At 53.2% G+C, this 57,671-nt stretch carries 50 protein-coding genes, 1 tRNA gene and 1 pseudogene (1 of these 52 running past the window's edge); 17 read left to right on the plus strand and 35 right to left on the minus strand.

The window, feature by feature from the left end; all coding sequences use genetic code 11:
* Positions 1-149: 149 nt before the first annotated feature.
* Positions 150-944 carry a RecB family exonuclease gene (locus tag ACXM2N_RS06110; protein ID WP_458486921.1) on the plus strand — a complete coding sequence of 265 codons (795 nt, stop codon included), beginning with the start codon at positions 150-152 and terminating at the stop codon, positions 942-944.
* 97 nt (positions 945-1,041) lie between these two features.
* Here ACXM2N_RS06110 and ACXM2N_RS06115 read toward each other — a convergent pair whose 3' ends face one another.
* From ACXM2N_RS06115 to ACXM2N_RS06140, 6 genes are all read right to left on the minus strand, one after another.
* On the minus strand, positions 1,042-2,691 hold the full coding sequence (locus tag ACXM2N_RS06115; protein WP_458486923.1) for a formate--tetrahydrofolate ligase: 1,650 nt from the start codon (positions 2,689-2,691) through the stop codon (positions 1,042-1,044).
* Positions 2,692-2,846: 155 nt separating this feature from the next.
* Entirely contained in the window at positions 2,847-4,391 is a 1,545-nt protein-coding gene (aspA, locus tag ACXM2N_RS06120) for an aspartate ammonia-lyase (RefSeq protein ID WP_458486925.1), read from the minus strand.
* 342 nt (positions 4,392-4,733) lie between these two features.
* The gene (locus tag ACXM2N_RS06125; RefSeq protein ID WP_458486927.1) at positions 4,734-6,041 is read right to left on the minus strand and encodes an anaerobic C4-dicarboxylate transporter; all 1,308 of its coding nucleotides are present in this window, start codon (positions 6,039-6,041) and stop codon (positions 4,734-4,736) included.
* Positions 6,042-6,283: 242 nt separating this feature from the next.
* Positions 6,284-7,129 (minus strand): ATP phosphoribosyltransferase, encoded by an 846-nt coding sequence (gene hisG / locus ACXM2N_RS06130; protein WP_458486929.1) that lies wholly within the window; start codon positions 7,127-7,129, stop codon positions 6,284-6,286.
* Between the two features lie 56 nt (positions 7,130-7,185).
* Positions 7,186-7,449, minus strand: coding sequence for a phosphoribosyl-ATP diphosphatase (locus ACXM2N_RS06135; RefSeq protein WP_458486931.1), 264 nt, complete (start codon positions 7,447-7,449; stop codon positions 7,186-7,188).
* Positions 7,450-7,516: 67 nt separating this feature from the next.
* Positions 7,517-8,233: an HAD family hydrolase gene (locus ACXM2N_RS06140; protein ID WP_458486933.1), complete on the minus strand. Its 717-nt coding sequence runs from the start codon at positions 8,231-8,233 to the stop codon at positions 7,517-7,519.
* Positions 8,234-8,372: 139 nt separating this feature from the next.
* Between ACXM2N_RS06140 and ACXM2N_RS06145 the strand changes: the two genes are divergently transcribed.
* Positions 8,373-8,930 (plus strand): hypothetical protein, encoded by a 558-nt coding sequence (locus tag ACXM2N_RS06145; RefSeq protein WP_458486935.1) that lies wholly within the window; start codon positions 8,373-8,375, stop codon positions 8,928-8,930.
* Positions 8,931-8,991: 61 nt separating this feature from the next.
* Here ACXM2N_RS06145 and metH read toward each other — a convergent pair whose 3' ends face one another.
* The 4 genes from metH to ACXM2N_RS06165 all read right to left on the minus strand — a co-directional run bounded on the left by metH (position 8,992) and on the right by ACXM2N_RS06165 (position 15,602).
* Positions 8,992-12,582: a methionine synthase gene (gene metH / locus ACXM2N_RS06150; protein ID WP_458486937.1), complete on the minus strand. Its 3,591-nt coding sequence runs from the start codon at positions 12,580-12,582 to the stop codon at positions 8,992-8,994.
* Positions 12,583-12,958: 376 nt separating this feature from the next.
* On the minus strand, positions 12,959-13,378 hold the full coding sequence (locus tag ACXM2N_RS06155) for a hypothetical protein (RefSeq protein WP_458486939.1): 420 nt from the start codon (positions 13,376-13,378) through the stop codon (positions 12,959-12,961).
* On the minus strand, positions 13,375-14,640 hold the full coding sequence (gene mshC / locus ACXM2N_RS06160; protein WP_458486941.1) for a cysteine--1-D-myo-inosityl 2-amino-2-deoxy-alpha-D-glucopyranoside ligase: 1,266 nt from the start codon (positions 14,638-14,640) through the stop codon (positions 13,375-13,377). The genes ACXM2N_RS06155 and mshC overlap by 4 nt, the downstream gene beginning before the upstream one ends.
* Before the next feature lie 134 nt (positions 14,641-14,774).
* Positions 14,775-15,602, minus strand: a complete 828-nt coding sequence (locus ACXM2N_RS06165; protein WP_458491040.1) for an undecaprenyl-diphosphate phosphatase — start codon at positions 15,600-15,602, stop codon at positions 14,775-14,777.
* A gap of 240 nt (positions 15,603-15,842) precedes the next feature.
* Here ACXM2N_RS06165 and ACXM2N_RS06170 point away from each other — a divergent pair, with 240 nt between their 5' ends.
* A complete protein-coding gene (locus ACXM2N_RS06170; RefSeq protein WP_458486943.1) occupies positions 15,843-16,862 on the plus strand; it encodes a YncE family protein in 1,020 nt (339 codons plus the stop codon).
* A 212-nt stretch (positions 16,863-17,074) separates the two neighbouring features.
* Positions 17,075-18,190 carry a quinone-dependent dihydroorotate dehydrogenase gene (locus ACXM2N_RS06175; protein ID WP_458486945.1) on the plus strand — a complete coding sequence of 372 codons (1,116 nt, stop codon included), beginning with the start codon at positions 17,075-17,077 and terminating at the stop codon, positions 18,188-18,190.
* A gap of 66 nt (positions 18,191-18,256) precedes the next feature.
* On the opposite strand, the gene ACXM2N_RS06180 is transcribed toward ACXM2N_RS06175, so the two are convergent.
* The 5 genes and pseudogenes from ACXM2N_RS06180 to ACXM2N_RS06200 all read right to left on the minus strand — a co-directional run bounded on the left by ACXM2N_RS06180 (position 18,257) and on the right by ACXM2N_RS06200 (position 20,141).
* Positions 18,257-18,646, minus strand: coding sequence for a hypothetical protein (locus tag ACXM2N_RS06180; protein ID WP_458486947.1), 390 nt, complete (start codon positions 18,644-18,646; stop codon positions 18,257-18,259).
* Positions 18,639-19,175, minus strand: a complete 537-nt coding sequence (locus ACXM2N_RS06185) for a YbhB/YbcL family Raf kinase inhibitor-like protein (RefSeq protein WP_458486949.1) — start codon at positions 19,173-19,175, stop codon at positions 18,639-18,641. The genes ACXM2N_RS06180 and ACXM2N_RS06185 overlap by 8 nt, the downstream gene beginning before the upstream one ends.
* A 53-nt stretch (positions 19,176-19,228) precedes the next feature.
* Positions 19,229-19,504, minus strand: a pseudogene (locus ACXM2N_RS06190) (hypothetical protein); the annotation flags it as partial.
* 76 nt (positions 19,505-19,580) lie between these two features.
* The gene (locus tag ACXM2N_RS06195; protein WP_458486951.1) at positions 19,581-19,871 is read right to left on the minus strand and encodes a hypothetical protein; all 291 of its coding nucleotides are present in this window, start codon (positions 19,869-19,871) and stop codon (positions 19,581-19,583) included.
* 12 nt (positions 19,872-19,883) lie between these two features.
* Positions 19,884-20,141, minus strand: coding sequence for a hypothetical protein (locus ACXM2N_RS06200; protein ID WP_458486953.1), 258 nt, complete (start codon positions 20,139-20,141; stop codon positions 19,884-19,886).
* A gap of 344 nt (positions 20,142-20,485) precedes the next feature.
* On the opposite strand from ACXM2N_RS06200, the gene ACXM2N_RS06205 reads away from it, so the two are divergent.
* Both ACXM2N_RS06205 and ACXM2N_RS06210 read left to right on the plus strand, forming a co-directional pair.
* Positions 20,486-20,571, plus strand: a tRNA-Leu gene (locus tag ACXM2N_RS06205).
* Positions 20,572-20,648: 77 nt separating this feature from the next.
* Entirely contained in the window at positions 20,649-22,148 is a 1,500-nt protein-coding gene (locus ACXM2N_RS06210; protein ID WP_458486955.1) for an SDR family NAD(P)-dependent oxidoreductase, read from the plus strand.
* A gap of 123 nt (positions 22,149-22,271) precedes the next feature.
* On the opposite strand, the gene meaB is transcribed toward ACXM2N_RS06210, so the two are convergent.
* The 3 genes from meaB to ACXM2N_RS06225 form a co-directional block, all read right to left on the minus strand.
* Positions 22,272-23,381, minus strand: coding sequence for a methylmalonyl Co-A mutase-associated GTPase MeaB (meaB, locus tag ACXM2N_RS06215; RefSeq protein WP_458486957.1), 1,110 nt, complete (start codon positions 23,379-23,381; stop codon positions 22,272-22,274).
* Between the two features lie 103 nt (positions 23,382-23,484).
* Positions 23,485-25,689 carry a methylmalonyl-CoA mutase gene (gene scpA, locus ACXM2N_RS06220; protein WP_458486959.1) on the minus strand — a complete coding sequence of 735 codons (2,205 nt, stop codon included), beginning with the start codon at positions 25,687-25,689 and terminating at the stop codon, positions 23,485-23,487.
* A gap of 5 nt (positions 25,690-25,694) precedes the next feature.
* The gene (locus ACXM2N_RS06225) at positions 25,695-27,503 is read right to left on the minus strand and encodes a methylmalonyl-CoA mutase family protein (RefSeq protein ID WP_458486961.1); all 1,809 of its coding nucleotides are present in this window, start codon (positions 27,501-27,503) and stop codon (positions 25,695-25,697) included.
* A gap of 246 nt (positions 27,504-27,749) precedes the next feature.
* Between ACXM2N_RS06225 and ACXM2N_RS06230 the strand changes: the two genes are divergently transcribed.
* Positions 27,750-28,451, plus strand: a complete 702-nt coding sequence (locus tag ACXM2N_RS06230; protein WP_458486963.1) for a TVP38/TMEM64 family protein — start codon at positions 27,750-27,752, stop codon at positions 28,449-28,451.
* 77 nt (positions 28,452-28,528) lie between these two features.
* The gene (locus tag ACXM2N_RS06235; RefSeq protein ID WP_458486965.1) at positions 28,529-29,143 is read left to right on the plus strand and encodes a MarR family transcriptional regulator; all 615 of its coding nucleotides are present in this window, start codon (positions 28,529-28,531) and stop codon (positions 29,141-29,143) included.
* A 67-nt stretch (positions 29,144-29,210) separates the two neighbouring features.
* Here ACXM2N_RS06235 and ACXM2N_RS06240 read toward each other — a convergent pair whose 3' ends face one another.
* The 3 genes from ACXM2N_RS06240 to ACXM2N_RS06250 form a co-directional block, all read right to left on the minus strand.
* Positions 29,211-30,479 carry an SPFH domain-containing protein gene (locus ACXM2N_RS06240; RefSeq protein ID WP_458486967.1) on the minus strand — a complete coding sequence of 423 codons (1,269 nt, stop codon included), beginning with the start codon at positions 30,477-30,479 and terminating at the stop codon, positions 29,211-29,213.
* A 3-nt stretch (positions 30,480-30,482) separates the two neighbouring features.
* Positions 30,483-30,911, minus strand: a complete 429-nt coding sequence (locus ACXM2N_RS06245) for an NfeD family protein (protein WP_458486969.1) — start codon at positions 30,909-30,911, stop codon at positions 30,483-30,485.
* Positions 30,912-30,986: 75 nt separating this feature from the next.
* Complete coding sequence (locus ACXM2N_RS06250) at positions 30,987-31,829, minus strand: DUF3097 domain-containing protein (RefSeq protein ID WP_458486971.1); 843 nt, start codon at positions 31,827-31,829, stop codon at positions 30,987-30,989.
* Positions 31,830-31,883: 54 nt separating this feature from the next.
* Between ACXM2N_RS06250 and ACXM2N_RS06255 the strand changes: the two genes are divergently transcribed.
* Positions 31,884-32,654, plus strand: coding sequence for a hypothetical protein (locus ACXM2N_RS06255; RefSeq protein WP_458486972.1), 771 nt, complete (start codon positions 31,884-31,886; stop codon positions 32,652-32,654).
* A 46-nt stretch (positions 32,655-32,700) separates the two neighbouring features.
* On the opposite strand, the gene ACXM2N_RS06260 is transcribed toward ACXM2N_RS06255, so the two are convergent.
* The 3 genes from ACXM2N_RS06260 to ACXM2N_RS06270 all read right to left on the minus strand — a co-directional run bounded on the left by ACXM2N_RS06260 (position 32,701) and on the right by ACXM2N_RS06270 (position 37,036).
* Entirely contained in the window at positions 32,701-33,771 is a 1,071-nt protein-coding gene (locus tag ACXM2N_RS06260; protein WP_458491042.1) for a ferrochelatase, read from the minus strand.
* A gap of 232 nt (positions 33,772-34,003) precedes the next feature.
* Positions 34,004-35,863, minus strand: a complete 1,860-nt coding sequence (locus tag ACXM2N_RS06265) for a DIP1281 family NlpC/P60 protein (RefSeq protein WP_458491044.1) — start codon at positions 35,861-35,863, stop codon at positions 34,004-34,006.
* A gap of 696 nt (positions 35,864-36,559) precedes the next feature.
* Positions 36,560-37,036 (minus strand): Rv1476 family membrane protein, encoded by a 477-nt coding sequence (locus tag ACXM2N_RS06270; RefSeq protein ID WP_458486974.1) that lies wholly within the window; start codon positions 37,034-37,036, stop codon positions 36,560-36,562.
* A gap of 503 nt (positions 37,037-37,539) precedes the next feature.
* On the opposite strand from ACXM2N_RS06270, the gene acnA reads away from it, so the two are divergent.
* Positions 37,540-40,314, plus strand: a complete 2,775-nt coding sequence (acnA, locus tag ACXM2N_RS06275; protein ID WP_458486976.1) for an aconitate hydratase AcnA — start codon at positions 37,540-37,542, stop codon at positions 40,312-40,314.
* Between the two features lie 123 nt (positions 40,315-40,437).
* Entirely contained in the window at positions 40,438-41,175 is a 738-nt protein-coding gene (locus ACXM2N_RS06280) for a glutamine amidotransferase-related protein (protein WP_458486978.1), read from the plus strand.
* On the opposite strand, the gene ACXM2N_RS06285 is transcribed toward ACXM2N_RS06280, so the two are convergent.
* On the minus strand, positions 41,172-41,750 hold the full coding sequence (locus ACXM2N_RS06285) for a DUF1990 domain-containing protein (RefSeq protein ID WP_458491046.1): 579 nt from the start codon (positions 41,748-41,750) through the stop codon (positions 41,172-41,174). The two genes, ACXM2N_RS06280 and ACXM2N_RS06285, sit on opposite strands and share 4 nt — an antisense overlap.
* A 108-nt stretch (positions 41,751-41,858) precedes the next feature.
* Here ACXM2N_RS06285 and ACXM2N_RS06290 point away from each other — a divergent pair, with 108 nt between their 5' ends.
* Complete coding sequence (locus ACXM2N_RS06290) at positions 41,859-42,128, plus strand: ACT domain-containing protein (RefSeq protein WP_458486980.1); 270 nt, start codon at positions 41,859-41,861, stop codon at positions 42,126-42,128.
* A gap of 109 nt (positions 42,129-42,237) precedes the next feature.
* Positions 42,238-43,602: a DUF711 family protein gene (locus ACXM2N_RS06295; protein ID WP_458486982.1), complete on the plus strand. Its 1,365-nt coding sequence runs from the start codon at positions 42,238-42,240 to the stop codon at positions 43,600-43,602.
* 49 nt (positions 43,603-43,651) lie between these two features.
* On the opposite strand, the gene ACXM2N_RS06300 is transcribed toward ACXM2N_RS06295, so the two are convergent.
* The 10 genes from ACXM2N_RS06300 to ACXM2N_RS06345 form a co-directional block, all read right to left on the minus strand.
* Entirely contained in the window at positions 43,652-44,254 is a 603-nt protein-coding gene (locus tag ACXM2N_RS06300; protein WP_458486984.1) for a DUF4126 domain-containing protein, read from the minus strand.
* 54 nt (positions 44,255-44,308) lie between these two features.
* Positions 44,309-44,530, minus strand: a complete 222-nt coding sequence (locus ACXM2N_RS06305) for a PLDc N-terminal domain-containing protein (RefSeq protein ID WP_458486986.1) — start codon at positions 44,528-44,530, stop codon at positions 44,309-44,311.
* A 40-nt stretch (positions 44,531-44,570) separates the two neighbouring features.
* The gene (locus tag ACXM2N_RS06310) at positions 44,571-46,202 is read right to left on the minus strand and encodes an ABC-F family ATP-binding cassette domain-containing protein (protein WP_458486988.1); all 1,632 of its coding nucleotides are present in this window, start codon (positions 46,200-46,202) and stop codon (positions 44,571-44,573) included.
* Between the two features lie 109 nt (positions 46,203-46,311).
* Positions 46,312-46,752: a metal-sulfur cluster assembly factor gene (locus tag ACXM2N_RS06315; protein ID WP_458486990.1), complete on the minus strand. Its 441-nt coding sequence runs from the start codon at positions 46,750-46,752 to the stop codon at positions 46,312-46,314.
* Positions 46,749-47,195 carry a Fe-S cluster assembly sulfur transfer protein SufU gene (gene sufU, locus ACXM2N_RS06320; RefSeq protein WP_458486992.1) on the minus strand — a complete coding sequence of 149 codons (447 nt, stop codon included), beginning with the start codon at positions 47,193-47,195 and terminating at the stop codon, positions 46,749-46,751. Before sufU ends, ACXM2N_RS06315 begins: the two co-directional genes overlap by 4 nt.
* Before the next feature lie 75 nt (positions 47,196-47,270).
* Positions 47,271-48,548, minus strand: a complete 1,278-nt coding sequence (locus tag ACXM2N_RS06325) for a cysteine desulfurase (RefSeq protein ID WP_458486994.1) — start codon at positions 48,546-48,548, stop codon at positions 47,271-47,273.
* Positions 48,549-48,696: 148 nt separating this feature from the next.
* Complete coding sequence (sufC, locus tag ACXM2N_RS06330; RefSeq protein WP_458486996.1) at positions 48,697-49,455, minus strand: Fe-S cluster assembly ATPase SufC; 759 nt, start codon at positions 49,453-49,455, stop codon at positions 48,697-48,699.
* Between the two features lie 47 nt (positions 49,456-49,502).
* Positions 49,503-50,684, minus strand: coding sequence for a Fe-S cluster assembly protein SufD (gene sufD, locus ACXM2N_RS06335; protein WP_458486998.1), 1,182 nt, complete (start codon positions 50,682-50,684; stop codon positions 49,503-49,505).
* A 3-nt stretch (positions 50,685-50,687) separates the two neighbouring features.
* On the minus strand, positions 50,688-52,133 hold the full coding sequence (gene sufB, locus ACXM2N_RS06340) for a Fe-S cluster assembly protein SufB (RefSeq protein ID WP_458487000.1): 1,446 nt from the start codon (positions 52,131-52,133) through the stop codon (positions 50,688-50,690).
* Positions 52,130-52,882 (minus strand): helix-turn-helix transcriptional regulator, encoded by a 753-nt coding sequence (locus ACXM2N_RS06345; RefSeq protein WP_458487002.1) that lies wholly within the window; start codon positions 52,880-52,882, stop codon positions 52,130-52,132. Before ACXM2N_RS06345 ends, sufB begins: the two co-directional genes overlap by 4 nt.
* 453 nt (positions 52,883-53,335) lie before the next feature.
* Here ACXM2N_RS06345 and mptB point away from each other — a divergent pair, with 453 nt between their 5' ends.
* From mptB to ACXM2N_RS06365, 4 genes are all read left to right on the plus strand, one after another.
* Positions 53,336-55,060 (plus strand): polyprenol phosphomannose-dependent alpha 1,6 mannosyltransferase MptB, encoded by a 1,725-nt coding sequence (gene mptB / locus ACXM2N_RS06350; RefSeq protein ID WP_458487004.1) that lies wholly within the window; start codon positions 53,336-53,338, stop codon positions 55,058-55,060.
* 43 nt (positions 55,061-55,103) lie between these two features.
* The gene (locus tag ACXM2N_RS06355) at positions 55,104-56,036 is read left to right on the plus strand and encodes an ABC transporter ATP-binding protein (protein ID WP_458487006.1); all 933 of its coding nucleotides are present in this window, start codon (positions 55,104-55,106) and stop codon (positions 56,034-56,036) included.
* 13 nt (positions 56,037-56,049) lie between these two features.
* Complete coding sequence (locus ACXM2N_RS06360; RefSeq protein WP_458487008.1) at positions 56,050-56,841, plus strand: ABC transporter permease; 792 nt, start codon at positions 56,050-56,052, stop codon at positions 56,839-56,841.
* Between the two features lie 224 nt (positions 56,842-57,065).
* Positions 57,066-57,671, plus strand: partial view of a COX15/CtaA family protein gene (locus tag ACXM2N_RS06365; protein WP_458491048.1) — the 5' portion only. It continues 348 nt past the right edge of the window; only the first 606 of its 954 coding nucleotides appear in the window; it begins with the start codon at positions 57,066-57,068; its stop codon lies beyond the right edge, outside the window.

Below are 57,671 nucleotides of genomic sequence, written 5' to 3' on the forward strand. Positions count from 1 at the left end.
ATGATCCGGCTGAATCTCATCCGCTTCAGTCATCTTGGCTTTCTTAGTTGATTTTTTCGCTGCGTTTTCGCTCATAACCAATAAGCATAGCTATTGCCCATGAGCCTACGCAGAATCTTTCAGGCTTGGTGCTAGGGTTCTTACCCGATATGAAAAAATTAGCGCTCTCCCCATCCCGTGCCAGTGACTACCAACAGTGTCCACTGCTCTACCGCCTGCGAGCTATCGATAAGATTCCAGAGCCCTCCACTGTTGCGCAGGTCAAAGGAACCCTCGTGCACGCCTGCTTAGAAGATATGCATGGGTGGCCACGCGAAGAGCGCACATATCCCGCCGCAGTTAAGCGCCTCAAACCAAACTGGGAGAAGATGACGTCCAAGGAGCCTGAACTACTCGAGCTCGTTCCGGAATCCGAGACATACGATTTCCTTGTCGAGTGTCGCAGTCTCATTCGAGGCTACTTTGAGATGGAAAACCCACAGGGTTTCGATGCACATGCCTGCGAGATGTATATCAACACCGAACTTCCTAATGGAGTGCCAGTCCGTGGCTTCATCGATCGTGTGGATGTGGCCCCCACCGGAGAAGTCCGCGTCGTCGACTACAAAACCGGAAAGAAGCCTCTGCCCCGCTACTCTCAAGCGGCACAGTTTCAAATGCGTTTCTACGCCCTGGTGTGGTGGCGGCTGTACAACCACATTCCTGAACAGCTGCGTTTGATGTACTTAAAGGTCAATGACTCCATGTTTCTTACCCCATCTAAAGAAGAGCTGGAGTTTTTTGAACGTGATCTGAAGGAGCTGTGGGACAAGATTGAGGCGGATGGTAAAGCGGGTGACTTCCGGCCTAAGACGTCAAAGCTTTGTGGCTGGTGTGCCCACCAATCACTATGCCCAGCTTTTGGTGGTACTCCACCTGAGTATCCTGGCTGGCCAAACGACTAGCCAGCCAATAATTGACAAGCGCCCTTACTGTTTGTCCACATTCGAAAAAAACGTCACGCCCTCACTAGGACGTGACGTTTAATAGTGAGCCTGTTGCTTAGAACAGTCCGGTGATCTTTCCTTCTTCGACATCAATTCCGTTGGCGGCGGGGACCTTAGGTAGACCCGGCATGGTCATGACGTCACCGGTGAGTACCACGATGAAACCTGATCCGATGCGTGGAAGCAGCTCTCGCACATGCAACGTGTGCCCCGATGGTGCTCCTAGTGCCGAGGGGTCATCGGAGAAAGAGTACTGGGTCTTGGAAATGCAGACTGGAAGTTTGTCCCAGCCGTTAGCTTCCAAGTACTTCAGATCCTTCAGTGCCTTTTTGGAAAAGTCCACCTTTTCCGCGTGATAGATGGTGCGAGCTATTGTCTCAACCGAGGCCTTAAGGCCGTCGGCTGGATCATACAGTGGCTGTGAGCCTTCGCCCAATGACGCTATGACAGCGTCGGCAAGATCGGTGGCACCATCGCCACCGTCAGCCCAGACGGTCACTGGGACAAGCTTGACGCCAAAGTTCTTGGCCCACCGCTTCATGAACTCGATCTCAGCCTCAGTATCAGAGGTGAACTCATTTAAAGCTACAACCGGTTCCACTCCGAATTTACGCACGTTTTCCACGTGACGCTCCAAATTACAAACGCCTGCCTCGAGCGCCTCAATGTTTTCATCTGTCAATTCGGTGCGAGCCACACCTCCGTTGTATTTCAGAGAGCGCACCGTCGCCACAATGACACTGCCGGCCACATCAATCTCACCGGCTCGGGCCTTAATATCAAAGAACTTCTCTGCCCCTAGGTCGGAGCCGAAGCCAGCTTCGGTGACGACGACGTCGGCAAGCTTCATCGCGGTCTTCGTCGCAATGAGTGAGTTACAACCGTGCGCAATGTTAGCGAACGGACCACCGTGCACGAACGCAGGGGTGCCACCGAGAGTCTGCACCAAATTCGGGTTAATCGCTTCCTTCATCAGCGCAGTAAGCGCGCCGGCTCCACCGATATCATCAACAGTGACCGGGTTACCGTCCACATCCTGCGCTACGACAATCTGGCTGATGCGTGCCTTGAGATCCTCTAAATCAGTAGCCAAGCACAGGATTGCCATGATCTCGCTCGCAGCGGTGATGGTGAATCCTGTCTCTGTAGGTACGCCTTGGGACTTACCACCTAGACCAGTGACAATATGGCGCAGGCTGCGGTCGTTAACATCCATGCACCGCTGCCAGGTGATGAGCCGGTTGTCTATGCGCTTCTCATTTCCACGCTGAATATGGTTGTCCACCAAGGCAGCGAGCGTATTCGTTGCGGAGGTAATTGCGTGGAAATCACCAGTGAAGTGAAGGTTGATGTCTTCCATCGGCACCACCTGTGAGTAGCCACCGCCAGCAGCACCACCCTTAATACCCATAACTGGGCCCAAGGACGGTTCACGCAAGGCCACCATAGCGTTATGGCCATGCAACCGCAGTGCGTCTGCCAGACCAATCAATACCGTGGACTTGCCTTCTCCTGCGGGTGTTGGAGAAATTCCAGTGACAAGAATGACCTTGCCATTGGCCTCGCCTTCAATTTTTGCAGCGTCTACCTTGGCCTTAGTACGGCCAAAAGGAATAAGGGCATCGTCCGGTATGCCAGCGCGAGCGGCTATATCACTAATCGGTTCCAGTGTGTGTGCTTGGGCGATATCAACATCAGAGGCCATATGGTTTTCCTAACTTATGCTTTTGGGTTCGTGGATCAGCGCCACAGACAGCGCAGATTGGGCTCCGCTTCCACGTTATCAAGATTTATCCGTGCGGAATCAGGGTGGGTAAGCAAGAAGCCCAACACTCAAGATGTTGGGCTTCTTCGAAATAATTAGCTGTCCAGGAACAACTCTCCGCGGAAGACAGGATGCATCAGGTTTTCTGGGCTAAGTACCTGATTCAAGGTTTCTTCGTCCATGAGACCCTTTTCCAGAACCAGTTCTCGGACAGATTTACCGGTTGCTGCGGCTTCCTTACCGATCAAATCACCGTTGTGGTGTCCGATGAATGGATTGAGGTAGGTGACAATACCGATGGAGTTTTCGACGTAAGCACGGCATACATCAGCATTGGCGGTGATTCCTACAACGCACTTTTCGCGCAGCGCATCGGCTGCGTTGCCAAGAATGCGGATGGACTGGAACAAGGCCTCACCAATAACAGGCTCCATCACATTCAGCTGGAGCTGACCAGCTTCCGCCGCCATGGTTACGGTGAGATCATTACCGAATACCTTGAAGCAGACCTGATTTACTACCTCTGGAATAACCGGGTTGACCTTAGCTGGCATGATGGATGAACCAGCTTGGCGTGGTGGTAGGTTGATCTCGTGGAGTCCGGCGGTTGGGCCGGATGAAAGCAGGCGAAGATCGTTACAGATCTTGGACAACTTCATAGCTGCGCGCTTTACTGCGGAGTGTGCATGAACATAGGCACCAGTATCGGAGGTAGCCTCGATCAAATCGCGAGCAGACTTCATCTCGTAGCCGGTGACCTCCGTCAGCGTTGCCGTGACCTGATGACGGTAACCGGAAGGAGTGTTCAAACCAGTGCCAATTGCGGTAGCACCGAGGTTGATCTCCAGAAGGCGATCAGCGGCGTTACGCAGAACGGCCTGCTCTTCAGCCAAGTTGTGGGCGAAAGCCATGAACTCATCACCCAGCGTCATAGGTACAGCATCCTGAAGCTGAGTGCGACCCATCTTGAGGATGTCCATGAACTCGCTACCCTTGTCGCGGAAAGCACCCTGCAACGCTTCAATCTGACCAATCAGCGTATTCATGCAGTCGTATACGCCCAGGCGAAAACCCGTTGGGTAGGCATCATTAGTGGACTGAGACATATTCACGTCATCGTTTGGGTTGATGATGTGGTACGCACCCTTCGGCTCGCCCAGGTATTCTAGCGCCAAGTTTGCGATAACCTCATTGGTGTTCATGTTCAAGCTGGTGCCAGCGCCACCTTGGAAGACATCCAGTGGGAACTGATCCATGCAGCGACCCTCATCGAGGATTTGATCGCACGCCCACACAATTGCCTCGCACTTCTTTGAAGGGAGGGTGTGCAGACGTCGATTTGCCAGCGCGGCGGCCTTCTTCACTCGTACCATGCCTCGAATGAATTCAGGCACGTGGTTGATGGTGGTGCGAGAAATCTGGAAGTTGTCCATAGCGCGTAGTGTGTGGACGCCGTAGTAGACATCATCCGGTACCTGCATCTCACCGAGGAGGTCTTCCTCGATACGGAACCCCTTCTTTGCTTTAGTAGAGCTTTCAGCTTTGTCAGCCTTGTTTGAATTGCTAGCCTTGTGGGCTACGTCAGCCTCAGCGACCTTTTCATCTTTCTTGGTCTTGGAAGACTTCTTGGTGGTTGCCATTGGTGTGGCTTCTCCTTTGTGGGGTGAAGTTGGGGTGGTCATATTTTTTCTTAGTTATCAGAAAGTACGTCCGGTTTTTATTCACGTCTCCTTCACACACGCCCGTAATCCGAGAGTAGTTGGCTCTGGACTAGTTTTTCAGTTGTTATCGCCCTTAGCCTGTTCCGATTATTACTGCAGGTCGATTGAAAGATATCCAATTTTGCTTGCAACCATGCTGGTATCCGCATTATGAGGACTGCTTCCTGCGCCAGCAATCGCCTCACTCTTTTCCGCAGAGGGGTGAAGATGGCTCTACCCCCGTTTCGGACAGGAGGATAGCTGGTGAGTAACAGAGTGGTATCAAAGAATGACCCCACCGAATAGGAAACTCAACGCCACGGCGATAGCAATACACACCGTGCCAGGGATCAAGAACGGATGGTTGAACACAGCACTGCCAATGCGGGTGGAACCGGTGTCATCCATTTCCACTGCAGCGAGCAAGGTTGGGTAGGTGGGCAGAATAAACAGAGCGGACACCGCTGGGAATGCGGCAACTGCTGCCAAAGGTGAAACTCCTACAGCTAGTGCCGCCGGAATAAGCGCCTTGGCTGTAGCAGCCTGCGAATACAGTAAGGCTGCAGCGAAGAATAGGACGACCGCAAGCATCCATGGGTAGTTAGCCAGTAAGTTGCCAGAGAAGCTCTGAATATTTTCGATGTAGTGGTTGATCAAGGTGGTGCCCAGCCACGCGACGCCAAGGACACAGACACTAGCGCTCATTCCGGACTTAAATACTTGAGTACTTAAGATCTCATCCGGCCGAATCTTGCTGATCAGAACAATGACCGTAGCAGCCGTGAGCATCATCGCCATGATTGCCTCATTACGCGGCAGAGCTGGATCGGTAACAAGCCCGAACTGCTCGGAAATGAGGGTTGCATAGATCATCACTGCAAGGATGGCGAGCATGAACACCATGACGGAACTCGTAGCTGCCTTCGTGGGCTGGTAGTTGGACTCCCCTCGTGGCTTTGCCACCAAACCTTTTTCTAGACGGTCTAGGTACACATGATCCTCGTTGAGATCCTTGCCTAAATGACTACATAGCCACGCCGTTGGGAAGATAGCTAGGAAAGTGGAAGGGATAGCAACAGCTAACAACGGTAAGTAGCCAACCCCGAGGGGTTCGAGAGTTGCTGCCATAAAAACCACGGCTGCTGAAATTGGTGATGCAGTAATTGCAAGCTGGGAAGCTACTACGGCTACTGAAAGTGGCCGGGATGGACGCACCCCAGACTCTTTGGCCACTTCTACGATCACTGGCAGGGTGGAGAAGGCAGTGTGACCGGTGCCCGCAAATAGAGTCATCAGGTACGTCACCACTGGGGCCATGAAATTAACGTGCTTGGGATTACGGCGAAGCATCTTTTCGGCCAAATAGACGAGGTAGTCCATGCCGCCAGCTTTCTGCATCGCGGAAATCGCAGCGATGACGCACATGATGATGCCAACAACGTCAAAAGGGATGTCACTTTGGGTCACGGGAACGCCAGTGAGCCCAAGCATCAAAACGCCCAAACCGCCAGCAAATCCGATGGCAATAGAACCTAGTCTGGCGCCAATGACGATCGCCACGAGAACTATAAGAATGTGCAGTAAAGCCATGTTACGTGTCCCATTTCAATTGGTGTGCAATTAGCGACAATGGAGCGAAGCCCGCCACTTCTCACACTTCGCTGATGGCTCGGCTTCCTACGTCAATTGCCGTCACTATTAGTATGACTCCGCAAACGTTTGCATGCTAATTGCAGTGACGTGGGATATCTCTCATCCACCCCACAGTGATCCCCTGAATCGACAAAGGCCGGTCGCGCTGATGCAGCGGCCGGCCTTTGTGAGGGTGATTCCTAGATGCGTGCGATCCGTATTTCGGAAGCAAGGATCGCTTGAGCACCCAGTGCAGCAAGTTGATCCATGATTGTATTCGCCTGCTTGCGCGGCACCATCGCACGTACCGCTACCCAATTGTCTCGCGCCAAAGGAGAAACAGTTGGGCTGGAAAGTCCAGGCGTGATTTCACGTGCTCGGTCTAGTTGATCCTTGTTGATGTTGTAATCAAGCATCAGGTAGTTCTGCGCGTGCAAAATACCACGGAGACGGTTCAAGAAGACATTGTGTTCTTCAGTAACTTCTAGCCCTTTGCGACCCACGACCACAGCTTCACTATCGATGAGCGGTTCACCGAATGGCTCAAGCCCCTGCTTCCTTAGGGTGCGTCCGGTGGAGACAACGTCAGCGATAGCATCAGCTACGCCCAAACGGATGGAGATCTCCACCGCACCATCAAGACGAATCACTGATGCCTCGATGCCTCGCTTTGCTAGATCATCGCGGACCAAGTTTGGGTAACTAGTGGCAATACGCTTGCCTTCCAGCATTGGGATCTCCCAGAGCTGATCATTAGGCGCTGCGTAGCGGAAGGTGGAGGAACCGAAGCCCAGGGCCATGACCTCATCTACCTCCGCGCGGGAATCTGCAGCCAAGTCACGGCCGGTGATTCCGAGATCGAGTTGACCGTTGGCTACGTAGATAGCAATGTCCTTTGGGCGAAGGAAGAAAAACTCTACATCGTTCGTGCGGTCAATGACGTTGAGCTGCTTAGATTCGCCGCGGCCCGCGTAGCCAGCCTCTTGGAGAATCTCAACTGCAGCTTCGGATAAGGAGCCTTTGTTAGGGATCGCAATCTTGAGCATGAAGACAACTTTCGATTTAGACAGGGATGGATGTTACGAGTGGCATGTGTGAGTGGTTACAGATGCTTGTACACGTCTTCCAAGCTCAGTCCACGCTTAATCATGATCACCTGCGCCCAGTACATTAGCTGAGAAAGTTCTTCAGCGAGCTCATCGTCGGACTGGTATTCCGCAGCTAGCCAGACCTCGCCTGCTTCCTCGATGACCTTTTTACCCAAAGTATGGAGTCCTGAATCCAGCGCTTTAACGGTTCCGGAGTTCTCTGGGCGAGTTTCTGCTTTTTCTTGCAGCTCTGCAAATAGGCTTTCGAAGTTTTTCACGCTTAATAGTATGTCACAGATTGCATCATTATTTTAGTTGGAGCGGAAATTATGCACGTATTGTGCCTTAGCTCGACTGCCCGTACTCGTATCCTTCACCATAATTAAGTGCTCTCTCATACCACTGCTGGAGACTATCCACTGTAACGCCGGCAAAATCGATTGACCCGTTATTGAGGGTTCGCATAGCACACACAGCTTTTGGCAAATCCATGTCTGGTTTCTCCGGTAAACCAATGACTACACAACCGGCATTAGTGGCGGCTGTCATTCCGCCGAAGGAATCCTCGAAAACCAAACACTCCTTTGGTTCGCACCCCAATCGCCGAGCAGCCTCGCGATACATATCTGGAGCAGGCTTTGCCTGCGGAACCTCGTCACCGCAGACGGTCGTCTCAAAATAATCAAGACCGATGGTGCCGAACGGAACCTGAGCCACTCTCCGTTCGGTGTTGGTTGCGATCGCCATGGGGATTGATGCGGCCTTGCAGGCGTCGAGAAGCTCACGGACCCCAGGCCGCAGCTCCAGCTCAGTGGCCATCAACGTGTCCATGCGGGAGTAGAGAAAATTTTTCCACCACGCGCGATCAAGGGAATCTGGGTCGTGACCGGCATTTCGTGCGCAGAGTTCAAAAGTAAAAGTGAAGCTCGTTCCAATGCATGTTTCGCGTTGCTGCGGAGTCAAGCGCTTGCCCAGGGCCTCGCTCATTTCGTAGGTAGCTTTTTCCCACAGGATTTCCGAATCAACAAGTGTGCCATCCATGTCCCAGATAATTGCTTTCATAGTAAACACTCTAAGGTGTTGAGCACCCACGAGCTAAATACTTTTCGCAATGCAAAGCCTTGACTAGCATCTCTCATCAAATATTAAGATAAGAAATGCATTATTCAATGCCCACGCATCTAGCCTAAGGGCTCCACCTATGCGACCGCTCCTTGTCCTCACAGCCGCTGCCATCGCTAGCGTTAGCCTCGTGTCCTGTTCAGATCCGAATACTTCCTCGGCCCCCGCAACCATCACTACAGTGGTCACCGTTGCCGATGCCCCAGCCTCCACGCCGCCATCTCCAGCATCCGGCGACACAGGCACCGCGGCCGCAGAAACAAATCCGGAACGCGCAGTGGTGGACGCCACCGGAGTAGGCGCAGTGTGCAACCGCGTCCTAGCAAACGGTGATGAATTGAAAGTAGGAGAAGCCACCTCATGTGAGTTTGCGCTAGCCATGTATGAGGCAGCCCTCGGTGCGACTTACTACATGCATTCTTCTGATCCGACGATAACGGCACTCCCAAGAACCTCGTTTGAGCTCCGTAGCCCTGTCACCGGTGAAACCTACCCCATCAATTGCTACAGCGGCTCTGATGGAAAGGGTTTACGTTGTTATGACAGTAGTGAACCGGATCCTAATCACGCGACAGTCAGCATATGGGTGAGCAATTGGGAGGACGGAGTAACGTCTCGAATGAATATTGCCGGTTAAGCCGGATGCATCGAAAAACGGGTTCGGCAGCTACATTGAGCTTCCGAACCCGTTTGGCTTATTAGACGTTAAAGTACTTCGCCTCAGGGTGGTACAGCACGAAAGCATCCGTGGACTGCTCTGGGTGTAGCTGCAGTTCCTCAGACAAGGACACGCCAATGCGCTCGGGCTCAAGAAGCTTCACTAGTGTGATGCGATCCTCTAGGTTCGGGCATGAGCCGTAACCGAAACTAAAGCGCGCACCGCGGTAGTCAAGGTCGAAGAAGCGCTCTGGGTCCGCAGAGTCTTCGTCGCCAGCATGTGTACCGTTGTCCAATGAGATCTCCGAGCGGACACGGGCATGCCAGTACTCGGCAAGAGCCTCGGTGAGCTGAACGCCTACTCCGTGGACCTCCAAGTACTCGCGGTAGTTGTCAGCTGCAAACAGTTCATTGGCGAATTCTGCAATCGGGTTACCCATGGTCACCAACTGCATTGGGAACACGTCAACCGTGTTCGTCTCCAGAGCTTTGGCACGGGAGCGGATGAAGTCCGCGATACAGAGGAACTTTCCGCGCTGCTGACGAGGGAACGCAAAGCGAGCGATCTCTTCCGCGTCAGGTTTTGGCTCCGCCAAGATTACTACGTCATCGCCCTCGGATACGGCCGGGAAATAGCCGTAGACGATTGCCGCGTGATCTAAGATTCCTTCGCTCTTGAGACGGTCAAGCCAGTAGCGCAGGCGCGGGCGGCCGTCCGTTTCCACGAGCTCTTCATAGGACGGTCCTTCGCCACCGCGGGTGGCCTTGAGGCCCCACCTGCCCATGAAGAGGGCTCGTTCATCCAGGAGTGAGATGTATTCGTTGAGTGCAACACCCTTGACAATTCGGGTACCCCAAAACGGCGGTGTGCCTAAGGCAACATCCTCGGAGACGTCGCTGCGGTCCGGAACCTCTACGGGTTCCTGAGCCGCCTTTCGTTCCGCTGCGATTTTCTTGCTGCGCTCTCGGCGCGCTTTACGCTCAGCTTTCTTCTCAGCCTCGGCGATCGCCTCGGGTGAGGATGCGTCAACGCCGTCACCGTTTTTGATGGCCATGAATTCGCCCATGAGCCGGAGGGTTTCGAATGCGTCCTTGGCGTAGCGGACGTCACCGTCGTAGACCTCGGTTAGGTCGTCCTCCACGTAGGCCCTAGTTAGTGCAGCTCCACCTAGTACTACCGGGTAGTGGGAATCTCCGGATGCATTCATTTCCTGGAGATTTTCCTTCATGATGACGGTGGATTTGACCAACAGGCCGGACATACCAATCGCATCTGCGTTGTGTTCCTTGGCGGCTTCCAAGATGTTGGAGATGGGCTGCTTGATGCCAATATTGACCACGTTGTATCCGTTGTTGGACATGATGATATCCACCAAGTTCTTGCCGATGTCGTGAACGTCACCCTTCACGGTGGCGAGCACCATGGTGCCCTTGCCGCCGGAATCATCGGCGGCTTCCATGAAGTCTTCCAGATACGCCACGGCATGCTTCATTGTTTCCGCGGACTGGAGAACGAATGGCAGTTGCATTTGGCCGGATCCGAAGAGATCGCCAACCGTCTTCATGCCCTCGAGCAGATCCTCGTTGACAATTTGCAGCGGCGTTTTTTCCTTCATTCCCGCGTCGAGATCAGCCTCAATGCCGTTCTTTTCTCCGTCAATCACGCGTTGTGCGATTCGCTCAAACAGTGGCATCGCGGCGAGTGCTTCCGCTCGTGCGTCCTTCGCAGACGCAGCTGACACGCCCTCGAATAAGTCCATGAAGGTCTGCAGTGGATCGTAATCGTCGGTGCGGCGGTCGTAGACCATGTCGAGAGCTACTTCACGCTGGCGTTCATCGATGCGGTTCATGGGGATGATCTTTGATGAGTGCGCGATGGCGGAATCCAAACCAGCCTCAATACACTCGTTCAGGAATACGGAGTTGAGAACTTGGCGCGCCGCTGCGTTCAATCCGAAGGAGATGTTTGAAAGACCCAGGGTGGTGTGGACGCGCGGGTGGCGTTTCTTCAGCTCACGGATCGCCTCGATTGTTTCGATGCCGTCGCGGCGGGTCTCTTCTTGGCCCGTGGAGATCGGGAAGGTTAAGGTATCGACGATGATGTCAGACTCATCCAATCCCCACGTCTGTGTGATGTCTGCAATAAGACGTTCGGCAATCTCCACCTTTTTATCGCATGTACGTGCTTGGCCTTCCTCATCGATCGTCAACGCGACCACGGCTGCGCCGTGCTTTACGACCTCTCTCATGATGCGCTGGTAGCGGGACTCTGGTCCGTCACCGTCTTCAAAGTTCACAGAGTTCACCGCGCAGCGACCGCCAAGGTGCTCCAGGCCAACACGGATTACGTCAGGCTCAGTGGAGTCGATCATGATCGGCAGCGTGGATGAGGTCGCCAGAAGGCTAGCAAGTTTTGCCATGTCCTCGGTGCCGTCTCGGCCAACATAGTCCACACACAGATCGAGCATGTGGGCGCCATCGCGAGTCTGCTGCTTGGCAATGTCCACACACTTTTCCAGATCGCCTGCAATCATTGCTTCCCGGAACGCCTTGGATCCATTGGCGTTGGTGCGCTCGCCGATCATGGTAATACCCGTGTCCTGCGTGAGATTTACGCTGGTGTACAGGGAGGACACTGCGTCCTCTGGCTCAACGTGGCGCTCTTTGCGCTTCGCAGGATTTTGGCCAACAACAGCGTCGTGCACAGCGGAGATGTGCGCCGGTGTGGTGCCGCAGCAACCGCCAACCATGGAGAGGCCGTAGTCCTGAACGAATCCGCGCAGAGCTACGCCAAGATCCTCGGCGCTTAGAGGGTATTCTGCGCCATTCTTGCCCAGAACCGGCAAGCCAGCGTTGGGCATCACTGACACAGGGATCTCTGCGTTCTGGGATAGGTACCGCAGATGTTCACTCATTTCATCTGGGCCGGTGGCGCAGTTGAGGCCGATCATATCTACGCCGAGGTTTTGAATAGCAGTCAATGCTGCACCGATCTCAGAGCCCAGCAACATAGTTCCGGTGGTTTCGACCGTAACGTGCACGATAATCGGAACCGCCACGCCTAACTGCGCGAATGCTTCTTTCACGCCAAGGACTGCGGCCTTAACCTGCAGGAGATCCTGAGCAGTTTCGACCAAGATGGCGTCGGCTCCGCCCTCGACCATACCTAGCGCTGCTTCAGTGTAGTAAGACTTCAGGTCATTAAACGGCGCGTGCCCGAGGGACGGCAGTTTGGTACCCGGTCCCATTGAGCCCACCACGAAACGGCGCATCCCTTCGCGGCCTGGCCCCATGCGGTCGGCCACGTCGCGGGCGATCTTTACGCCCTTAAAAGACAGCTCGCGACAGCGGTCCGCAATTCCATAGTCGCCTAAGTTCGGCAGATTGCAGCCAAAAGTGTTGGTTTCAACTAAATCCGCGCCCGCGGTGAAGTACGCCTCGTGGATCTGCTCGAGAACGTCTGGGCGGGTGTGATTGAGGATTTCATTGCAGCCTTCAAGGCCAAGGAAATCCTTCTCTATGTCTAAGTCGAAGCCTTGGAGCTGAGTGCCCATGGCGCCATCGCCGATGAGGACGCGCTCTTTAGCCGCGTCGAGGAAAGCTGACTTGAATTCAATACCGTTGGTCTTCATCGAATAGACAGCTTAGTACGTTTGATACTGTGATCTGAATTATTAACGCAACATTGAATATATTTATTCTGACAGGCACACAGATTCCCCTGTCACAAGCAGCATTAGCGTGAAGTGGACTAGCGGAAAACCATCCTGATGGGATTACCCAGGACACGGGCTCAGCCGCTTTTAGCCTGCGATCTATCAGGTCGAGGAAAGCGCCCTAGTGAGGATTCTCTTTGTTGCCCGCTAGTAGGCCTGGGGCTCGACACAACATTCGGCGTGCTGGCCTGTTCGGGATGCGGTGAATTTTTCACCCTGAAGCCGTCCCCTCTCCCTTGTCCAGAACTCACATGCGCCCGGGGGCAGGGGGCGGGAAACGGGAAGAAAAACGCTAGTAGCTTTCGTCTTGGTCGAGGGCGTCGAGATAGTCTTCGTACGCAGGCAGTGCCGAGATCACGTCCTGTGACAAGCCCGTGTCTTGGTAGAAATCGCGAAGCACGTTCTCAAGGTCATCGATTTCTTCCTGCTCGACCACGGGGACGGTATCTTCGTTGTTGATTTCATGGAGCTTTTTGTACAGCTCGAGCAGTTCGGCGCGTGCACGCTGGGGATCATTGGGGTTGTCCAACGACGCGATGAGAAAGTCGTTCAGCGCCTCATGAACAGCTGGGATGCGGTTAGCATCTAGGGGTTCACACCAATTTTCCGCCTCGCCCTCTGAGAGGTACGCGCCGGTGGCGAACATTTCCCAGTCGCTAACTAGTTCATTGATGCGTGTCTCGTAGGCGGCGCGAATCTCATTGCCCCTCATGCCAGCTTCACGCCCAACAGCGCGTCGACGGCGTTTGCGATTTCGGTTGAAACGCCGCCCTGCTTATCGACGTCACCACCGTCCGCCAATACCTCATCTGCCCACGCATCCAGCGCCGCCAAGGCGGCTGGCGTATCCAAATCATTGGCGAGATGAGCGCGTACGTCCGCGATTACTGTATCCACACGGGCCTGGTCCTGTTCCGCGCGTGCAGCGCGGCGCCACGCGGTGAGGCGCTGTTCGGCGTCGGCAAGCACTTGATCAGACCAGTTACGATCCGTGCGATAGTGGCTAGCGAAAACTCCCAAGCGAATAGCCGAAGGGTCGTGGCCAGCGGCCGTGAGCTTTGACACGAACACAAGGTTCCCCAAGGACTTACTCATCTTGGTGCCGTCAAGCCCGATCATGCCGGTGTGAACGTAGTGGCCAGCCATGCGCTCATGGTGGACAGCCTCAGAGTGCGCTGCCGAGAACTCATGGTGAGGGAAAATCAGATCACTTCCGCCACCCTGAATCGCAAACGGAGTACCCAACCTAGTTTCAGCGATGGCAGAGCACTCGATGTGCCACCCAGGGCGGCCAGCACCGAATGGCGCATCCCACTGCGGCTCCCCCTCACGGGCGGCACGCCAGATCAGCGCATCCAGAGGATCGCGTTTGCCTGCACGCTCCGGATCGCCTCCACGTTCAGCGAAGTACTTCTCCATCGTCGCGCGATCATAATTGGACTCATAGCCAAACTGCTCGGTTGCGTTGATCGACGCGTAGATGTCCGGATACTCGTCACTATCTACAACGTAAGCGCTGCCGTTATCAAGCAGCTTCTGGACTAAATTGATCACATCATCAATAGACTCCATGACGCCTATGTAGTGCTTAGGAGGCAACACAGACAAATCTTCCATGTCAGAACGGAACAGATCGATCTGGCTGGTGCCCAGCTCGCGCCAGTCAACTCCGTCGCGGTCTGCACGCTCGAACAATGGATCGTCCACATCAGTGATGTTTTGCACGAACGTTACGTCATGACCATTGGCCAACAATTGACGATAAATCAGATCAAAAGTCAAGTAAGTAGCGGCATGGCCTAGGTGAGTGGAGTCGTACGGAGTAATACCGCACACATACATTCCCACGGTTCCATCATCAGTCAAGACACTGGTGTCAACCGGCTTTACGGCCTGATCGGCAGTATCAAACAGTTTGAGTTCAATCGCTTCTCCAGCGATGTGGGGGACTTCAGGAATAGGCCACGATTTCATGCCACCACTTTAACCCTAAAACCCGCCGCGCCTCCAAAGCGAACGCCACCTTCAATTGGTGAAGATAGCCTTGACATGCAAAAAGCTCCAGCCACCTTTGATCTGCAAAGTGACCGGAGCCCTTGTTAAAAGTTTTACATTGGCTGGAGGATTCCCATCGCAAGGAGGACCATGACGGCAATACCTACTGGGATGCGGTAAGCAGCGAACCACGAGAAGGAGTGGTTGGAAACAAACTTCAGCAGCCAAGCAATTGCCGCATAACCCACCACGAAGGAGATACCAGTACCTACCAGCAATTGGAGGCCAGAAGCTGCCTGACCTGCCTCTGGGTTGAATGCGTCAGGGAGGGAGAATAGGCCAGATGCCAGCACAGCTGGGATAGCCAGCAGGAAGCTAAAACGTGCCGCCACCTCACGGTTGAGGCCTAGGAATAAACCAGCGGAAATGGTGCCGCCGGAACGGGACACGCCAGGAATGAGCGCAAGACACTGAGCAAAGCCCATAATGACCGCGTCCTTCATGGTTAGATCCTCAAAGTTGCGCTTCTTGTTGCCAAATTTCTCCGCTGCGATGAAGACAAAAGAGAACAGGATCAACATAGCTGCTGTGATCCACAAGTTTCTCAGAGCATCACGGATGATGTCTTTGCCCAAGAACCCAATGATGCCCACAGGGAGAGTTCCGATGATCACCATCCAGCCCATGCGGTAATCAAAGCCGCGTTGCTGCTTATCAAACAATCCACGGAACCAACCGGTGAGGATGCGCCAAATGTCTTTGGCGAAGTACACCAAAACAGCAGCTTCTGTACCAAGCTGAACAACTGCAGTAAAGGAAGCACCCGCGTCTTGACCCCAGAACAATTCAGAAACAATGCGCAAATGGCCAGAGGAGCTGATTGGGAGAAATTCAGTCAAGCCTTGCACTAAGGACAGCACAATGGTTTGTACCCATGTCATGCCCTCAGTGGTAGCTGTGGCCTGCGCCAGCAATGTTGTTTGATTGATCACCCGCACTACCCTACTACTCCACTCTTTATGGAGCGGTCATTGAGACAGATGTTTTCGGTTCTTTTTGATTGCGATGTGATCGAAGCCATGTGGCGTAGGAAGGACTTCGTGCTGTAAGGCTCAAATTTTGTTCAGTAACACTTACGTCTACAGCAAACTACTTGTGTGTGGCTGGTAGTGTTTTCAAATGTGAATAGCGCGCGTTTGATGAAGAAGTCTCTGGTTTCTATCGCTGGTTTAGGTTGTGCAGCCACTCTGGTGGCATGTCAAGGCCCTACCACTTCTGACATGGATGAAAGCTCAATGGGAAGCGCCCAGGCTGTTTCTTCACCGGCGGCAACCGATCCTGCCGGTAAAGTGATTGAACTCGATGAAGCTTATGCGAAGGTGTCGGATATGGAGCGTGCTGGCGAAACACTCGCGGTACGCAGCGGGGAACACCTAGTAGTTGGAACCCTTGATGCCTTCACATCAGGTGACGTACAGGTAAACAACATCAACGGTGAATGTGGCGATGTGACAGCTACAACCGATGAGTTTGTGCTCGCCTGCCCTGACGGCGTGCACATTTTCGAGGCAAGTAGCGGAACCGAAAGAGAAGTAATCCCCACCTCTGAGGATGTTTCTACCGCCGTAAAAACTTCTGACGGAACCATCATTGCAGGCGTGAAGGATGATAAACGCGCTCTGCGGATCCACAACGGCGAAGAGAAGGAATTCTCTACAGAGTATGACAGCACCGAGATGATTGCAGTCCCCGTTGACGGGAGAGAAGATGCCGTCCTGCGCACCAATTCTCGGTACACCATCATTCAAGACTTAAAATGGAAAGAACCGGAAGCCGGCGCGATTCTTCGCGTGGGCATGGGTGTAGGCCATATTGCGCCTGCTGAAAAGGGAATGGCTCTTGCAACTGACACGCTGGGAAGCCAGCTGATGATTTACTTTGCTGATGACGTCGTCCGTCTCCAGAAAACAGTCCCTGTAGATGAAAGCCCGTGGGGAGTTGCGTGGGATTCTGAAAACCGCACAGCTTGGGTTGCCTCAACGGCTGAAAACCAGTTAGTCGGATGGGACGTGGCAGCATCTTCCATGACGGAAACCGAACGCTTTAATACGATCGCCAACGTTCGAAGCGTCGCCGTCATGCCTGATGGCTCCAAGGTCCTCGCCGCTGCAAGTGGCGACGGACTGCAAGTGATCAAGTAGAAACCGCAATTGCCGCAACGCCGCTCATGATGAGCGGCGTTGCGCCTTTTCAGGGGCGATATCGGCGCCGCCTGGTGCTAGTAGGCGTGATGGCCAACCGTTGTTTCAGCCGTGGAGAACAAAACAGGCGCTAACAACCGCAAACACTCCCGCTACGGCGTGTAAAGTCCTTATCTGATAAACAAAACTTGAAAAGTAAAGGCGAAATCCACATGGCACCAGATTTCCGCGACATCCGCATAAAAGGTTACCAAGGCCTTCTCAAAGTGATGTTTAAGTTGGATCCCGAACAAATCCACACCATCATCAACAAAGGTTTGGGCGGGCTGCAGAAGGCAACTGCTGTAAACCGCGCTCTATCCAAAGTAGTCGCCGTACACGATCCGATCCTTTCCCAGGAAGTTTTTGGAGTCACGTTCCCGCGACCACTAGGCCTCGCAGCTGGCTTTGATAAGAATGGTGCAGCACCCGATGCCTGGACTGCAGTGGGCTTTGGTTACGCCGAACTGGGCACCGTGACTGCCGAAGGCCAACCGGGTAACGAGCAGCCTCGCCTATTCCGCTTGCCTGCAGACAAGGCGATCCTGAACCGCATGGGTTTCAACAATGCCGGCGCTGCGGTGGTGGCTGAGAACCTCAAAGGCAGGAAGTCCCAGGACATTATTGGTATCAACATTGGCAAAACTAAGGTCACCCCAGCTAACGAGGCTGTGGCCGACTACCGCAAGTCAGCATCGCTGCTCGGCAACCTTGCTAACTACTTGGTTGTGAATGTTTCCTCCCCGAACACCCCCGGACTTCGTGATCTCCAGGCGGTGGATTCCCTAAGGCCAATCCTCGCTGCTGTTCAGGAAGCAACAGATACCCCGGTTCTTGTCAAGATCGCTCCCGATCTCTCCAACGAAGACATTGACGATGTAGCGGACCTAGCCGTAGAGCTAGGACTGGCAGGTATCGTCGCCACCAATACCACTATTTCCCGCGAAGGGCTGAAAACCGATGCGAGTGAAGTAAAACGCATGGGCGCTGGCGGCATATCGGGTGCACCTGTTCATGATCGTGCGCTCGAGGTTCTTAAGAGGCTGCATACCCGAGTTGGAGACAAAGGCATCGTCTTGGTTGGCGTTGGTGGAATTTCCACACCGCAACAAGCTTGGGAACGTATTGCTGCTGGAGCGACCCTCCTACAGGGATACACTGCCCTCATCTACGGTGGTCCTGACTGGATACGTGACATCCACATAGGAATTGCTCAGCAGCTGCGTGCGCACAACCTCAGCAATATTTCCCAAGCTGTAGGTTCACAACTGCCGTGGACTCTGGACTAAGAGCCACGTTTTTCAATTCAAACGCCCTCCATGCTGAAGCATGGAGGGCGTCTTAATGGCCTAACTTTATCTAGTGTAGGCTTTGCGGATCACCAGACCGCAGATGAAAGCAAGTCCCGCGTAAGCCATCAGCCACCAATGCTGGATTTCCGTAACGGGCTCGTTGGGAACAAAACGAGAGCCAATTGCAAGAACGAAGGCAGCAATCAGAGCAACGACTTGAACTTTGCTCGCTTCCTGATTGCGATTAATAGTGGCAAATGCACCTAGCACAGCCGCGGCAACGACGATCATGATGAAGCGGACGTCTACGGTAAAAAAGCTCATAAAGCCACTTCTCATTACCTCAATAGCGGCAAAAATAAACAGTACTACGCCAATGGCAATGAAGGCACCGCCCACTCGCAATCCCACAGGGATGTGCACGGGAACTTCCGCATCCCTGCGGTTACTCATTCTCGTACCAACCCCACAGAATGGTGCGTGCCAGGGAATGGAAGTACAGGTTAAAGCCTAGGACTGTTGGGGTGGCGTCGTCAGGGATGTCCAGCTTCTCTACATCCACAGCGTGGACGGCGAACAAGTAGCGGTGAGGGCCGTGTCCCTCTGGTGGCTGCGGGCCGTAGTATGCGCGTGCCCCTGAATCGCCTTTGAGGGTGACGGCGCCTGCAATGCCACCCAAGGTCTCGTCACCGGCGCCGGTGGGCAGCTCGGTAACGGAAGCTGGAATGTTGAAAGCAGCCCAGTGCCAATATCCAGATCCAGTTGGGGCATCGGGATCTAAACAGGTTACTGCAATGGATTTGGTCCCCTCAGGCAAATTGTCCCATTTCAGGTGAGGAGAAACGTTGTGAGGTGCAACGTGGTCTTCTGCAATCTTCTGGCCATTCTGAAGGTCAGTTGAAGTGAGATCGAAGGTAGGGAGATCCTTCAATGGTGCGTAAGGATCAGGACCTGGAAACTTGTCAGAATTGTAGAAAGTCATGATTACTTTTCTACCCGATTTATGTGACCACTGCCACTTCATACTGTGAAGAGTTACGCATATCTCCCATGCTGAGCCATCAGCACATCATGGTTTCCATCTTCAACGAGGGCACCTTGATCCATCACTAGGTTGCGATCGGCAGTCATTGCTCACTCTAAGCGGTGAGCACCAACCAAAGCGGTCATGGCCTCCGTGACTTTAGTAGCTGCCTTCTCCAGCGTGACCGTTACAAAAGAACCTGCTTCAGCGGTCGCCTCATCAAGAATCAGCATCGGCAGCCGGCTAAGTACAACGCGTGCCAAGGCCTTCTGGTGTCTTACCTCCGGCGCTCGAACGAGGGCCACCACACCGTGGATTCTGCTGTCGCGCAGAAGGAAGATCAATACGTTCTCTGTGAACTGGTTAAACCGTGCAGTAGTGACCTCCCCGGCGCCAAGCCCCCTTCACTACGCGGGAACCCTGGGCCACATCGGCGGCTAGGGACGCGACGTCAACTTCCGCTTGACGACGCCGCCCAGAAACCTTGGTGAAAGGTTTAGCGGTCAACCATGCGGCCGCAGCTACTACGGTGCCGCCCAGCGGCACCATGAGCGCGATCCACGGCGAGATCACCATAGCCAGACGACAGCCCCGGCGACGTACCCAACCATCGCTACTGGACTTCACGACGGTCTCCACATCCGCACCGACCATATTCAACACCGTTCACGGCGACATTTTGCCAGCGCCTTTAGCCAGCACGCGCTCGGTGGTATGGACAACGCGCGCATATCCATAGCTTTGAAAACCATCTGGCGTGGCTTCCGCAAGGAACTGAAAGGCCAGAATGACTGAGAAGACCAAGATCATAACCACGGCGGCAACAACGTCGCCGTGGATGAGATCATCGATCACTCTGCCGATGACCAGAGCACCAAAAGACGCCACAGCATCACCAAGTGCAATGGTCACATCTTGGAGCACAATGGCTAAGGGTACGCCTTCTTGGCGTCCCACCTTGAAGCCTCTTCGGATTTCCAGCTTTGGGGCGAAATACTGTCGCGCCCATCTGGTGGATTGCTGGGGATAAACCACCGCTAGGTAATCATTCTGTGTGCAGGCTCTAACACGTTTTCCACCTTAATTGTTTAGCGGATTTAGAAAATCACATGAGAATGCCCCACAACGAGCGCGCAGAGGCATCCGATAACAGCGGTGCTCTCACCCTGAAAAGCTATTAAAAAGGGGCGTTTTCCTGCTGATTTGCATTGAGAAGACCGCAACACTTATAGTTATTCAAGTCCAAGCCGAACGGCTTAGAACACCCGGCCCGGGTGGCGGAATGGCAGACGCGCTAGCTTGAGGTGCTAGTGTCCTACTAATGGACGTGGGGGTTCAAGTCCCCCCTCGGGCACAGAAGTAAAGGTCCTAACCAAAGGTTAGGGCCTTTCGTCGTACCATAGCCACTTCTACCCCGCAAGGATTTGCACAATGGACGAGCAGAACACTACGCCTTCTCCGATCACCAAAGCAGATCTAGCTATCGCACTCAAAGTGCTAGACCAAGCGGGGCATTTATCCCCTTCTCATCCCGATGCCCGTGCATTACAAGCTGGCGTATCTAAGATGTTCAAGGAAGTAAAGAAAACTCGGCGTAAAGAGGCCAAGCAAAGGCGTCGTCAGAAAGACGCTGATGTTCTAGCCGCAACGGCAACAGCTAACCCGCGCCGGGTGGACGACGAAACCAATGGATTGCTCATCGCTCCAGCAGGACAAAAGCCAGTTTCCTTAGAAGTCGGTGCAGTGGCCACTCCTCATGGCTTTGCAGGAAAACTCAGGCGTCCCCACAATTGCTACGTGTGCAAAAAACCATACACACTCATCGACAGCTTCCATCATCAGCTTTGTCCCGACTGCGCACAGGATAACCGGCAACGCCGAAACGCACGCGTCAATCTCACGGGAAGACGAGCCCTCCTTACCGGCGGCCGAGCAAAAATTGGCATGTACATAGCTTTGAAGCTTCTACGCGATGGCGCCGATCTCACTATCACGACGCGGTTCCCAAAAGATGCCGTCCGACGCTTCACTGCAGTTCCTGATCATGAGGACTGGATTGACCGTCTCCACGTGGTAGGCATTGACTTGCGCAACCCACAACGAGTGGTTGAACTCGCTGACGCTGTAGCCGAGAAACCTTTGGACATATTGATCAACAACGCAGCCCAAACAGTGCGTCGGACTTCCGGAGCCTACACACACCTCGTTCGAGCCGAGGCTGAACCCCTAACCGGGTCACAGAACGATGTTCCGATGCTTGTGCTAGGAAACACAGCACACCAGCACCCAGAGGCTATCGGAACCCAATACACACTCGCGCTGCACAATGAAGATTCAGCTAGAGTAGGCAGCTCCCCGAAAACTGCCCAGGAGATTGCGAGCATGGCATTAGAGGCTGGCAGCGATGCACTAGGCATTGACGCCGGTGGCCTAATCCCAGACACGGTTGACCATAATTCGTGGGTGGCAAAAGTAGGTGAAATCGATCCGGTAGAAATGCTCGAAGTTCAACTTTGCAATGCCACTGCTCCATTTATTCTGTTCAACCGTCTTCGCCCAGCTCTAGTCACCGCCGAAGCCCGCCGTAAATACGTGGTCAACGTTTCCGCGATGGAGGGAGTATTCGGCCGCGGGTATAAGGGTCCCGGTCACCCACACACCAACATGGCCAAAGCAGCTCTCAACATGCTTACGAGAACTACCGCCACGGAAATGTTCGAACACGGGGTCCTAGTTACTAGTGTTGATACTGGATGGATTACCGATGAGCGTCCGCACGGTACCAAACAACGCCTCGCTGCAGAGGGCTTCAAGGCCCCACTAGACCTAGTGGATGGTGCGGCACGGGTGTACGACCCAATTGTTCAGGGCGAAAACGGCGTAGATTTGTACGGATGTTTCCTCAAAGACTATCGCCCTCACCCGTGGTGATGGTTAACCCCTTTGGGCGCCACTGTAGATTGGAACGTGGGTCTACTGCCGGATACCCAGCTAAGACGCAGAGAGCCCCTAAGCACACAGTTGGGCGTGCTTAGGGACTAGTTATGAGATTAATTATGCCTCATTCTGGCCTTCGACCTTATCAAACGCGTTAAGAATACGCTGCGCAGCTAGTGTCGGCGTGATCTGCGCATCGCGCAGTTGCGACTCTACAAGTTTGCGGGTCGCAATGACATCCGGATCACCGTTGAGACGCTGCAACAAGGTTTCGTGAACCATGGACCACATCCATTGAACCTGCTGTTCGCGGCGTGTGCGCTCAAAACTTCCCGAAGCAACCATTGCCTCATGGTGCTTCTCCACGATGTCCCAAAACTCATCTACACCGTGCCCCTCCACTGCAGACATGGTGATTGTTGGCGGGTGCCAGTCAGCGTTCTCGGCCCGCACCATGCGCATAGCTGCAGCCAATTCGCGAGCAGCCCGTTTAGCTGGTTTTTCGTTAGGACCATCAGCCTTATTGATGGCCACAAGATCAGCCATCTCCAGGACGCCCTTCTTAATGCCCTGAAGCTGGTCACCAGCGCCGGCAAGGGCTAGGAAGGTAAATGTATCGACCATCTGAGAGACTGCAACCTCATTTTGGCCGACACCTACTGTTTCCACCAGAATTACGTCATAACCAGCAGCTTCGAACACAACCATGGATTCACGTGTAGCTTTTGCTACACCACCCAGGGTGCCCGCTGAAGGCGAAGGGCGGATGAACGCATTAGGTTCACGGGAGAGCTTAGCCATGCGGGTCTTGTCACCAAGAATTGAACCGCGGGTGCGGGAAGAAGAAGGATCAATGGCCAACACAGCCACCTTATGTCCTTCCTTGATTAACTTCATGCCAACCGCTTCAATAAAAGTTGACTTGCCCACGCCTGGAACACCGGTAATGCCTACTCGCAGTGCTTTTCCGCTGAACGGGAGAAGCCTGACCAATAACTCCTGAGCCAAAACCCGGTGAGCAGGTGCAGTGGATTCCAAGAGCGTGATGGCCTTAGACATCATGGTGCGATTGTGGGATCGCACTCCCTCAAACAGGGCATCAACATCGATACGCTGACGAACGCGTTTCACTACCTCAGGCTTTACCGCAGTGGCATCGCCGAGATCGGTACCGGAGGTAGTAATTAAGGAGCCCAGTGAGTGTTCAAGGAAGTTGTTCTCTGCCATGGGAAGTCATCACCTAAAAGAAATAAAGAAAATCAGAATTATGGCAACACCGGCCGCAAGGAAAACCTGTGGCCGGTGTTGTAGGTGTCAAAGCACTAGAAGACTAGTCTTCAACGTTGAGATCGATACCGAGGTTTGCTGCAATCTTCTGGATGCAGTCAATTGCAGATTCAGCAATGACGGATCCTGGTGGGTAGATCGCTGCAGCGCCAGCATCGTAAAGCTCCTGGAAATCTCCAGGTGGGATAACGCCACCAACGGTGATCAGAATGTCTTCGCGGCCAAGCTTAGCCAGCTCTTCCTTCAGAGCAGGTACCAAGTAGAGGTGGCCTGCGGCGAGGGAAGATACGCCAACCATGTGTACGTCGGCGTCAACAGCAGCCTGAGCTGCCTCAGCTGGGGTTTGGAACAGAGGTCCGACATCGACGTCCATGCCGAGGTCCGCATAGCCAGAGGCGACAACCTTCTGTCCACGGTCGTGACCGTCCTGGCCCATCTTCGCAATGAAGATACGTGGACGGCGACCCTCTTCAGCCTCGAAAGCATCGGCAAGTGCGATTGCCTTCTCAACGTTATTCACGGTGCCTTCCTTACCAATCTCGTCCTTGTAAACACCGGACAAGGTGCGGATTTCAGCTTCGTGGCGACCAAAGACCTCTTCTAGAGCGTCAGAGATTTCACCAACAGTAGCCTTAGCACGAGCAGCATCAACGGAAAGCTTGAGAAGGTTCTGCTCAAGGTTTCCTGGTTCCTTGTTCTCAAGGCGTGCAGCCTCGGTCAGAGCCTTCAAGGCTGCCTGAACTGCTTCCTCATCGCGCTCAGCGCGCAGCTGCTCAAGTTTAGCGATCTGTTCTGCACGAACTTTGGAGTTCTCAACCTTGAGAACTTCAATCTGCTCGTCCTCCTCAACGACGTACTTGTTAACGCCGATGAGTGCCTGGCGGCCCGAGTCAATACGAGCCTGAGTACGTGCAGCCGACTCCTCGATGCGCAGCTTCGGAATGCCCTCGATGGTTGCCTGTGCCATACCGCCTGCAGCCTCGACCTCGTCGATGTGCTTGCGAGCACGATCAGCGAGCTCTTGAGTCAACCACTCGATGTAGTAGGAACCTGCCCAAGGATCGACTGGGCGTACGGTGCCGGACTCCTGCTGAAGCAACAGCTGGGTGTTACGTGCAATACGAGCAGAGAAGTCAGTTGGCAGTGCGAGTGCCTCGTCCAGTGCATTGGTGTGCAGAGACTGGGTGTGGCCCTGGGTGGCTCCCATCGCCTCAATGGCTGTACGAGGAACGTTGTTGTAAACATCCTGCGCCGTTAGGGACCAACCAGAAGTCTGGGAGTGAGTACGCAAAGACTGGGACTTAGGGTTCTTTGGATCGAACTTAGCAACCAGCTCACTCCACAGAAGACGGCCGGCACGTAGCTTTGCGATTTCCATAAACGTGTTCATGGAAATGCCCCAGAAGAAGGACAGACGCGGCGCGAACTTGTCGACGTCCAATCCAACTTCCTTACCAGCACGGATGTACTCAATACCGTCAGCCAGCGTGTAGGCGAGCTCGAGGTCCGCGGTAGCACCGGCTTCCTGAATGTGGTAGCCAGAGATAGAGATCGAGTTGAATCGTGGCATCTTCAGAGAGGTGTACTCGAAGATATTGGAGATGATTCGCATCGAAGGCTTTGGCGGATAGATGTAAGTGTTACGAACCATGAACTCCTTCAGAATATCGTTCTGAATGGTTCCGGCCAGCTGCTCAGGAGCTACACCCTGCTCTTCAGCGGCAACGATGTAGAGCGCCAGAATTGGCAGAACTGCACCGTTCATGGTCATCGAAACGGAAACACTACCCAAGTCGATGCCCTCGAACAGCTGACGCATATCGAGGATGGAGTCGATGGCTACACCAGCCATACCGACGTCGCCTGTTACGCGCTCGTTGTCGGAATCGTAACCACGGTGGGTTGCGAGGTCGAATGCGACCGACAGGCCCTTTTGGCCGGCGGCAAGGTTACGACGGTAGAACGCGTTGGACTCAGCTGCAGTGGAGAAACCTGCGTACTGGCGAATGGTCCAAGGCTGGTTGGTGTACATGGTTGGGTATGGGCCACGCATGAAGGGGGCCATACCTGGGAAGGAATCCAGCTGACCGGCATCGACGTTGTCGTTGCGATCACCGCGAGTGAAGACGCGGGAGACGTCAATTCCTTCAGGAGTGCTCCACACCTGCTCACGCAGGTTGTTAGCTTCTCCTACTGACGCAGTTTCAGTAGAAACAGCGACATCAGCGAAATTTGGAATAGTAGTCATTTTTATTATGCTCCCAACTTCTCGAGCAGCTCGGAAAGGGTCTTCGCCGCATCGATCTTGAGGTTCAGGTAGCCATCAACGTCTACCGTGCCAGGTGCACCAGCGAGAAGGATTTCCTCAACACCTGCGTCACGCAGAGCTGCAACGGCTTCAGCACCGGAAGCCGCGTACTCCTGGTCGGTGCCACATACGACAACGATCTTGGAGGCTTCAGCGGCTTGCTTAAATTCTTCAGTACCAGGAGTAACCTGACCTGGGTTCAGTGCTTCAATACCACCAGTTGCCAGCAAATTGGTTGCGAAACCGGTGCGCACATTGTGCTTTGCCAGTGGGCCAAGTGGAATCAGAGCAATCTGAGGGCGCTTACCCTTAACCTCAAGGAAAGCGTCAGAACGATTACGCAGAGCCTCAAATTCAGCTGCCCAACGACGAACGTTGCTTGGCTCAACCCGCAGATCAGCAGGCAGCGGAGCTTCCGCAAGATTCGGGAACTCGTTGATAGCGGTGAGCTGCTTTACCCTGTGGGCAATATCGTTACGGACAGCCTCATGGGTCTCATCCAGCAGAGCCTTTACCGCACCAGACTCCACAGCGGCAGTGAAGCCACCCTTGGACTCGATGTCGGTGAATACAGCCCATGCCTTCTCCGCAACCTTGCCGGTCAGGTCTTCTACGTAGTAGGAGCCACCCGCAGGATCGACTACATGGCCGAGGTGAGACTCTTCCAGCAGCAAGAGGTTGGTATTGCGGGAGATACGGTGGGCGAACTTGCGAGAAACGTTTGGCAGACCGCCAGAAATCGCCCAGTCAAAAACGAGAACCTCGACGTCAGTTGCACCACCGACGCCACCAGCAAAAGCAGCAACGGTGTTGCGGAGCATATTTACCCAAGGATCGCGCTGGGAGAACATTACTGGGGCAGTAAGAGCGTGCTGAGGAGCAGAGCCATGCTCTGGAGCGCCAACGACCTCCGCGACGCGGGCCCAAAGAGTGCGGGCTGCACGCAGCTTAGCAATCTGACCGAACTGATCATCCGTGACTGCGTAGCGGAACGACAACTGATCCAGGGCCTGCTCAACTGAAAGGCCAGCGTCGGTCAGCTCACGCAGGTACTCAACACCAGCAGCGAGAGCGAGGCCGATTTCCTCAGCATCAGATGCACCTTGGTTAGAGAATGAAACGGCATCCACCAGAATTGCGCGGGTATTCTCACGCTCCGAAGAAGCCTTTGCCAACTCAACCGCTGTAGAGAGATCTACTGTGGCGGAACCATCCACCGCGGAAGACAGTGGGGACGCGCCGAGCTCGGCGCGAGCTGGAGCCTTGCCGGATGCGTCGATAAGCGCGAAGAGCTTCTCGGCCACATCCTTGGTAGCACTACCTGCGTTTAGGCGAACTGGAGCCATCTCAAGGTACACGCCCTTGAGAAGCTCCTCTAGGCCTTCATTGCCATAAATAACGAGGTCGGTGGTGCCGTTCTCGAGAGCGGTGAGAACTTCCTCATTGGAAGCACTTGGGCCGAATGACTCGGTTACTCCCCAACCAGGCTTTTCATTCTCGCCAGCACCCTTTAGTCCGCGAGTGAATGGGAACTCACCTGGAACAGATGCCTCAGCGAACTCATCCTCGCGGGTATATAGCGGATTGACGTCAATGCCGTCGTACGTGGTCTTAATCAGCTTGCGCCAGACGTCAAGCGGAATATCCGCGACATCCTTTTTGGTTACGCGCGCGAAAACTCCGGCGACAGCCTTGTACCAGGATTCCTGTCGCGCGGAGAAATCTTCGGTTAGGTCAGTTCGTGCATCACTCACGAGTTAACCCACTCCCCTCGCATTGGTGACACTCTCGTCGCAGACTGCATGGAAGCAAAAAGTAAGCAAAAAGAGCGCCAGAAGTTATCAGTTATTCTGTTAGCTTGGTAATCATTCGGCTAACCCAAATTGGCTAGCCCGACAGAAACCTCACAACGCTACTAATACTAGTCCCCACTCCCTGTTTTTACCGTTGCTTCGAGCCGATGTTCGCAAAGGATTTCACCGATACTAAAGTTATTAACCGTGAGCAGCGTATTTGATTTCTTTCTGCGCCTATTTGGCGATGTGATAAGTGCCATAAAGGGGTGGAATCTAGGTAAAAAGCTATTGGTCACATGCACGCTAATCGCATTTGTCCTAACAACCTTGTTCGTTGATATACCATCACTTCAACAGTTTCGATACTGGTCAGATGAACTGGGGCCGGTTTTCCCGGTGATATTCACGGTGCTTTACGTACTGATCACCCAATTTCCCATTCCCCGGACACTTCTAACACTTAGTTCCGGGGTGCTATTTGGCCCCCTGTTAGGCATCTTCATTGCACTGATGGCCACGACGGTGTCAGCAGCTATCTCACTGACGATCATCCGTCACTTCCTAGGCGACTGGATGGCGCCACGATTAACTCATCCTGCGGTCGCCAGAATTAACCACCGTTTACGTGAACGCGGTTGGTTAGCTATCACTTCGCTGCGCATGATCGCGGCTGTACCTTTCTCAATTTTGAATTACGTTGCCGCTTTAACAAGCGTTCCATTAATCGGCTTCACCGTTGCCACGCTTGTAGGCTCCGCACCCGGCACAATCGCTACCGTTCTACTGGGCAACACACTGACCGGAGACACGGATCCCTTCTACATCGTCTCCGCCTTGGTACTCATGGTCATCGGCTTCGGAGGGTTGGCACTCGACACGAAACTGCCAGTCAAGGATGAACAGTAGACTATGGTTATCATGGGTTATGGTTGAGGAACCACCTTCAGCTCTGCAATAACGCCATAGAAAGAGGCTTTTCAGGAATGTTCGTAGTTCAAGCTCGTTACCGCGGTCGCGCACGTCGTCGAGCCGAGTTTGTCCAGAAATCTGCTGAAGCTTTATCAACACTTCCAGGTGGTGGCAACTTCGAAGTTATCGGCGTAGAGGAAATCGTAGCCGCTATCGAAACCCCCCAAGGCGTCTGCGATACCATCATGGCTCTTTTATCTGCAGGCGATTGGGCAGTTGCTTGTGTTGTTTTTATCGACGACGAAGCAACAGATACCCTTCTGGACGAGGAAGACGTGGTGACGGAAAAAGCCTTCAAATTCGCTGCCAGCACCTTAGGGGCACACGCACGATCCGGTTCCGTCAAGGCTGGGGTAAAGATCAACAATCGTAAAAATGTAGGTTGGGGAAACGATATTCAATCTGTGTTCACGATGATCTCCCACATACTAGCTAAGCGCACTGCGGAGGGAAGAGAAGCTACGTCTCTGGTTCGTTCAGGTCTCAATCAGAATGAGGCGGCCCAAGAACTCGGCATTTCCAAACAAGCTATGAGTCAGCGCCTCCAAGCAGCTGGGTGGCAAGCGGAACTAGCTGGTTACCATCTGGCCATCAGCCTGCTGCGACGGGTTTCACGCGTGGAATCGTGAATACGAAAGGAAGTGCCCGAGGTGAGTTCGCACCTCGGGCACTTACTTGTACAAGAGTATTCCTGATCTACTGCTGCTCGTATGGATTCGGCTGGGCAATAGATTTGTCTGCGTCACTCATCAACTCTTCATTAATGGGCGACGGTTCACGCTCGGCCGCGATCTGTTTTTGCTCTGGGATGCCCGCTGGCTCAGTGGACGAGCTCTGTTGCTTAGCTTTGGCCTTTGCTACATCCATTGGATCCTCAACTGGCTGATTTGCTACGGCGTTAGCTGCGGCAACAGCGGCTTGGATTTCCGGATTCGATTCCGTATTGAACCAGTCTTCTCCTTCATCCTTATTCAGAACTTCGTGGTCGGATTCATCCACGTCAGCTGGCTCGTAGCGGAACACGCCGTCGTCACCCTTCTTGGCGAGTGCACGGGCGAACTCTTCAAGGGAATCGCCAAACTGGCTTGGAATCATCCACATGGTGGAAGCCTGGCCCTCAGCCATCTTCGGTAGCTTTTCAAGGTATTGGTAGGCCAATACTTCTGGAGTGATCTTGGACGAGCGGATCGCAGCGTTCACCTTTTGAATGGCGCGAGCCTCGCCCTGAGCTGCAAGGTACTTAGCGGCACGCTCGCCTTCAGCGCGAAGAATGGTTGCTTGGCGCTCTGCTTCCGCTGCGAGGATGGACGCGTGCTTCTCACCCTCCGCCTGCAAAATCTTAGCTTGGCGTTCACCTTCCGCGGTACGGATATCTGATTCGCGACGTCCCTCAGCAGTCAGGATCATGGCTCGTTTTTCACGATCTGCCTTCATTTGCATTTCCATAGACTGCTGGATGGATGGTGGCGGATCAATCGCTTTGAGCTCCACGCGGGCAATGCGAAGACCCCACTTAGTAGTAGCGGCGTCGAGTTCTCCGCGGAGACGACGGTTAATGACATCACGGGAAGTCAGAGTTTCCTCCAACGTCATACCGCCCACTACGTCACGAAGGGTTGCCACCGAAATCTGCTCAACGCCCACGATGTAGTTATCCACGCCGTAGATGGCCTTTTCGGCCTCGTTGATCTGGAAAGTAACGACGATGTCAATTGCGACGGTCAAGTTATCTTGAGTAATAACCGCCTGTGGCGGAAAGGAGACAACTCGTTCACGAGTATCTACTTTGGCTCGCACTCGGTCAACGAATGGAATAAGGAATGTAAGGCCTCCCGAGACCGTTCGGGTGTAGCGGCCCAGTCGCTCAATGACCGCAGCCTCGCCTTGAGGAATAAGCGCGATTGATTTAATTACTACGGTGGCTACAAAGAGCACCAGTATCATTAGAAAAATGAGTGAAGTCATACGTTAGTTTTCTTTCCACACGACTGCTGTCGTGCCATCGATGTTGATGACTTGGACCCTCTCCCCTTCGTGGAAGACTTTTGATTCGAGCATGGCGCGGGCGGACCACAAGCTTCCGTCAAGACGGACCATACCCTCGTGGGCGTTCACATCCTCTACCACTACTGCATACGATCCAACTAGGGCCTTAGGTGATTCATCGTACGTGGGCGGATTCATCATCTTCTTTTTTAACGCAGGCTTTACCAAAACCAGCAAGCCGAGGCTCACGACTGTAAATACCGCTATTTCCGCCCACAGTGGTAAGCCAACTAGGCCTAATCCCGCTGCTGCCACAGCGCCACCAGCGAGCATGAGTAGAGTCATTTCACCCACGAAGAGTTCAGCACCCGCCAAGGCGAATGCTGCGATTAACCAAACTAAAGCTCCCACGAATCCCACCTTAGTGAAACTGGCTTAGTTTTTCATTAGCTCCTAACAATATTGTGTGCGGAAAGCCCAACTCGCCTACAGAAGGTCTTCCTTACTTAATTCAGGTGTTGTCACGAAATCTACTAGGCGTTCTACAGCACCAATGAGCGTGGAATCCACGTCGCGGAAGGAGTTAACTGCGCGATATACCCTATTCCATCCTTCCTTTGGATCGGACCACCCTACGCGCCGGCAAACCCCGGTTTTCCAGTCTTCTCCGTACGGCACTTCGGGCCACGCTGAGATCCCCACTCGCTCTGGTTTAACTGCAGCCCAGATATCAATATAGGGGTGACCTGTGACCAATACGTTGGGCCCAACAGATTGCGTTAGTCGCATTTCCTTAGATCCAGTAACTAGGTGATCTGCCAAAACTCCCACTCTGCGCCCTGGCTCGGGTTTGAATTCCTTAAGGCGCGCCTCCAGATTGTCCAGCCCCTCCAGGTATTCCACGACAACGCCTTCTACACGGAGGTCATGACCCCAAATTTTTTCCACGATTGCAGCATCATGGACGCCCTCCACCCAAATTCGAGACGGCGCTGCCACTTTGGCGACCACGTTGTCAACGCGTCGAGATCCTGAGTTGGATTTACGTGGAGCCTGCTTGGGCACGTGGCGAACGAGAGTCACCCGTTGGCCGTCGATAAGAAATGCACCTTCGCGCATTTTAAAAAGCCGTTCAGTACCGTAACGATCCTCGAGTCGTACAAAATCGCCATCGTAAGTGCGCTCAAAACTAATCACCGCGCCTACAAAACCATCAGCCAACACTTCCACCACGAGGTCTTTTTCAGCTGGAATCTTTGGGTACTCGGGCTTTTTATTGCGAGAATGGCCAGAAAGAATATCGCCACCATAAGGATCACTAAAACTCATAACGGTTAAGCCTAACGGGCTACGAGGACCTCATGGATTAGGCTTGCCCGCGTTATGAATTTTCGCAACCACGTATACTCTCCGCTCCAGAACACTGCATTATGGTTAGGCTCCTGGCTATACGGCAAGGAATCCTTCGATGATGCTGACTACGCTTTAACCGAGTTGGGTGGAGAAAACTTTGCTCACGGCGGCCGAGAGAGCCTTGTAGAGATTCTTGGCGATATGCGAAAGTACTGCCAACCCCTCATCAGCTCCGGCGCCAAGCAGCCAGCAATAACTCTCCTTTTAGGTGGTTCAGGAGACCCCGTGGCTATTCCTCCAGACAGTGACGCCTATCAACCGTCGGTCGCCGCCGGCGGGGCCCTAGTAATTCATAGTCTGGAATTCAAACGCTACCGAATTTACGTACCTGTGCCACAAGGTAAGGCTACGTCTTGGCATATCTTTGATATGAATGGGTTCGCTCCAGCAACGCCCTTCTTGATGCCGGGTGAAGCAGACCAGATGCTGGTAGAGGCCACCAACAAGGCCGCACAGTTCGTTGAAAACGCAGGCTACACCACTGATGCGCTTACAAACCCTCGCCTTACGGTTGGCACCCTGAGTGATTTTTACGAAACTCCGGGCCTGCCTTCCGCCATGCCGGCACGGGCGGAAAAGCTGATAGCTCGGGCGGATCGTGTCTCTGCGATTGTGGAAACAGTCATTGATCGCATGTCGGATCACCGCATCGACCCTGAATTACTGGGGCTTGGGCGCCCCATCAGGTATGCGCGGATGAGTGCTGTCGCTTACGCGCTTGCAGACTGGGCACGGTACTAAAAAAGCTTGGTTCATGAACCGAACCACGCTTTTTCTAAGTAAAACCTTATTTGCCAGGGCGCTTCATTGGTTCGCAACACCCAACCTCACACGGCGCACCATTGAGTGAACACCCCTTGGAAGGCACCGTACCCACATGCTTTGCTGTGGCTGGATCGAGAGATTCGAACATAAGGTCAACAACCATCTCTGCAAACTCCGGACGGTGACCTACGGTCTCAGAACGAACAACCTTGATTCCGTTCTCGGTTGCTACATCTACTAGCTCATGGTCGAGGTCCCACACCACTTCCATGTGGTCCGAGATGAAGCCAATACTGCAGCATAAAATGTTTTTGACGCCTTTGGCAGCCAATTCCTCCGTGTGATCACAAATGTCTGGGCGCAGCCAAGGAATACGACCATTGCCGGATTCTGATTGCCAAACAACATCGTAATCCGAAACACCCACGCCCTCGGCGACAAGACGAGAGGCTTCAGCAACCTGCCTGGAGTATAGTGGCCCATCAGCGTCGATTCCCGCGGCCTTATCAGCAACCAACGGGATGGAGTGTGCGGTAAACACGAGCCGAATATCATCGCGATCGACGCCGTCGAACTGCTTGAAAGCATCTTCCACTGCGTCAATATTCTCTTTAATAAAGTCTGGATGGTCGAAGAACTGCCGGATCTTGAAGAAGTCAATCGCTGGCAGATCATTATCTGCCAGGTGCTTGATCATAGCTTCAATATCTTCCGAATACTGACGACAGCCTGAATAGCCTCCCCAAGAGGAAGTACCAAAAACGAGTGCCTTCTTTACTCCGTCTTTAGCCATTTGTTCCGCTGCTTCAGCTGCGAATGGCTTCCAGTTCCTGTTGCCAAAGTAGACAGGTATCTCAAGACCGCGGGATGCAAGTTCTTTCTCTATGTTGGCGATGATCTCACGATTGAGATCATTAAGAGGACTCTTACCGCCAAAGTGGTAGTAGTGCTCACCAACCTCATCTAGGCGCTCTGGCGGGATACCCCTACCTGCCGTAACGTTCTCAAGGAATGGGCGAACATCATCCACTCCTTCAGGACCACCAAAGGACAGTACGAGCAACGCGTCTACGTCCTCAATGTTCCAGTTGATGGATTCTGTTTGAGCAGTAGTGGTACGAGTGAAATCGCCATTAGTCATGTGTATAAAATTAGCAATAATAATTGCCAGCACCAAAGAAGCTCGCAGAAACGGCTTCGTAGCGTTTCTGGCAAAGGTAAAACCCCAGTACATACTCTGTTCTGTGCGTAACACAGAGCAAGCACTGGGGTTTGCCTTGGGAAACGCCTAACCAACGACATTTGTCGCTCACTAGGCAAGTTTGTTAAACCAGTCGCACGGCGTATTCAGACATTCCCGAGTAACGAACTGGAACGACAGACACCGTGGAACCAGAGTTCGGCGCTTCAATCATTTGTCCGTTACCCAAGTAGATTGCTACGTGTTGGGATCCGCCAGGTCCGTAGAAGATCAAATCGCCACGTTGCATCTCGCTTGGGCTAACGTGCTTACCAGCGTTGTACTGGTAACCGGTGTAGTGCGCCAAGGATATACCCGCGCCGGCAAACGCGTAGAGAACAAGACCAGAACAGTCAAAGCCGACCTTCTTGTGATCGCCATGAGCTGCGGCCAAGCCACCGTCGTTAAGTCCTCGGGTTGGACCGTTCGCGTCGCCGCCACCCCACACATATGGGACACCAACCTGGCTCATGGCACGTGCGATCGCAGCTTCGACTTTCTGATTCGACGAAACATTAGCCACCACCTTGGATACTTCCTCGGTCACAGACTCATTCGTATCTAGGGTTACCAAGTCGAGATTCAAACCGGATCCCTCTTGCTCCGGCTCCTGCGCTGAACCCTCAGGGTTCTGAACCGCTGCTATTGGCTGCTGAGTGGCAGTACCGGCTTCCCCTCCGGTACTGCGCTCAGCATTTACAAATGCCTCTGCGGCACTGGACAGCAAGTTCAAATATGGATCATCCAGTGTGGCATGCTCAGGCTGTGATACCGCTACGAGAGCAGCAGCCGCCGCGGATGAAGTAGCTAGAGCAGCGTCGCGAGCTTTTTGGGCTTTGCGTTCATTCTCTGCTTCCTGTTCTGCTTTCTTCCTAGCTTCCTCGGCCAATTTCGCCGCGGCTTCCGCGTCACGCTGCGCTTGCGCTTGTCGCTGGGCTTCCTGATTAGCGACTTCCTGCGAGGTAGCTTGCGAAGCCGAGGGCTGGTTCTCCCGCTTAACGCGTTTAGCGGCCTCGTCCGCGGCCTTTTCTGCCTTCTCCTGGGCTTTCTTCGCCTCTTGAGCCGTAGCCGTCGCTCGCTGAGCCTCACGTTCTTTAGCCTTATGCTGTGCACGGGCAGATTCGTATGCTTCACGCTCAGATCCGGATGAAGCGGCTGGACCACGGACAGAGTCGAGCTCGCTCTGCGCCTTGTCACGCTGGCTAACGAGCGACTGGTGCTCTCGCTGCTGTGCTGACAGCTGCGCAGCGTTCTCGTCGATGGCGCGTTGTGCGCTTTCCTGCGCATCGATAGCTTCAGCTTCTTGCGCCTCAGCATGATTACGAGCTTGTCGTAACTTTGATTCCTTATTAGCTTGCTGCGTTCGAAGACGATCCAGCTTATCAATAGCTTCCCGTTGCTTTTCTGCGGAAATGCGCAAGTAAGTACGACGGGCTAGGGCGTCCTCGGAGCTACCGTTGCCAGAGACACCGGCAATTCCCGGCGAAGATGCCCCATTGCGATAAGCAGCTCGCGAGATTTCGTTGAGCTTCTCTTGGGCCTTCTCAATCTGGGCTTGAGTTTTGTCGAGCTCCTTGCGTGCCGACGAAACTCCTTGGCGCGCCTGTTCGGCGCGCGCTTGTGCGTCTCTAAGGTCAACCAGAGCTTTGTTGACTGCCTCCCGCAGTTTCCCCATTTCAAGCTCGAGTGTTGCGACACGGGAATCAGATTCACTCAAGGCAGCAATCAGTTCCGCCACTGAAGTCTCAGAAGATCCCGCCGAGGTGTTGGCGTCAGACACCTGGCCTTGCTCATCAGGTGCGGAAGGTTGCGCCGAAACGGTCACATGGCTTGCCGCCAGTGTTGTACACAGCGCGAACGCAACAGCGTTGCGCGTTGTGTAGAGGGCACGCTTGCGCCCAAGGGTAAAGCTACGCACAGATACTCCAATCACCCACGGGCACATCGAAGCATGTGGGTGGGTGACGGTTACACGAAAGTAACCCTCAACTCCGTGGTCTTCTGACCCCATGGGTTAACGGTGATAGTCGGAATGACCCACAGGTAGACCCCATTCGCTTCATCACCACCTGAGCCTCAACAGCTAGATGAAACTCCGATCATCCTCGTATCTCGATGCGTGCTTCCCCACATGCCCGAAATAGGTCTGAGGTGATCTAATGTCGAACCTAAGCCGAAAAACTGTTAAAGGTGAAAATCAAGTTTCTAGAATCGACCCGTAAGTCGACAATTGGAACCTTAGAGTACTTTTTTCACTTTGTCGCTTCTTTATCTCATTAATCACAGTCGTATAACAGGATCACTACCACCACTTTTATATCGTGACCTGCGATAAAATGACACGCCGTACATTATTGTGATTTATGCCACTTTTTAAACCTTGAGGATTCTCTGGTTTGACCCAATTAGGTCTAGCTTTGACACTAGACCTTTTAGTCTAAATCTAAACGTCTAGCCCGTGTACTTTATATTTCCATCTGCGGTGTAGCACACAAGAGGTGCTTGGATTGGCCGTAAGGGAAGTTCTCAGCTCGTTATTTGGCGGCCACATAGCGAAAGCCCGGCTGTGTTACACGCCGTAAACACAGCCGGGCTTTTCTAATCCCCGAAGCTAGTGATTAACACACCCTAATGAAGGCTTTTACCTTCGGGCGAAGATGAAAGTCACCACTATTGACGCCACAACACCTACCACGGTCAGTGCGATCAAAAGCAGACTTAAGAGGTGATCGTTGACGGGATTGTTTAGGATATGGTCACCAAGGGTCCTGGTCGCCTCGGCATAATCTGGATTGGCAAGAAAATCCCATTGGGCAGATTCAATATCAGCTCGTGAATGCACGTCACTAACAATCGCACCCGAGGAAGGTGCTCGGACAATAACGGACTCAAGAGTCGACTCGTCAAGCAAAACTTGGGCAATGTCCCGCAGGTCCGCTGTCTGCTGAGGCGTTTCATCAAGCACCGCGATTCCCACAGTTCCAAATTCTGATGAAGATAAATCCTGCACAACAGACAGCAGATCACCATGCAGCTGAGAGTTAGGGCTTTCGAGTGCGACTTGATCGTCCGCCAGCTGCTTAGTGAGATCCCCCATATCAACATCGGCTGGAATCACGCTACTGTTCCTCACTTTTTAATATTTGATTCGGTCCCTAGTGACTGTACAGCGAAACCATGAGCCCCACGGGAGTGAAACTCCACGATGGAAAACTAGTCACCGTGTGGACCGTGCACTACTTCGGGGGAGCCAACGGGGGCAAAAGACGGTCTATTCCTTAACTGGTTCCAACCCAGATGTTCGTCTGAGAATGTAACCAACAGTTGCTTTCTAAATGGTCACCGTGATCCGCTGCGAAAAAATCATAGTTAGGCTGCATTAATGTGGTGAAAACATTTCTTCAGCGTGGGGGTGTAAAACATACCAATAGGCATTCCTACTGATAATATGGGCGTCAGGCGACGTTGACATGCCTTGAGCATGCCTTCGGCGGCAGAACTAACTACGCTACTTGCCGGTCAGTATTACATCAGGCCCCTGTGGGCCTTGGACACTATCAGCAAGCGCGTGTGAACAGTATTTATCTCTGATCACCCATATTTAACGAAGTGGAGCTCACTGTGTCTGAAAGCAAGAACTCCTTCAATGCCAAGCAGAAGCTTGAGGTTGGCGACAAGTCTTACGACTACTACGCACTCAACGCTGTCGAGGGCATGGAGAAGCTGCCTTACTCCCTGAAGGTTCTCGGCGAAAACCTTCTGCGTACGGAGGATGGCGCTAACATCACCACCGAACACATCAAAGCTATTGCTAACTGGGATCCAAAGGCTGAGCCTTCCATCGAGATCCAGTTCACCCCAGCTCGCGTCCTCATGCAGGACTTCACCGGTGTTCCATGTGTGGTAGACCTCGCAACCATGCGTGAGGCTGTCAAGACTCTGGGCGGCGACCCAGATAAGGTCAACCCTCTCAACCCAGCAGAAATGGTTATTGACCACTCCGTTATCATCGAGGCTTTCGGCTCTGCTGACGCACTGAAGACCAACGTTGATATCGAGTACGAGCGTAACGAGGAGCGCTACCAGTTCCTGCGTTGGGGTGCTGAGAACTTCTCCAATTTCCGCGTTGTTCCTCCTGGAACCGGTATTGTCCACCAGGTAAACATCGAGTACCTCGCTCGCGTTGTTTTCGACAACGAAGGTCTTGCCTACCCAGATACCTGTATTGGTACTGACTCCCACACCACCATGGAGAACGGTCTCGGCATTCTCGGTTGGGGCGTTGGCGGCATTGAGGCCGAGGCAGCAATGCTTGGCCAGCCAGTTTCCATGCTGATCCCTAAGGTAGTTGGCTTCAAGCTCACCGGTGAGATCCCAGCGGGCGTTACCGCAACTGACGTCGTTTTGACCATCACCGACATGCTCCGTAAGCACGGCGTAGTTCAGAAGTTCGTTGAGTTCTACGGAAACGGTGTTAAGTCCATTCCTCTGGCTAACCGCGCAACCATCGGTAACATGTCCCCAGAGTTCGGCTCCACTTGTGCAATCTTCCCTATTGACGAAGAGACCACCAAGTACATGCACCTCACCGGCCGCCCAGAAGAGCAGATCGCTCTTGTTGAGGCTTACGCAAAGGCTCAGGGCATGTGGCTGGAGCAGGACGCTCCAGAAGCTGAGTACTCCGAGTACCTCGAGCTGGACCTGTCCACTGTTGTTCCTTCCATCGCAGGTCCAAAGCGTCCTCAGGACCGCATCCTGCTGACCGAGGCAAAGGAAACCTTCCGCAAGCAGCTGCCTGATTACAACACCGGCGGAACCTCCGCTGAGCCAATCAAGGCAACCCCAGTTGAAGGCGATGCCTACAATGCATCCTTCGCAGGCAACGGCGAGTCCGCTGCTGCTGGCGCTGAGGGACGCGAGTCCAAGCCAGTTGTTGTGCAGTCCGGCAACGGTGGCGAGTACACCATTGACCACGGCATGGTGGCAATCGCTTCCATCACCTCCTGCACCAACACCTCTAACCCATCCGTTCTTATCGGTGCTGGCCTGCTGGCACGCAAGGCAAATGAACTCGGCCTGAAGGCAAAGCCATGGGTCAAGACCATTTGTGCACCAGGTTCCCAGGTCGTTGACGGCTACTTCAAGCGCGCTGATCTCTGGAAGGACCTTGAGGCTATGGGCTTCTACCTCTCCGGTTTCGGCTGTGCTTCCTGCATCGGTAACTCCGGTCCGCTCCCAGCTGAGGTTTCTGCAGCTATCAACGAGCACGACCTGACCGCTACCGCTGTTCTCTCCGGTAACCGTAACTTCGAGGGTCGTATTTCCCCAGATGTCAAGATGAACTACTTGGCTTCTCCACCACTGGTAATTGCATACGCAATTGCTGGCACCATGGACTTCGACTTCGAAACCGATGCACTGGGTCAGGACAAGAACGGCAACGACGTCTTCCTGAAGGACATCTGGCCATCCACCGAGGAGATCGAGGAGACCATTGCTGGTTGCATCTCCCGTGAGCTCTACGAAGCTGACTACGCCGATGTATTCAAGGGCGACAAGGAGTGGCAGGAGCTGGATATCCCTACCGGCAAGACCTTTGCTTGGAACGAGGATTCCACTTACATCCGCAAGGCTCCATACTTCGATGGCATGCCACTGGAGCCAGAGGCTGTAACCGATATCAAGGGCGCTCGCGTTCTTGCTAAGCTGGGCGATTCCGTCACCACCGACCACATCTCCCCTGCTTCCTCCATCAAGCCTGGTACCCCAGCTGCTCAGTACCTCGATGCGAACGGCGTTGCTCGCAACGACTACAACTCCCTGGGCTCCCGCCGTGGCAACCACGAGGTAATGATGCGTGGTACCTTCGCAAACATCCGCCTTGCTAACCAGCTGGTTGATGTTACCGGTGGCTACACCCTGGACTTCACTCAGGAAGGCGCACCTCAGGCATTCATCTACGATGCTTGCGAGAACTACAAGGCTGCTGGCATTCCACTGGTCGTTCTGGCTGGTAAGGAGTACGGCACCGGTTCTTCCCGCGACTGGGCTGCTAAGGGCACCAACCTCCTGGGCGTTAAGGCAGTTATTACCGAGTCCTTCGAGCGCATCCACCGCTCCAACCTCATCGGCATGGGCGTTATCCCATTGCAGTTCCCTGAGGGCGAGTCCCACGAGTCCCTGGGCCTCACCGGTCATGAGACCTTCGATATCACTGGCATCGAAGAGCTCAACAACGGTGTAACCCCTGAGACCGTTAAGGTTGTCGCAACCAAGGAAGACGGCACCACCGTTGAGTTCGATGCCAAGGTTCGTATCGACACCCCGGGTGAGGCTGACTACTTCCGCCACGGCGGTATTCTGCAGTACGTTCTGCGTCAGATGATCAAGTCCTAATTACTTGATTAGCTGTTAGCCAAGGGGCCACGTCATCTTGATGTGGCCCCTTTGCTGTGCACTTGAAAAGGTATGAACTGGGCAGTTTCCGCAACCTAGACCAAGCGGTATAGAATATCGGTTATGTCTAAAATTCTCATGGTTTCACTTCGCACGCATGGAATAGGTTCCAGTGTGGCTGTTGCAGAGTACAACGATGTCTTACGCGCAACGCAGATGCCCGAAGAAAACCTTGATCACCTGGTTGTTTTAGACGAGTCTTTCGAACTCCCAAATCTACAGGAGTACTCAGGCATCATTGTTGGCGGGAGTTCCCTGAACGTCACCAATGAAGCAGATCCCGAAGCTTATTCGCCTTACCAAAAGCATGTGAACATTCTGCTAAAGACGCTGGTAGAGTGCGGCAAGCCAGTTTTCCTAATTTGCTTTGGAGCTAGTTGGTTAGCCGACTTCGTTGGGGGCGAAGTTAACCATCAATGGGCTGAAGATTCCGGAGTTAGTTCGGTGGAGCTAACTCAAAAAGGCAAACAAGACGTGTTGTGCAAGAATCTTCCTAGCCACTTCGACGCGCTCACAGGCCACACAGAAGCTATAGGGAGTGTAACCGCGCGGGTGGAAGTCCTAGCAACCGGCCCCACCTGCCCGTTCCAGCTATTGCGTTATGGGAAGAACGTGTGGGCTAGCCAATTTCATCTGGAGATGAACGGCGCTGCGATGAAGACACGCATGGACTTTTACAAGGACTACGGCTACTTCAAGCTAGAGGACTACGAATCCATCGTCGCGGAGGTTTCCGCGGTAGACACCTCCGTAGCCCATAGCTTGCTTGCTAACTTTGTTTCCTACTGTGAGGCGGCCTAAGACAACCTACCCTCGGTGGCTAAGGCGAGTGCATTGAAGTAGCGTCTAGTAATAAAATCTTGGCCCTTACGCGCAAGCGGGTCACATAGCTTTGCTACTAGCCACTGATGACGAGAAAAAGCCACAATCTGGGAGTAGACCCGTTCTTCGGAATCCATGTATACCAGAAAGGCTTCTTCCCCACTTTCAATGTGACGGGGAAGAGTGCCGTACACCATTATTGTGTTGAGGACGCCGGGAAAAACTTGACCGTTGTTAGCGCTGTGACGTTGAAGGTCCTCCCCTGGGATTCCGCTAGATTTGCACAGAACGGAAACCGGATTCAAGGTTGGCCCTAGTGACAATTGGACGAGTGTGCCTTCTTCGTTCACGCTCATTCCGGCTGCGCGATGAACGTTAAAACTAATGAGAGCGGAACTAGCGGACTCAAACGCGCCAATGCCATGGCCGATGACTTCGCGTTCATTCCTGATGTTCCATCCGGTCCCTAAACCGAGCTGCGTGCTGGAAAAGCCACCAGCCATTTTAATGGTCGCAAGTTGTAGTTGATCGGGATAAGTCAAAGATGACTCCATCTTTTCCACGCGATTTCTTCTTCCGTTTTGTTCTCAGTGACCAATTAAGCTTAGTACTCAGAAGCGTCAAAAGCGGTTTTTGCAACATTAGCAAGTACCATGAACTCTATGTTTGCCATTATGACCGTAACCGGTGTTGATCACACCGGAATTATTGCTGCTGTATCAACTGCTTGTGCCGAGATGGACGTAAATATCCACAACGTGTCGCAAACTCTCATGGATGATTACTTCACCATGATCCTCCACGTCGCTTTTGACGAATCCAAGACGGATATCGCTTCCATCCAAGAACGAATGGATGAAGTTAGTGAGAGGGAGAAACTGGTTATCAGGATTCAATCTCAGGCGATTTTTGATGCCATGAACACCATCTAGGCACCCCATCGTTTGGTTCCCTTTTTCACTAACCTCGCTTTAGCTGTGAGGTGAGTTCTTCGCGCATAATCACCGAGGAACTTCCAGAAACGAAAAGACTTCTTCTGATATGACTATCCAGCATTCAACCGGCAATATTCTCGAAACTATCGAGATGATTGAACAGTACCGACTTGACATCCGCACCGTGACAATGGGCATTAGCTTGCTCGACTGTGTTCGTGGATCTATGGCCGAGACCTGTGACGCCGTCTACTCCAAGATCACTCGGCTAGCCGCAAATCACGTATCTACGTGTGAAGGTATCGAGCGTGAACTCGGTATCCCCATTGTAAATAAGCGTATCTCCGTTACCCCAGTCTCCCTCATTGCACAGTCAGTCGAAGGATCTCCCGTAGAGATTGCCAAGGCGTTAGACAGGGCAGCAAAGGAAGTAGGCGTAAATTTCATTGGAGGTTACTCCGCGCTTGTGGAAAAGGGAATGACTCCAGGTGACGTTGCCTTGATTCGTTCCATTCCGGAAGCGCTTACGGAAACCGACGTAGTCTGCTCCTCCGTCAACATTGGCTCGTCTCGAGCAGGCATCAACATGGATGCGGTTCGCACCATGGGTGAAGTAGTCAAAGAAGCTGCAGAGTTAACAAAGGATCGATCGGCAATCGCCTGTGCAAAGCTCGTCGTCTTTGCTAACGCCGTTGGAGATAACCCTTTCATGGCCGGCGCATTCCACGGTGTGGAAGAACCTGACTGTGTTGTAAGCGTTGGTGTGTCTGGCCCAGGTGTAGTCAACCGTGCGCTGGGCGACCTCGACGGCCACAGCCTTGATGAGGTCGCTGAGGCAATTAAGAAGGCAGCGTTCAAGATCACCCGTGCGGGTCAACTGGTAGGTACCATGGCTTCTGACCGCCTTGGTGTGCCTTTCGGCATCGTAGATCTATCCCTTGCCCCAACTGCAGAATTGGGCGATTCTGTAGCTCACATCATGGAGCACATGGGACTTAAGCAGGTAGGTACCCACGGAACCACTGCTGCTCTTGCACTTCTCAATGATGCGGTAAAGAAGGGCGGAATGATGGCCTGCTCCCGGGTTGGCGGCTTGTCTGGTTCCTTCATCCCCGTCTCAGAAGACAAGGGAATGATTGACTCTGTCCGCGCCGGGAATATCTCCATTGACAAGCTTGAGGCAATGACTGCAATTTGCTCCGTTGGCTTGGATATGGTTGCTATCCCAGGAGACACATCCGCTGAGCTAATATCCGGCATGATCGCAGACGAGGCAGCGATCGGCGTGATGAACCACAAGACCACCGCTGTACGCGTAATCCCAGTACCAGGAACTAAACCTGGTGATGAGGTCAACTTCGGAGGCCTTCTCGGTTACGCGCCTGTGATTCCAGTGTCCACTGTTGATAACTCTGAGTTCATCCACCGTGGTGGCCACATCCCTGCCCCAGTTCACGGATTCCGCAACTAGGCAGCAGCCTAAAGGGCGACTTCCCATGTTCTTGGGAAGTCGCCCTTTTTTAGTGGACTATCGTGTCGCCTTTGTGCTTGCTGCGACGGCCACGCATTTTGGTGATAAGCCACATGACAGGCACAAGGAATGCGGCCAGGATAATGAAGACGAGGAAAGGTGCAAAGATTGCCGCAGCTGCCAAAGATGCGGACACCACGTCCTCAGCTGTTGAAACCACCGGCGTTCCGGTGCCCACTGTGCCAGCGTTAACGACTGGCCTGGCCGTCGTCTTGACAAGGTGCATTACTAGAGCAACCACAAAACCAACTGCAATCCATACCCACGTTTGAGTCTGTTGGAATATGGCGGAGGAACTAACAAGGTTTTCCTCCGCGAATGCGGAAGCGAATATTATTCCACCTGATGTTGGACGCACTAGCGTTTGAATGATGTCATTGGCTGAATCAACAGCAGGAATCTTATCTGCAATTATTTCGATGATGAGTAAGATGCCCACTATTGCCAACAAGATTGGATCCGTCAGCCACATCCAACCTTCAGGAAGATTGACGTAATCCGTGTAGCGGGCCAAGACCCCGTACACCAGCAACGGGATGTACGCGTTAAGACCAGCGGAGGTGGCTAGACCGATAGCAGCAGAAAGTCCCATGTTCTAAGTAAAACACAGGACTTCCTAAAAGCCACTTTCGCGATGGTTTCTTTCCTATTTGCGGCCAACTGTATAGAAGGCAGCTGGGCCCGCGGTGTTGACCACGATGATGATGATTGCCCATAGCCACTTTGGGCCTCGGATATCCTTAGCGTCCGTCTTGTACAGGGAGCGCAGAGCACTTGCCTTAGCTACAAGATCAGCAACGCTTATTCCGCCAATCAAACGCTTCTGGGAGTCAGATAGCTCACTCCACTGCTTATGCTTAGGGGCCACAGGTTCTCCTTAATCGTGAAGGTGTTCTCTCTTAACGACGTTACGCTAGTTCCACGATCTCCATGTACTCATCGCTCCACAAGTCCTCGTCACCGTCGGGCAGCACGATCACCCGCTCGGGTTCGAGGGCGCGAACCGCGCCCGGATCGTGCGTCACCAACACGACGGCACCCGTGTACGTACGCAGTGCATCCAATACTTGCTCGCGTGACTGCGGATCAAGGTTGTTTGTTGGCTCGTCCAGAAGCAATACATTGGCTCGAGAAGACACCAAGGCAGCCAATGCTAGACGCGTCTTCTCGCCGCCAGACAAGGTACCCGCTGGCTGATCCAACTGCTCACCTTGGAACATGAATGCTCCTAGCAGTCCTCGAAGGTCTTGCTCACCCGCCTCTGGACACGCCTCGATGGTGTTTTCCCACACGGTCTTTTCGGGATCGATAGTGTCATGCTCCTGAGCGAAGTAACCTATCTTGAGCCCGTGGCCTGTGACGATTCCACCCTCACCATCTGTTCTCTCAACACCTGCCAAGAGCTTCAGCAGTGTGGTCTTACCCGCACCGTTAAAGCCCAGCACAACCACACGAGAGCCCTTATCAATGGCCAAATCAACTCCGGCGAAAACCTCCAACGAGCCATACATTTTGGTCAAACCGGTAGCGTTCAAAGGCGTCTTGCCACACGGAGCAGGCTCGGGGAAAGAAATATGGGCGACACGGTCTGCCTTCCGGACTTCATCCAGCGAACCCATCATCTTATCTGCGCGGGCGAGCATCTGCTTTGCCGCGGCAGCCTTGGTTGCCTTGGCGCCCAAGCGCGCCGCTTGGTCGCGTAGGGCGCTGGCCTTCTTCTCCGCGTTCGCGCGTTCGCGACGTCGGCGTGCTTCGTCTGTGGCGCGAGCATCCTTGTACTTGGCAAACCCCATGTTGTAGACATCAGCTTCGGCGCGCACTGCGTCAAGGAACCATATTTTGTTACAGACGGCGTCGAGCAGCTCCACATCGTGTGAAATCATAATGAGGCCACCCTCGTGTTTGGCCAGGAACCCACGCAGCCAACTTATGGAGTCAGCGTCCAAATGGTTAGTGGGTTCGTCCAAAAGCAACGTTGTAGAAGATTTTCCAGACCCCGCCGACGCAGCGAAAAGAATCTGAGCGAGTTCAACTCGGCGGCGCTGACCACCGGACAATGTCTTGAGTGGCTGGTCCAGAATGCGCGCAGGCAAGCCCAAATTGTCACAGATCTGAGAGCACTCAGCATTGGCCTCATAACCACCGAGCTGGTGGTAACGCTCCTCGAGGCGAGAATACTTCTTAATGGCCTTATCGCGCATGGTTGGATTCTCAGTAGTCTCCATAATTTCCTGCTGACGATCCATATTGCGCATGATGGAGTCCAAGCCTCGGGCAGAAAGGACACGATCACGCGCGGTCTGCTCGATGTTTCCCTCACGAGAGTCCTGCGGGAGATAACCAATTTCTCCTGATCGCATGATCGAACCACCATAAGGTTCAGTCTCACCGGATAGGATGCGCATGGTAGTGGTTTTACCCGCACCGTTGCGACCGACAAGACCAATGCGATCACCCGGTTGCACTCGAAGGTGTTGACCAGGAGCAGTCAGGAGAGTTCGGGCGCCTACACGTACTTCTAAGTCTTGGGTCACAATCACAAGCGCCCACTATATCAAGAAAATGCTGGAAAACTGGCATTGAGAAGATACAGGAAAGCCCTCGTCAAACGATTCTTGACGAGGGCCAAACAACCAAGGCTAAAGTTACCTAGACTGAGAAACCAAGGGCGCGCAATTGTTCGCGACCTTCTTCTGTGATCATCTGTGGACCCCATGGCGGCATCCAAACCCAGTTGAGAACCAGTTTGTCAACAACGCCAGAGCCAACAACCGCTTGCTCAGCTTGCTCCTCTAGCACGTCCGTCAACGGACATGCAGGAGAAGTGAGGGTCATGTTGATGTGCGCTTCGTTGCCGTTCTCGATCCAGATTTCGTATACAAGACCCAAGTCAATAACGTTAATGCCCAATTCTGGGTCAATAACGTCACGCATGTACTCTTCTACGTCACTTGCCTTGGCTAGATCCTCGTCACTTTGTGGTGGACGAGAGGCTGCCGCTGGTTCAGCGGAATCAAATGAGGAAGTCACTTGTTCATTCTGCTCTACTGCAGGAGTGTCCTCATTGATTGGGGAATTTTCTTCACTCATTTTTTCTCCAATGCTTCGGAAGTTGCGGCTTGGAATGCTTTCCAACCCAAGAGTGCACACTTAACGCGTGCTGGGTACTGGGACACACCGGTGAAAGCGATGCCATCACCAATTAAGTCCTCATCACCCTCGTACTGGCCACGCGAGGTAATCATTTCCTCGAAGTCAGCTAGTTTCTTCATGGCCACTTCAACGCTCTGGCCGAGAATCTCCTCAGCCATAACGGACGCAGATGCCTGACTGATCGAGCAGCCGGTCGCATCGTAAGAAACGTCCTCCACCTTCGAGCCGTCATCGCTGATGAGAACTCGAAGGGTGATTTCGTCACCACAGGATGGGTTCACATGATGGACTTCAGAATCGAAGGCATCACGTAGACCTTTGTGTTGGGGGTTTTTATAGTGGTCCAGGATAACTTCCTGATACATCGATTCAAGATTCACAGTGCTTCAAACAATCCTTTGTAAAAGCGGGTAATGCTGTGGGCTCAAGCCTACCTTGTAGTTGCCGTCTCTTGTTTAAACGCCAAAGAAGCGCTTTGCATTCCTAATAGCCTCAACTAGCGCATCTATTTCTTCTTCGGTGTTGTAGAAGTAGAACGAAGCACGAGCAGTGGCTTGAATACCTTTGCTTCGGTGGATTGGCCACGCACAGTGGTGACCAACACGGATGCACACACCATGGTCGTCCAACACTTGGCCTAGATCATGCGGGTGAATACCATCAACCACAAAGCTAATAGCCCCACCGCGATTAACGGCAACCTCCGGGCCAAGGATCGTGAGACCGTCAATCTCCGTGAGCTTCCTCAACGCATACGCGGTGAGCTTGTTTTCATGGTCAGCAATGTTGCGCATTCCGATCTCAGACAAAAACTTCACAGCAGCGCCTAGGCCCACCACCTGTGATGTCATCTGTGTTCCGGCCTCAAAACGCAGCGGTGCTGGGGCAAAGGTAGAACCTTCCATCTTGACGACCTCAATCATAGAGCCGCCAGTGAGGAATGGTGGCAGCTTACCCAAGAGTTCCTGCTTACCGTAAAGGACACCTACTCCATTTGGCCCGCACATTTTATGCCCAGAAAACGCGGCAAAGTCAACGTCAAGCTCACGGAAATTAACCGGCATGTGAGGTACGGACTGACAAGCATCGAGAACTACGAGTGCATCCACCGCCCGCGCTCGCTTAACAATCTCCTCAACCGGCGCGACTGCACCAGTTACGTTGGACTGGTGTGTGAAAGCTACCACCTTCACGGATTCATCCAGTTCGAGGGAGTCTACGTCAATGCGACCGTCCTCGGTAGTGGAAAACCACTTCAACGTTGCGCCGGTACGTTCACACAATTCTTGCCAAGGGACAAGATTGGCATGATGCTCGAGCTCGGTGACAACCACGGTGTCACCCTCAGATACCGCTAGATCGCCAGCGCGTTTATCCCCCAAGGTGTAAGCAACAAGGTTTAAAGCTTCAGTTGCGTTCTTGGTGAACGCTATCTCGTCGTTCTTTGCGCCCACAAAGCTCGCGATATCATTGCGGGCGATCTCGTAGGCATCAGTTGCCTCTTCAGCTAGCTGGTACGCACCGCGATGCACAGGAGCATTGGTATGCATCACAAAGTGCTCTTCCGCCTTCCATACACGCATTGGGCGCTGCGAGGTCGCTCCAGAATCCAAGTAAACGAGCTTTTTCCCATCGCGGACAGTCCGCGACAAAATAGGAAATTCCGCACGCAATGCCTCAACGTCAAGGGTGCCGTCGTTTAAGAGAAATGAAGATCCCTGGTCAGTGCTCATGCCTGCTCCTTTGGTATGTGGAGGAAAAGTTTAAATGTTTGAGATAACGCGCAGTGCGCTAGCAGTCCACGCTTCCTAAGAGTGACCGCTAGCGCACTATATACCTTTATCGTGGTCCAACTAGACTCACTGGGTAGGCTGAACCGCTTTACTTAAGGAACTGGTCGTAACCGTTTTCTTCGAGCTGATCAGCCAACTCAGGGCCACCAGAGGTGATGATCTGGCCGTTAGCAAAAACGTGAACGTAGTCAGGCTTAACGTAGTTCAGAATACGCTTGTAGTGAGTAATCATGAGGATGCCGCCGTTGGTTTCCTCCTGGTAGTTGTTGATGCCTTCGGAAACAACGCGAAGCGCGTCAACGTCCAGACCAGAGTCAGTCTCATCCATAACAGCGAACTTAGGGCGCAGCAGGTCTAGCTGAAGTACCTCGTGGCGCTTCTTCTCGCCACCAGAGAAGCCCTCATTCACGGAGCGGTCGGAGAATGACTTGTCGATTGACAGCTTGTCCTGCGCTTCCTTAACTTCCTTAACCCATTCGCGTAGCTTAGGTGCCTCACCGCGAACGGCAGTGGCAGCAGAGCGCAGGAAGTTCGCCATGGATACACCTGGGATCTCAGTTGGGTACTGCATCGCCAGGAACAGACCTGCACGTGCGCGCTCGTCAACTTCCATTTCCAGGATGTTTTCGCCGTCGAGCAAGACTTCGCCGTCGGTGATTTCGTAGCGTGGGTGTCCGGCGAGGGTGTAGGCCAAGGTGGACTTACCGGAGCCGTTAGGACCCATGATTGCGTGAATCTCGCCGGAGTTAATGGTGAGGTTGACGCCCTTAAGGATAGGCTTTGGTTCAGCGTTCTCATCCGCTGGGATGACCTGCGCGTGCAGGTTCTTAATCTCGAGAGTGCTCATTGAATTCAAAAGTCTTTCGGGTAAAAGAGTGGACAATTCTTTTGGTTTTAGCCTTGGCGAGCCTGAAGGGTCTCTAGCTCACGGCCAACACGGGTTTCGAGTTCTTGGCGAATCTCTTCCACAGGGATGCGTCCAATGACTTCGGAGAAGAAGCCACGAACGATCAAGCGGCGTGCCTCTTCAGGAGGAATACCACGGGAGAGTAGGTAGAACTCCTGCTCGTCATCGAATCGACCAACGGTAGCTGCGTGGCCTGCCCCAACGATGTTGCCGGTCTCGATCTCAAGGTTTGGAACAGCGTCTGCACGTGCGCCTTCAGTGAGAACAAGGTTGCGGTTTGCCTCGTAGGTATCGGTTCCTTCAGACTCAGCGCGAATAAGTACGTCACCTACCCAAGCGGTGCGTGCTTCTGGCTTATCAGAAGATGGATCAGCCTGCAGAGCACCCTTGTACAAAACATTGGAACGACAGTTTGCTACAGCGTGGTCAACCAGTAGTCGCTGCTCAAAGAACTGTCCATCATCAGCGAAGTAAACGCCAAGCATTTCTGCGTCGCCACCCGCTGCGGTGAATTTCACGCGAGGAACCATGCGGACAACGTCACCACCAAACACTGCTGCTGCGTGGCGAAGGACGGAGTCACGGCCCAGGATGGCCTGCTGGCCGGAGAGATGGACTGCGTCATCGTCCCAAGAAGCGTCAACGATAACATTGAGTCGTGCGTTATCACCGATAACAAACTCAACATTGTCAGCGTGAGTTCCGGATCCAACGTAGCGCAGGTCAACAGTTGCCTCAGCTCCACGCTCGATATCAATGACGATATGAGCGAAAGAGGTAACGTCTGCACCCTTGCCAGTGACCTTAACGGTTACTGGCTCCTTGTTAACGGTGTCCTTGGAAATACGAACGACGGTTGCCTTCTCGGTGGAGGTGAAGGCCTGCGCACCAACGCGGTCAATCGGAGCGCCAGAACGGCCAACGAGCTCGCTATCCTTTGATACCTCTTCAACGCTAACGCCTTCGGCGTTAGCTGGAATGTCGACCTCGATGTCAGCGGTGACGGCTTCCGCGAACGTACCGTCGTGCAAGCCACGGAGACGTCGCAAAGGTACGAAGCGCCAGACCTCGTCCTTGCCGTGTGGAACGGTGAAGTCCTCAACGTTGGTGGAAGAGAACAAATCGCCCTTGGTGTTGTGGACAGTGGCGTTTTGTGGAGTTGCGGTCATTTGTTAACCAACCGATCCTTCCATCTGCAGTTCAATTAGGCGGTTAAGTTCGAGGGCGTACTCCATTGGGAGCTCCTTGGCGATTGGCTCAACAAAGCCACGAACGATCATCGCCATTGCTTCGTCTTCCTCGATACCACGGGACATGAGGTAGAACAGCTGCTCCTCAGAAACCTGGGACACGGTTGCTTCGTGACCAAGGGATACATACTCGTTACGGATGTCATTGTAAGGGTACGTATCTGATCGGGAGATGTTGTCTACCAGAAGTGCGTCACACTCGACGTTGGAGGTGGAGTGCTTCGCGTTCGCATTGATACGGACGAGGCCTCGGTAAGCTGCACGACCGCCGCCACGCGCCACAGACTTGGACACGATGTTGGAGGAAGTGTTAGGTGCCATGTGGACCATCTTTGCGCCGGTGTCTTGGAACTGACCTTCGCCTGCGAAAGCTACGGAGAGAACCTCACCCTTAGCGTGTGGACCAGTCATCCATACAGCTGGGTACTTCATGGTCACCTTGGAACCGATGTTGCCATCGACCCATTCCATGGTTGCACCCTCTTCGCACTTAGTGCGCTTAGTTACCAGGTTGTAGACGTTGTTAGACCAGTTCTGAATGGTGGTGTAACGGCAACGACCGCCCTTCTTCACAATGATCTCAACAACTGCGGAGTGCAGCGAATCAGACTTGTAGATAGGTGCTGTACAGCCTTCTACGTAGTGAACGTATGCATCTTCATCAACGATGATCAGGGTTCGCTCGAACTGACCCATGTTCTCTGTATTAATGCGGAAATAGGCCTGCAGAGGAATGTCGACGTGGACACCCTTTGGGACGTAGATGAAGGAGCCACCGGACCATACAGCGGAGTTCAATGCAGAAAACTTATTGTCGCCTGCTGGGATAACGGTACCGAAGTATTCCTTAAAGAGCTCTTCGTGCTCCTTGAGCGCGGTATCGGTGTCAAGGAAGATGACGCCCTGAGCCTCTAGATCTTCTCGGATCTGGTGGTAAACAACCTCGGACTCGTATTGTGCGGCTACACCAGCAACGAGGCGCTGCTTCTCAGCTTCCGGAATACCCAACTTATCGTAGGTGTTCTTGATGTCCTCTGGAAGATCGTCCCAAGTCTGAGCTTGCTTCTCAGTGGAGCGTACGAAGTACTTGATGTTATCGAAGTCAATCTCCGAGAGGTCAGCGCCCCATGTTGGTAGTGGCTTTTTCTCAAAAGTAGAAAGAGCCTTCAAACGCTGCTGCAGCATCCATTCTGGCTCATTCTTCTTCGCGGAAATATCTCGAACGACATCTTCATTCAGACCGCGACGAGCAGCTGCGCCGGCAGCATCGGAGTCGTGCCAACCGTAGTTGTACGGGCCGATAGACTCAATAATCTCGTCATCAGTGGTTGGAACGCTAGCTTGCGTGTCCTTCATCGCCTGAGTCATGATCCGCTCCTTTCCTGGGAACTTTGTTGGGTATTTCTATAAATAGGAGTAATTGGGATATTTGTCGTGCAAATTCCATGGCCATCAGCAATGGACGCCAAAGGCTGAACATGCTGGCCCATAAGATCTGCAATGGCCTCGTGCTCTGCTTCACACAATTCTGGGAATTGTGCTGCCACACCTGAGATTGGGCAATGATGCTGACAAATCTGAACTCCAGCAGAATTGTCACTCACCGTGGCCGCGTAACCGTTTTCACTGAATGCGTCAACGACTTTTTTAGCCACGTCTTGCATTGCTGCAGGATCCTTCTCATCTAAGGCCTGCTTATCAATATCAATGCTCGCGATAATCTTATTGGCCCTAGCTCTAGCAAAAGCCATGACCGCTTCATCTCCGCCGGTTTCCCTGAGGGTTTGAAGAGCAGCTACGGCCAAAGAATCGTAATTGTGCCCAAACTGTGCGCGGCCGGCATCCGTCAAACGGAAAGCCTTTGCTGGGCGACCGCGTGATTTGTCGTTGCCAATCCTGCGCACTGGCGCCAATTCAGCGAATCCATCGTGCACGAGAACGTCTAGGTGCCGGCGAATACCAGTAGCTGACAAGCCAAGCGATTTCGCAACGTTATTGGCAGTGATAGGCCCTTGCTGTAGGAGGACCTGCATAATTTGTCTACGAGTCTCACCGTCTGTAGAACGTGTTTCCGCCTTGCTCGCGCCATCGCGGCGCTTTTCTTCGAATGACGTCATCTCTCTTTCTGTCACCTCCTACCTTCTTCGGCCAAATGTACACCTTTAGACCACACTAGTGTTCCTTAAATTCTCGGCGTTGTCCACCTAACGCGCCAGCGCGAAACTGGCAATTGAGTACGTGTAATGATGGACAAAAAGGTTGAGAAAATAACCTACGGCAACGTCGGTTACCTTAACACCCCATTTTAACCTCCCTACCTGCGCCTTTAACTAATTTGTTAACGCCAAAGATCACCGTAACCAACACCAATCGAAGCCATCTTAGGCTCACCTATCCAACTTTAGTTTGGTCAGAATTATCCATAGGTTTAATCATGGATTAAGGGGCGGACTCTTAGTTTTGTGCGATCAGTAGAAATCGCCCCACAGAAGGCGAACCTCCATGAACTCGTGCGCCAGCCCCGCGCCATTGCCGGTCATTTTGAGCTGATGAAAGTACACTGATGAATTGTGAAAATCGATCCGCGTAAACAATTTGGGGAGCTACGTAACGAGCTTCCCCGTTTCGGCACCGCCGGATCAAGGTCCGCTTACCTCCACCAAGAGGACTCTGATTCACCTCAACCATCAGCTAAACCCGCCGACTTCAAGAACGCCAGCCGGCTACCCCATACTTCTATTTCCCGGTTTGCCTACTTCCGATTTATAGGCACCGTTGGCGCACTCCTGCTTGCTTTGGGCGGCCTAGGCGCAGGTGCACTGCCAGTAGTTGAGAATCCCTACCTGTCTTACCCGTTCGGCTCTTTCATGGGACGAATGCTCCAAACATCTACAATGCTGTGCTTTGTTGGTGTCGGATTGCTTGTGCTTGCTTGGATACTTATTGCCCCCTATACGGGAGCCTTATTTCTCAAGACTCAGCGACATACACCCCTCATCCCTGTGGGAATGCTAAACCGGACCCTATTGGCCTGGACTCTCCCACTACTTGCAACAGCCCCGATGTTTACCCAAGATATTTACTCTTACATTGCTAACGGCAACATCGTGCGGCAGGGGTTGGATCCCTATTCCGGAGGGCCAGTAGACATCCTCGGCTCATCCAACGAGCTAGCCCGAAGTGTGCCTTTCATCTGGGCCCATTCCCCTTCGCCTTATGGGCCGGTCTCTCTCGGCTTAGCAGCGGTCATCAGTACGATCACCAACGACCACATCGCACTTGCCGTTTTAGGACATCGAATACTCTCCCTACTAGGGATCATCGCCTGTGCTTGGGCATTGGTCCATTTATCTAGACGCTGCAAAGTTGCGCCACAACCAGCTCTGTGGCTGGGGGTACTTAATCCTCTGACAATCCTTCACCTTGTAGCGGGCATCCATAACGAATCAGTTCTGCTCGGCCTACTCCTAGTGGGGCTTGAACTCGGCCTACGAGGCGTGGATAGGATCAATCTGCACGGCTTTGATCGGGCTTCCTGGTGGTGGATTGGGGCCAGTGGATTCCTGATCAGTTGCGCAGGCATGGTAAAGGTTACAGGCTTTATCGGCCTCGGTTTTACCGGAATGGCAATCGCCCGCGCAATATATCACCGCAGACAGCGAAGAGCTGCAAATAAATGCACGTACTGGTCCTCAGCCCTACCGGTTGTTCAGGCTGCTTTCATCCAGATCATTATTCTTTTAATCAGTGTTGCGGTGGTAACCCTTGTAACTGGCATCGGCCTTGGATGGATCACCGGCCAAGGTGGCGCTGTTACTATTCGAAGCTGGATGTCACTGAGCACATCAGTGGGCGTTATTGCTGGTGCGATTTCCATGATGCTCGGCCTCGGTGACCACACGGAAGCTATCCTCAGCATTACCCGCTTGGCTATTCTTGCATTGGCCGGCGCTTTTATGATCCGCATGCTTTTGGGAACTTACCGCGGCACTATCTCAGCAATCGGTGGATTGGGTGTCGCTACATTCATACTGGTGTTGTGCTTCCCCGTGGTCCACCCTTGGTACGCCCTGTGGGCAATTCTGCCATTGTCGGCGTGGGCAAACAGATCTATTTTCCGAATTACTGTGACGGTTTACTCCACAATAATTTCCTTTTTCGTACTGCCCCGCGGCTTAGGATTACCGCCAGCAACTATAGCTAGTATCTACGTGGGCTCTGCTATCGCATTCGCAATCATTGTGGCGATTGCTTGGGTCGCACGCAATAGAAGTAATATCACTCGGATAAACTAAGCGATTTGTACCGCCTAAAACTCAGTTAAACGCAAGGACAACAGTGAGTCAGACTCAAAGCGCCACGCCAGCACTGGAAATCAAGGACTTGGTGAAGGTGTATGGTTCCAAGACTGCCGTCAACGGCATTAGTTTGACGGTTAGTCCCGGCACAATTCTCGCATTCTTAGGCCCTAATGGGGCGGGTAAGACAACAACCATTGAAATCTGCGAAGGCTTTACGCAAGCTACCTCAGGCTCGGTTCGTGTATTAGGGCTTGATCCAAACTCCCATGCGGATGAGATCAGGCGTCGCGTAGGAATTATGCTCCAGGGCGGGGGCAGCTACTCAGGCATCAGGGTCGGAGAAATGCTCAGGCTCGCAGCCTCTTACAATGAGGATCCCCTAGATCCAGAGTGGCTTATGACCATTCTTGGGCTCAAGGATTTGGAAAAGACAACTTACCGCCGTCTCTCTGGTGGCCAACAACAACGATTATCTCTAGCGCTTGCTCTCATTGGTAGACCCGAATTGGTGTTCTTGGATGAACCCACGGCAGGCATGGATGCACAGTCTCGCCTTCTAGTGTGGAAAATGATTGAACATCTACGCTCAGATGGCGTAACCGTAGTTTTGACCACCCATCTCATGGATGAAGCTGAAGCGCTAGCTGACAACGTTGTCATCATCGACCATGGTGTAGTCGTCGCATCAGGCACTACTGCCGAACTGCGTGACAGGTACAAGACCCCGAACGAAATTTCGTTTTCTACATCGACGCCATTTTCAACTGAGCGTGCCGCGCGCGCAGGCCTGCACATAAAGGCTGTGCATCCTTTAAGCTATGTCCTTCAGCAAGAGCCAACGCCTCAAATAATTTCGGCAATTGCTGATGAAGCCCTAGCCCAGGGTGTTCAAATTAATAATTTGTCCACTACCAACCATAGTTTGGAACAGGTATTCCTTTCCATCACAGGTCGAAACCTCAGAAGCTGAAAGGTCGGATTTGATGAACAACACCCGCGGTCATGTCGAGCCCTCCGACAGCTTCGCACCAGGCACTTTCGCACCCAACCCGAGGCGCGCAACAGTGCAACGTATGCTCGTTTCCCAAGGATTCGTCGAAGCTAAGCTTTTCCTCCGCCACGGCGAGCAGGCGCTTTTGAGTTTCATCATTCCGATCGGAGCGTTGCTAGCGATTTATTTCCTTCCGCTTATCGACGACGCCGATCCTGTAAGCACCTCGTTGCCGCTCATGCTCGCCATCGCGGCAATGAGTTCCGGTTTCACAGGGCAATCGATTTCCTTGGCTTTCGACCGCAGGTACGGTGCGCTAAAGCGCACCGGCGCATCCGGAGTCCCTGCTTGGACGATCATTGTGGGAAAGATCATCGGTGTAGTCACCGTGAGCGTTCTCCAGTTCGTCCTGCTTACAGGCTTATCCTTCATACTCGGTTGGAGAGTGTCTATTCTTTCGTTCTTTGGCGGCTGGTTAGTATTCCTAGTTGGCGTAGCTGCTTTTACTTCACTGGGTATGTTGCTCGGTGGAACATTCTCCTCTGAGTTGGTTTTAGGAGTTGCCAACCTGATCTGGGTCGCGTTCGTGGGTGCTGCCGCTTTCGTACTCTTCCGAGTCGAGGGGGATCCGAGCTTGGTCACACAGCTGATTCCAAGCGTAGCCCTAGCGGAAGGGCTTGATGTTGCTCTTAGCGGAGCCGTTCCGCTGTGTCAGATAGTAATTCTTGCAGGCTGGTTAGCTATTGGGGGCATCGCAGCCACCAAGTGGTTCCGCTTTAATTGAGAACTTCTCTCTATTCGGAGCGAGCGGTATTTAGTTGGATTTTGATGCTCGCCAAAAGGTTTAAACCCGAATCATCCGTTGTTCTTAAAACCGTGGCAAACGCCACTGCAGACACGCCTAAAATGCGTGGATAATCTCAAAAGTACGCGGTAGGGTTAGTTTCCGTGACTACTGCATCAACGGACAACAATAGATCCGGAATCCTAAAGAACTTTGCTCCAACGATGAGAACACAGCGCATCATCGCATTGATTCTGCTGATTGCTCAAGGCGGTATCACCGTCACCGGCTCAATCGTGCGTGTCACTGGCTCTGGCCTAGGCTGCGACACCTGGCCGCAATGCCACCCGGGTTCTTTCACCCCAGTTGCTGGAGCTGCGCCAGCTATCCACCAGGCTATTGAGTTTGGCAACCGCCTGCTCACCTTCGTATTAGTGGCCGTGGTGATCGCCCTGTTCGTTTCTGTCATTGCTGCAGCGCGACGCAAGGAAATTGTCGTTCACACCGTCATCCAAGGCCTCGGCATCATCGTCCAAGCCGTTATCGGAGGTATTTCCGTCTGGATGGATCTTAAGTGGTGGGTCGTGGCACTACACTTCCTTCCGTCCATGATTTTGGTTTGGCTTGCAGCAATACTCTTCATGCGCATTGGTGAAGACGACGATGGCGTACAAAAGCGACCTTTCGATTCCTCACTGCGCGCCCTCGCTGCTGTATCCGCACTGCTTTTGGTAGCCGTACTGATTACTGGAACGATGGTGACCGGTGCAGGGCCTCACGCTGGTGACGACCTAGCAGGTCTGGAAGGCCGATTGGATGTTGACATTGAC

The organism is Corynebacterium sp. ZY180755, from assembly GCF_054331495.1.

Coding starts and splice junctions, on each gene's coding strand:
- ACXM2N_RS06110 (WP_458486921.1), top strand. CDS start 150: ATGAAAAAATTAGCGCTCTCCCCATCCCGTGCCAGTGACTACCAACAG.
- ACXM2N_RS06115 (WP_458486923.1), bottom strand. CDS start 2,691: ATGGCCTCTGATGTTGATATCGCCCAAGCACACACACTGGAACCGATT.
- aspA (WP_458486925.1), bottom strand. CDS start 4,391: ATGGCAACCACCAAGAAGTCTTCCAAGACCAAGAAAGATGAAAAGGTC.
- ACXM2N_RS06125 (WP_458486927.1), bottom strand. CDS start 6,041: ATGGCTTTACTGCACATTCTTATAGTTCTCGTGGCGATCGTCATTGGC.
- hisG (WP_458486929.1), bottom strand. CDS start 7,129: ATGCTCAAGATTGCGATCCCTAACAAAGGCTCCTTATCCGAAGCTGCA.
- ACXM2N_RS06140 (WP_458486933.1), bottom strand. CDS start 8,233: ATGAAAGCAATTATCTGGGACATGGATGGCACACTTGTTGATTCGGAA.
- ACXM2N_RS06145 (WP_458486935.1), top strand. CDS start 8,373: ATGCGACCGCTCCTTGTCCTCACAGCCGCTGCCATCGCTAGCGTTAGC.
- metH (WP_458486937.1), bottom strand. CDS start 12,582: ATGAAGACCAACGGTATTGAATTCAAGTCAGCTTTCCTCGACGCGGCT.
- ACXM2N_RS06155 (WP_458486939.1), bottom strand. CDS start 13,378: ATGAGGGGCAATGAGATTCGCGCCGCCTACGAGACACGCATCAATGAA.
- mshC (WP_458486941.1), bottom strand. CDS start 14,640: ATGAAATCGTGGCCTATTCCTGAAGTCCCCCACATCGCTGGAGAAGCG.
- ACXM2N_RS06165 (WP_458491040.1), bottom strand. CDS start 15,602: ATGACATGGGTACAAACCATTGTGCTGTCCTTAGTGCAAGGCTTGACT.
- ACXM2N_RS06175 (WP_458486945.1), top strand. CDS start 17,075: ATGGCACCAGATTTCCGCGACATCCGCATAAAAGGTTACCAAGGCCTT.
- ACXM2N_RS06180 (WP_458486947.1), bottom strand. CDS start 18,646: ATGAGTAACCGCAGGGATGCGGAAGTTCCCGTGCACATCCCTGTGGGA.
- ACXM2N_RS06185 (WP_458486949.1), bottom strand. CDS start 19,175: ATGACTTTCTACAATTCTGACAAGTTTCCAGGTCCTGATCCTTACGCA.
- ACXM2N_RS06195 (WP_458486951.1), bottom strand. CDS start 19,871: ATGGTCGGTGCGGATGTGGAGACCGTCGTGAAGTCCAGTAGCGATGGT.
- ACXM2N_RS06210 (WP_458486955.1), top strand. CDS start 20,649: ATGGACGAGCAGAACACTACGCCTTCTCCGATCACCAAAGCAGATCTA.
- meaB (WP_458486957.1), bottom strand. CDS start 23,381: ATGGCAGAGAACAACTTCCTTGAACACTCACTGGGCTCCTTAATTACT.
- scpA (WP_458486959.1), bottom strand. CDS start 25,689: ATGACTACTATTCCAAATTTCGCTGATGTCGCTGTTTCTACTGAAACT.
- ACXM2N_RS06235 (WP_458486965.1), top strand. CDS start 28,529: ATGTTCGTAGTTCAAGCTCGTTACCGCGGTCGCGCACGTCGTCGAGCC.
- ACXM2N_RS06240 (WP_458486967.1), bottom strand. CDS start 30,479: ATGACTTCACTCATTTTTCTAATGATACTGGTGCTCTTTGTAGCCACC.
- ACXM2N_RS06250 (WP_458486971.1), bottom strand. CDS start 31,829: ATGAGTTTTAGTGATCCTTATGGTGGCGATATTCTTTCTGGCCATTCT.
- ACXM2N_RS06255 (WP_458486972.1), top strand. CDS start 31,884: ATGAATTTTCGCAACCACGTATACTCTCCGCTCCAGAACACTGCATTA.
- ACXM2N_RS06265 (WP_458491044.1), bottom strand. CDS start 35,863: ATGTGCCCGTGGGTGATTGGAGTATCTGTGCGTAGCTTTACCCTTGGG.
- ACXM2N_RS06280 (WP_458486978.1), top strand. CDS start 40,438: ATGTCTAAAATTCTCATGGTTTCACTTCGCACGCATGGAATAGGTTCC.
- ACXM2N_RS06285 (WP_458491046.1), bottom strand. CDS start 41,750: ATGGAGTCATCTTTGACTTATCCCGATCAACTACAACTTGCGACCATT.
- ACXM2N_RS06290 (WP_458486980.1), top strand. CDS start 41,859: ATGTTTGCCATTATGACCGTAACCGGTGTTGATCACACCGGAATTATT.
- ACXM2N_RS06295 (WP_458486982.1), top strand. CDS start 42,238: ATGACTATCCAGCATTCAACCGGCAATATTCTCGAAACTATCGAGATG.
- ACXM2N_RS06300 (WP_458486984.1), bottom strand. CDS start 44,254: ATGGGACTTTCTGCTGCTATCGGTCTAGCCACCTCCGCTGGTCTTAAC.
- ACXM2N_RS06315 (WP_458486990.1), bottom strand. CDS start 46,752: ATGAGTGAAGAAAATTCCCCAATCAATGAGGACACTCCTGCAGTAGAG.
- ACXM2N_RS06325 (WP_458486994.1), bottom strand. CDS start 48,548: ATGAGCACTGACCAGGGATCTTCATTTCTCTTAAACGACGGCACCCTT.
- sufC (WP_458486996.1), bottom strand. CDS start 49,455: ATGAGCACTCTCGAGATTAAGAACCTGCACGCGCAGGTCATCCCAGCG.
- sufD (WP_458486998.1), bottom strand. CDS start 50,684: ATGACCGCAACTCCACAAAACGCCACTGTCCACAACACCAAGGGCGAT.
- sufB (WP_458487000.1), bottom strand. CDS start 52,133: ATGACTCAGGCGATGAAGGACACGCAAGCTAGCGTTCCAACCACTGAT.
- ACXM2N_RS06345 (WP_458487002.1), bottom strand. CDS start 52,882: ATGACGTCATTCGAAGAAAAGCGCCGCGATGGCGCGAGCAAGGCGGAA.
- ACXM2N_RS06360 (WP_458487008.1), top strand. CDS start 56,050: ATGAACAACACCCGCGGTCATGTCGAGCCCTCCGACAGCTTCGCACCA.